Origin of the sequence: Billgrantia kenyensis (assembly GCF_013697085.1) — a bacterium.
Classification (GTDB): domain Bacteria; phylum Pseudomonadota; class Gammaproteobacteria; order Pseudomonadales; family Halomonadaceae; genus Halomonas; species Halomonas kenyensis.
Window position 1 is genome coordinate 55992 of the sequence record NZ_JACEFT010000004.1, and the last position, 57195, is coordinate 113186.

The window sequence follows — 57195 nt, forward strand, 5'->3', positions numbered from 1 at the left end:
CAGCACCAACTGGGATAGCGATAATGCCCGGCCGAGCTGGATGTTCGACCCGGATGCCGTGGGGATGCATGCCCTAAGCTGGGAAGACATCGCGGCCAACCGCTTCGATTTTGACGGACTCTATTACCTCGCCGAGGATTTTGCCATCGAGTTCGACCCCGACCACGACTGGCAGAATGGTGATGTCATTCCCCGTCGTCTGCTGAGGCAGCCCGAAGGCTCTCGCGCGGCCATTCGTGTACACGGCGATGCCCGCTGGGTCGATGGCTACTGGGACGTGACCTTGGTACGGGCCATGGATACCGGAAGTCCCAGAGATGACAAGATCTTCCGCGAGCAGGGGCGCTATGATCTGGGTATCGCCGTACACCGCAACGCTACCGGAAGTCGCTGGCACTATGTCTCGCTGCCCCATACGCTGGGCTTTGGCCGAGAAGCCGATATCCAGGCGCAACGCTTCTCCGGCAGCGAACCGGACTGGTCAGGAGAATGGACCGATATCACCCTGATTTACCCCGGCCAGGTCAACTGGCCCTTGCTGACCAGTCGGGCTCATGCCGGCTCCAGCGGCATTGCAGCGGGCAAGCCGGTGCGTGCCCACCACAATGAAGAGCAGCTGGCACACTATGGCGTCGAAATGGAGTTTCTCGACCAGATTGTCTCCCAGTGGCGGATGACACTTTTCGGCGGACTGTTTGCTATCGGGGGCATCGGCTTGGCGTTGCTGCCCGCCTTCCCGCGCAAGCGTAAAGGAGACAACTGATGCTCAGCCTTCATCATATTCTCATCCATTTTCCGATCGGCTTATGGCTGCTGGGCACGCTCCTGATCCTGCTCGGCGCGATGACAAACGGGCGACTGGCAGAAAACAGCCGAACCGCGTTACTGCCAGTACTGGTGGTCGGCCTCCTTGGTGCCGTCGTCTCCTTGATCAGCGGTGTGCTGATCTGGCCGATGGAAGCCAACCTGCATAGCCCCATGATCCGCAACCACATCCTCATGGCCCTCTGGACGGTGGCGGTATTCGGCCTGCTGACTCTGCTGGTATGGCGTGCCGGTGCTGCCGCCTTCGAAGGCGCCAGGCGCTGGGTACTGGTGATCCTTTCGCTCTACGGCAGCTTGCTGCTCATGACCACCGGCACGCTGGGGGGCTATCTGGCAGGTGCTGCGAGTCCGTTCTCGAACCTGCTGCGGTGGAACGTCTTTACCACCTATTACTCGCCAACCTGGGTGGTCGCCGTGATGGTGCTGGTGGGCTTGGCCGGCGGCTATCTCTGGTATAGAGGACGCCAGCCAGCTTGAGGCAGAGTGTTAGAAACGACCACGGCTCCACTGGGTGAGGCCGTGGTCGTTGATTGTCACGGCCAAGGGCGAGGTGACAAGGGCTATCCTTCCGAAGTCGCTTTCTCTAGCCCCAACAGCTCGGCTTCGCGTTGACGTCGCAGCCGGATATCCCAGCCCACGGCGGCGGCCAGCAGGACAAAACCGCTCAGCTCCACGAGCATGCTGTAATCGATGAACAGAGCGTAGAGCACGGTCAGTGCAGCGCCAGAGCCCACCAAGGCGGGCCAGGGCGTCTTATGGCGGGGTATCCCCGTGGCCAGCGTAACCAAGGTCAGCAGCACCAGTACGGCAATGGCGCCGGCCCAGAGTCCTTCGTCGAGGGCCAGGTGGACACCCAGCAGCGGTAGCAGGGCGAGCAGTGCCAGGGTGCCGTAGCAGCTCAGCAGGGCCAGCAGGTAGGCCATGACTCCCAGCAGGCCACGGCGATACCACAGCCGCAGCCAGCGTCGCGGATCGAGGCGGCGCCACCAGCGCAGGGGCCAGGCGGGCCGCGCGGCACCACGGCGCATGGCGATCTCGACGGAATGGGCGCCGAAGCTGGAGGCGATCTCGCGGGTCTGGGCACTGGGACTCAAGGCGAAGTAGTCGTGGCTGCCGACCACGCTGACTTCCTCGAAGCCGGCCTCCTCGAACAGCGCCAACAGCTCCTCCTTCACCGTGGCGCCGACCACGCACTCGACCCACAGGCGCGGGTCCTCGTGACAGTCGACCGAGACCGGCCGGTGGATGACCACGTCAGCCAACTGCACGCGTCCGTGAGGCTTGAGCACGCGGAACATCTCGGCCACGGCCCGGCGCTTGTCCGGCACCAGGTTGAGCGCGCCATTGCTGGTGATAGTATCGATACTGGCGTCGGGCAGCGGCAGCTGTTCGGCGGAGCCCTGCACCACGGCCAGCCGGTCGATGGCGTGACGCTCCGCGGCCTGGTTGATTCGGCGGGTCATGGCGGCGGTCAGGTCGAGGGCAATGACCTGGCCCTGGGGGCCCGCAAGCTGACGTGCGATGAAGGCGTCGCCGCCCGCTCCGGCGCCGATGTCCAGTACGCGATCGCCGTGGCGGATGGCCTCGGCGCGAAAGGGGCAGCCGACGCCGGCAAAGGCTTCACTGACCTCGGTGGGCAATTCGGCCAGCCGTTCGGGAGGATAACCCAGGCGACGGCTGGTCTCGGCGCCAACAGGGAAGTGGAAGGGTGAAGCGGGGGTCGTTGCCACGGCGGTGTACATCTGCTGAACCGCGGCCAGGATCTGGGGGCGGGAGTAACCGAGGATGGCCACCATGATTGCCTCCTCCTCACGAGTCTGTGGCGGTGTCGGACTCGTCGAAGCCGTCGAGCAGGGCGCTGATGCGCCGGTGCAACCGTGGTGGGGCCTTTGCCGTTCCAGTGGCCGCTACTCTGGCCCGCAGTCGACGTTCGAATTCGGCACGCGTGAAACAATCACGGCATCGCTGAAGATGCCATTCGATATCCGCCGCTTCCTGCGAATCCAGCTCCCGGTCGAGGTAGTCGAAGAGTCGCTCGATGACCTCCTCGCAGCTCAGCGCCCTGGGGTTCATTCTTGCGCTCCTCCCTCTTTTCCACCGAGCACCACACCCGCTTCTCTGGCCTGGACCCACAGCATTTTCTGCAGCCGTGAGCGTGCCCGGCTCAATCGCGAGCGTACGGTTCCAACCGGAATGCCGAGCAGGCTCGCGACTTCTTCATACGTATAGCCCTGTACCTCGACCAGCACAATCGTCACCCGATAAGCATCGGGCAGGGCGTCCAGCGCCTGTTCGAGGTCCTCCTGCAGCAGGCCGTTGAAGAACTGGTCCTCGAGACTGCCCCACCATAGCAGGAAGGGCTGATGAAGCTGCTGGAAGAGCGTGAAGCTGGCGCTATCGAGCTCGACTGGTTCAAGGGTGTCAGCGTTTCCAGCGTGCGGGCGACTGCGGCGCCGTCGCCATTCACTGATGAAGGTGTTGGTGAGGATATGGAACAGCCAGCCTTCGAAGCGCTCCGGGTCGTGCAGGCGGCCGAGCTGGCTCCAGGCCTTGATCACGGCCTCGGCAACGACATCCTCGGCGTCGGCGGGGTGGCGGGTCAGCCGTAGCGCCGTGCCATACAGACGATCCATCAGCGGTGCCAGGCGCCGTTCGAACCACTCCCGCCGGCTTGCAGCATCGTCGAAGCGCATGCTTGTCACCCTGTCATGCGGGCGTCTGCTGGAAAGCGGTATTTCCGGTGGGCAAGGCAAGAAACCGGCAACCGTCATGGCGAGACCTTCTGAGTCTGGTTCGCTTGCGCCAGTTGGGCAAGCAGGTATCGCCAGGACGCCTCATCCTCGATTTCGGTTCCCGTGGGAACCCTTTTATCGCTCGCTGCGTCCTGGCCCTACGACACCTGGCGGTGTCGATGACAACAATCAATCAGGAGAAGACACCATGAGCGTCACGACACATACAGCGACCCCCGCCGTGGACACGCAGGAACTGGAGGCGCGCGTCAAGGCGATGTATCGCGAGGTGGCCGAAACGCCCCAGGCCGACTTCCATTTCGAGATGGGTCGCCCCCTGGCAGAGCGACTCGGCTACGATCCGCGCGGGCTGGATCGCATCCCGGCGGCAGCCATCGCCTCCTTCGCCGGGGTGGGACACTTCCTCGACCTGGCTGCCATTCAGCCCGGTGAGACGGTCCTCGACCTGGGCAGCGGTTCCGGCATGGACAGCCTGCTGGCGGCCCTGGCGACGGGGCCGGACGGGCAGGTATTGGGGCTCGACATGACCGAAGCCCAGCGCAGGAAAGCCGAACGGCTGGCGCGCGAGGCCGGCTTCGACCAGGTCACGTTCCATGCCGGTTACATCGAGGCGCCGCCCTTTGCCGATGCCAGCGTCGATGTGGTCATCAGTAACGGTGTGATCAACCTCTCCGCAGACAAGCCCAGGGTCTTTGCCGAGGCGGCTCGGGTGCTGCGCCCCGGTGGACGCCTGGCGCTGGCAGATATCGTTACCGAAACGGCACTGCCCGAGAGCGTCTCCTGCAATGCCACGCTTTGGGCCGCCTGTATCGGCGGTGCCCTGCAGCAGGATGCCTACCGTGGAGCCATCGAGGCGGCCGGGCTCCACATCGAGGCCTGGCGCGAGCATCCCGAATACCGCTTCCTGACCGAGTCGGCACGGGGCGCCTGCAAAACCTACGGGGTCAAGAGCATATCCCTGCTGGCGCGCAAGGGGTGATAACCCCGGCTGGCCTCACATGCAATCACAATGAAGGAGAGCCATCATGAAACGCCTCACAGCCACCCTGACTGCTGCCGCTCTGACCCTGACGCTTACTACCGCCTCCGGCGGGCTCTGGGCCGAGCCCTATCATGGCCACGGGCATCTGCTTGGAACGCCCGACGATCTCGAATGGGGCCCGGTAGCCTCCATGGGTGAAGGAGCCGAAATCGCTGTCATCGAAGGCGACCTTTCAGCCGAAGTGCCCTTCACCTTTCGCCTGCGGCTCGAGGACGGCTACGAGATTCGCCCCCACGTGCATCCTGCCTACGAGCGAGTGACGGTGCTCGAGGGAACGCTGCACTTCGCCCATGGCGAGAATTTCGATCGCGAAGCCACCCAGGCGCTGCCCGTGGGCGGCTATGCCATCATGGCGCCGGGTGAGCCCATGTTCGGCTACGCCGAAGGCGAAACGATCTTCCAACTGCACGGGACCGGACCCTGGGGCATCGACTACGTCGACCCGGCGGACGACCCGCGTCAGTGACCGAGGCAGGCGCCGCCCGGCAAACTGTCGTGCGGCGTCTTGCAGCCGTGGCGTGACTCGCTAGCATGGGAACGTATAGTCTTCACCAGGAAGGAAAGGGCCATGTGGCATCAGCAGGAACTGCGCCTGGCGCCGCGCTCACGCGGCTTTCATCTGATCACCGACGAGATCACCGGGGCACTTGCCGAGCTGCGCGAGGTGGGGGTCGGCCTGCTGCACCTGCAGCTGCTGCACACCTCGGCCTCGCTGACCCTCAACGAGAACGCCGACCCCGACGTCCGCCACGACCTCGACGCCTTCCTTCGCGAGCGCATCCCGGGGGACCTGCCCTATTTCCGCCACACTCTGGAAGGGCCGGATGACATGCCGGCCCACGTTTGTGCCAGCCTGCTCGGCACCCAACTGACCCTGGCGGTGCGCGCCGGCCGCTTGGCACTGGGCACCTGGCAGGGCATCTGGCTCGGCGAGCATCGCGACCACGGCGGTGCGCGGCGGCTGATCGCCACGTTGCAGGGCGAGTAACGCGCTTCAAGCGGCCGGCGTGGCCAGCCAGCGCTCGGCCAGCCGGCGGGCCTGTACGGGCTGGCGCACGGCGGCCAGGCGGCCGGCCTGACGCTTGACCCCGGCACGCTTGAGCTTGAGCACCATGCGTGCCGGCATGCCGATGAAGATCAGCCCCACCTGGCGCGTACTCAGCTCCTCGACCAGCGACTGCAGGGCGACGATGGCCGTGGCATCCAGGCTTGGCACGTCGCGCATGTCGAGCATCACCACCCGTACCTCGGGGTCCACCACCCGCAGCGACGATACGGCCTTCTCCGCTGCGCCGAAGAACAGCGGCCCGTCGATATCGTAGAGCGCCACCTGACGGGGCAGGTCGCAGCTCTCCTCGTCGAAGCCCGGTTCCAGGCGGCGCGCATGGGTCAGGTGGGCCATGCGGCGGATGAACAGCGCCGCGGCAAGGCCGATGCCGACCGCCACCGCCAGCACCATGTCGAACACCACCGTGAGCAGGAAGCAGATCACCAGGATGGCGACGTCGCTGCCCGGCGCGCTCTTCAAGGTGTGCAGAAAGTGGCGCGCCTCGCTCATGTTCCAGGCGATGATGAACAGCAGCGCGGCAAGCGCCGCCATCGGCACCAGGGCCAACACACCCGCCAGCGCCACCACCGTCAGCAGCACGACCAGCGCATGAACTACCGCGGCCAGCGGCGAGAAGGCGCCGCTGCGCACGTTGGTGGCCGTGCGTGCCAGCGCTGCGGTGGCGGTAATGCCGCCGAAGAAGGGCGCCGCAATGTTGCCGAGCCCCTGGCCGATCAGTTCGGCATTGGGGTCGTGGCGGGTGCGCGTCAGGCCGTCGGCCACCACCGCGCAGAGCAGCGACTCGATGGCTGCCAGCATGGCGATGGCCAAGGCCGGGCCGAGCAGCTCCCGGATCAGGGCGAAATCCACCGTGAGCGGCAGACCGTCCGGCCCTGGCAGCCGCCAGGGCAGCACCAGGCCGGGGGCGAAGGGCGGAATGCCGCTGCCGCTCTGGCCCTGGTATTCCCAGCTGAAACGCGACGCGATGGTCTCGATTTCCATGCCCCACCAGGTGGCGGCCAGGGCAATCAGCGTGCCTACCGCCAGGCCCACCAGAGGCGCCGGCACCGGCAGCTTCAAGCGTGGCCACAGGATCAGCGTGGCCAGTGTCATCAGGCCGATACCCAGCTCGGCCGGCGCCACTCCCGGCGCGGCGCGTACGATGGCGGCCAGATTGTGCAGCGTACTGTCGCCGAGTTCGACGCCGTGGAGGCCGAGAAAGTCGGGCAGCTGCAGCAGCGCGATCACCACGGCGATACCGGCGGTGAAGCCAAGCACCACCGGATAGGGCACGAACTGGATCAGGTTGCCCAGGCGCGCGAGCCCCAGCGCCACCAGGATCAAGCCCGCCATCAGCGTGGCGATCAGCAGCCCGCCGAGCCCATGACTGGCGACGATGGGGAACAGGATGACCACGAAGGCGGCGGTGGGACCGGAGATATTGAAGCGTGAGCCGCCGGTGAGGGCGATGATGGCACCGGCCACGATGGCGGTATACAGGCCGTGCTGTGGCGGCACACCGGTGGCGATGGCCAGGGCCATGGAGAGTGGCACCGCGACGATACCGATGGTCAGGCCGGCCAGCAGGTCGCGCTTGAGCTCGGCCAGGCCGTAGCCCTCTCGCCAGGCGGCGAGCAGCGCACTGCCGGGCATGGGGAGTCGAAAACCTGGTGTGGGGCGGGAGTGGGCCATGGCGATACCGAGAGAGGTGCAAGGTAACGATAACGTTACTCCTGCATGTTGCGACGCCACAAGGCGGCCAACGTCTAGGCCTTATCCGATCTGCGCTCGCCGACTTTTCCGACGATGCCCTAGGCGTACAAGAAAACGGCGACACCGTGAGGTGTCGCCGTTTTAGGTCCAGCGCGTCGATTATGCCGGGCTGGCGTCCGCCGGCGGTTCGCCTACCGCCCCCGGCATGGCCTGCACGCTACCACCTTGGCCGGCCAGGGCCAGGAAGTGCAGATGGCGCTCGTACTCGGAGAGCACGTCGGCGATCACCTGGCCGCGGGTGAAGCCATTGAGATCCTTCTCCTGGCCACCTTCGGCCAGATAGACGTCGAGGCGCACGTAGTAGTCGTCGTCCGCCGGCAGGAAGCTCGGCGTGCGCATGCGGTGCGGACAGATCTGATAGACGAAGCTGGCCGCATTCTCCAGGTCCACCTGCAGGGTCAGTCGCGGCAGCGATTCGCCCTCGATCTGCTCCTCGCTCACGTTGGCCTCCTGGCCGCGGCTCTCGAGCTCCTGGGCAAACTGGGTCAGCGCCGGACGAATGGCGTGCTCGATGGTAGCGGCGGCCCCGGCACGATTGGAGGTGTCCAGGGCGCGGTCGAGTCGCTCTCGCCAGTCGCCGCCCGGGGCGGTGCCGGCGATGTGACGCCGCGCCTCGGCCTTGCTGCCCTCCAGTTTGAGCGCCCTGTACATGCCGAGCATGATGGCGAAGATCACCAGCGAGAAGGGCAGGGCGGTGATCACCACCGCGCTCTGCAGCGCCGCCAGGCCGCCTGCCATCAGCAGCGCCACGGTCACCAGGCCGATTACCGCCGACCAGAAGATGCGCAGCTTGATCGGAGCGTCATGGTTGACGTCCGACAGGATCGAAGTGAAATTCGCCAGCACCAGCGCACCCGAGTCCGCCGAGGTGATGAAGAACACGATGCCCAGCACGGTCACTACTGCGGCGGTGATGCCGACCCAAGGATAGTACTCGAGCAGCGTGTACATGGTGGTCTGCGGCGTGTTCAGCGCCTGTTCGCCGAGCTCGGCAATGCCCTGATTGGCGACCAGCTCGATGCCGCTGTTACCGAACACCGACATCCACACCATCATGAAGGCCAGCGGAATGCCCAGCGCACCGGCGACGAACTGGCGGATGGTGCGCCCGCGGGAGATGCGTGCCAGGAACAGGCCGACGAAGGGTGTCCAGGCGATCCACCAGCCCCAGAAGAAAATGGTCCACCACATTTTCCACTCGTTGGCTTCTTCACCGGCGAAGGCATAGGTGTTGAAGCTCATGGCGACGAAGCTGGAGAGGTAGTCGCCGGCGTTGTTCACCGCCATGTCGAGCAGTTGCAGGGTATGGCCCTGGAACAGCACGAACAGCAGCAGGGCGAGTGCCAGCAGCATGTTGAACTCCGACAGCCGGCGGATGCCCTTCTCCACGCCGCTGACCACCGAGATGGTGGCCAGAACCACGACCAGGGCGATCAGAATGACCTGCACCGACAGGCTCTCGGGCACGTCGAACATGTAGGCCAGGCCGTAGTTGAGCTGCATCACGCCGATGCCGAGACTGGTGGCGATGCCGAACACGGTGGAGATCACCGCGGTAATGTCCACGGCGTTGCCGATGGGGCCATGGATGCGCTTGCCCAGCAGCGGGTAGAGCGCGCTGCGGATGGCCAGCGGCAGGCGGTGGCGGTAGCTGAAGTAGGCCAGCGCCATGCCCATCAGCACGTAGAGCCCCCAGCCGGAGAGTCCCCAGTGCATGAAGGTCTGGACCACTGCGGCACGCATCGCCTCCTGGCTTTCGGGTGTCGCTTCCGGCGGCATCAGGTAGTGGGCCACCGGTTCGGCGACGCTGAAGAACAAGAGGTCGATGCCGATGCCGGCGGCGAACAGCATGGCTGCCCAGGAGAGCGTCGAGAACTCCGGCCGGGAGTGATCCGGGCCGAGGCGTATGCTGCCGAAACGCGACAGGCCGATGGCGATGACGAAGACGAGATAGATCAGCACCGCCAGCATGTAGTACCAGCCGAAGGTCTCGCTGACCCAGGCCAGGCCGGCGTCGAAGAAGGCCCCCGCCTGTTCGGTGAAAGTCATGGTGAGAACGAGAAAGACCAGTATTCCGGCCACCGAGCCGTGGAAAACCACGGTGTTCAGCCGGTCGCGTCGCTCGTTCAAGGGTAGGTTCTGCGCCATGCAGGCGAACTCCTTTCCGAGTGAATGAACCTTCCCGCCGATTCCTTGCCGAGACGCGCTCTGGATTGTTCCTCACAATCGAAAGCACGCCTGATGATTACCCCATGTTTCAGGCCTGACGCTCCCGTCGAGTCACGCAGGTCCGAAGATTTCCGACGGCTTCAGGAGAGGCGGAACAGGGCTGACGACTTCATGGCGGGAAGTCGCTCTTTTTTGAATGAACGTTCAAATAAAATACTGGCTTTTCCTGTTGCCTTCAACCCTGCGTCAACAGGCTCGCGTCATGTCACGCACTGCTGTGACATCGTCGGCGCACGCTCCGGCTACGCCAAGGCGGTACCTCGAAACGCATCGGGCCCGGTACATGACCGGGCCCGATAGCGCTGAGTGGGAGGGATTCAGTTATTGCGACGCTCGCCGCCGCGCTTGCCATATCCCATGCCCTTGCCGCTGCGCATGACACCCTGCATCTCGGCAATCTGCTCGTCGCTGAGCAGCTCGCCGAGTGCTTCCTTGTGCTCATCGCGCAGGCCCTGCCACGCCTCGCGGCGCTCCTCGCGGGAGTCGAAGGACTGGCCGCGCAGCTCCTGCATGTCGGCATAGAGGGATTCACGCAGCTCGGTCAGCTCTTCACGCTCCTCGTCGGAGAGATCCCAGCTGTCGACCAGCGCGGTCAGGCGCTGCTGCAGGCTCTGGTGGCGCTCCTTGCCGCGCTCGGCGCGATATTCCTGGCGCATCTCGCGCTTGGCTTCGCGCAGGGCTTCACGCTGCTCTTCGTCGAGGATCTCGTCCATGCGGTCGCGGTGCTGCTCGTGCAGCTCGCGCAGTGCCTGCATGTGCTCGCTGTGAAGCTCTTCCAGCTCGCTGCGGGTCTCGTCGTCGAGGCCGGCGCGCTCGAAGATGGCCTGGCGGCGCTCCTCGAAGCGCTCCTGGCGCTGCTCTTGCCAGCTGTCGCCCTCGGGGGCGGCGATGGCCGACAGCGACATGGGCGCAATGGCCACGGCTAGCAGGGCGGGAAGCAGCAGGTTGCGGGTGGTGGTACGGCGCATCTCGGTCACTCCTTTGCGTTGGGGATGCTGGTAGTGTCGTCTGGCGCTGTGCAATCAACTTGCACAAAACGTGCAATGAGTATGGGTTCAGATACTGCTGAGCGACAAATGAGCCTCTTACTCCTCGGGTTGGTACTTGTAGCCCACCCCATAGACCGAACGAATGATCTCGCGTTCGGGCCAGGCATCGGCGATCTTGCGCCGCAGCTTCTTGACGTGGCTGTCGACGGTACGCTCCGAGACGATGCGATGGTCGCGATACATGCGATCCATCAGCTGGTCGCGGGTGAAGATCCGCCCCGGTGCCAGCATCATCACCTTGAGCAGCTGATACTCCACGGCGGTCAGCCCGAGGTCCTGGCCGTCGGCCAGCGCCCGCCAGCCCTCGTCGTCCAGCATGAGCTGGCTGCCGTTGGCCACCGAGGGGTCGCGCAGTGCCTGGCTGCGGCGCAGTACCGCCTTGACCCGGGCCACCACCTCGCGGGGGCTGAACGGCTTGCAGATGTAGTCGTCGGCGCCGAGCTCCAGCCCCAGCAGGCGATCCACCTCCTCGACCCGGGCGGTGAGCATGATGATGGCCACCGCGGGCCAGCGCTGGCGGATCTCGCGACACAGCGTGAGGCCGTCTATGCCTGGCAGCATCAGGTCGAGCAGCACCAGTGACGGCAGCCGTTCGTCGGCCGCTTGCTGCTGCAGCCAGGGCAGCACCCGGTCGCCATGGTCGATGTGCTGGGTGGCAAAGCCGCTGCCCTCCAGGTAGTCGGCGACCAGGCGGGCGATCTTGGGTTCATCCTCGACGATCAGCAGGGTGTCATGGGGGACTTCGGCGTCGTGCATGGGCACCTATCCTCATGGGGTCCGTTCATCGGCCTCCAGGGCCGGAAACTCGAGGGTCCAGCATAACCCACCCAGGGGAGAGGGTGAGGCCTGCATGGTCCCGCCGTGGCTCTTGACCAGGGCGCTGGCGATCGATAGTCCCAGGCCGCTACCGCCACTGGCACGGCTGCGTGAGCCCTCGACCCGGTAGAGTCGCTCGGTCAGCCGCTCGAGAGATTCCTCAGGGACGCCCGGCGGGCTGTCCTGCCACGTTACGCACACCCGGTCATTCAACTTGTTCAGCTTGACTTCGAGCAGGCCGGGCGAGCTGGTATAGGCGCAGCTGTTGTCGAGCAGGTTGGTCCACAGCTGGCGAAGCCGACGGGCATCGCCGCGGATCCAGGCCGGCTTTTCGATCGCGGTTGCGAGCGTCATGCCGCAATCCCCGAGCCAGCCGCCGGCTTCCTCCAGGCGCGAAGTGAGGCTCGCTGCCAGGTCGAGGGGGGCGAGCTGCACTTCGAGTGCCCCGGCGTCGCTCTGGGAGAGCAGGCGCAGGTCGGCCACCAGTCGCTCGAGCTGGCCCACTTCCTGCGACAGCGAATGCAGGTTGTCCTGGTCGAGCGGCCGGATGCCGTCCTGCATGGCCTCGATCTCGCCGCGCAGCACTGCCAGGGGGGTACGTAGCTCATGGGCGATGTCCGAGACCCAGCGGGTGCGTGCCTCGCGGCTGGCATCCAGGGTGGCGGCCAGCATGTTGAAATCGCGAGCCAGGCGCGACAGCTCGTCGCGACCGCGCTCCGGCAGGCGGGCGCTGTAGTCGCCTTCGATCAGGCTGCGGGTGGCCAGCGCCATGCTGCGGGTACGTCGCCCCAACCACCAGGCCAGCCCCCCGGCCAGCAGCAATGAGGCGAGGCCCAGGGAGGCGACGATGATGCCCAGGTTGCGCTGCTGGCGCGCGAGGAAGATACGGTCCATGCGCGCCATCAGCTGCTGCGGCGGGCGATAGCCCAAGGTACCGACCCGCTGACCGCGGTACTCGATGGGCAACCAGTGCAGCTCCGCGGCCATTTCCTGATCGTCCGGCGGCAGGCCGATCACCGGCAGGCCCTCGGCATCGTGGAGCACGAAGTCGCGGGCGTCGCCCAGGCGACGCTCGATGCCATGGGGCGGCTGGCGTTCGCCGGGCCACAGCTGCTGGCGAACCAGGCGTTCCCAGGCCGGCGGCGAGTCGCGCAGCCACTGCCAGCCGCCGCGGCGCGCCCACTCCTGGCCCAGTCCCTCGGCCAGCGTCTCGGCGCGCTGCGCCTGGGTGGTCTCCAGGTAGTCGAGAAAGCCCCTGTCGAGGCTGCGGGAGACCGACAGGAACACCAGCCCGGCGATCGCCACGTTGACCGACAGGATGATCACGAACAGTTTGACGCCCAGGTGCGAGAAGGGCGCGCGAGGAAAGCGTGACCTCATCGAGTCGGCTCCTGGGTAGGGTGGGTTTGGCTCTGGTGTCCCCATCGTTCGCGCACTCGCTCCAGCATCAGATAGAGGCAGGGTACCAGCACCAGCAGGATCACGGTGGCAAACAGCATGCCGAAGCCCAGCGAGATGGCCATGGGAATGATGAAGCGGGCCTGGCGCGAGGTTTCGAAGATCATCGGGGCAAGGCCGAGGAAGGTGGTCATGGTGGTCATCAATATCGGCCGCAGGCGGCGGGTCGCCGCGGCGACGATCGCCTCGCGGGCACCGAACCCCTCGCGACGGCGGCGGTTGGCATAGTCGATCAGCACCAGGGCGTCGTTGATGACCACGCCGGAGAGCGCCAGCATGCCCATCAGGCTGATGACCGAAAGGCCGAAGCCCATGATAGCGTGTCCGGCCATGGCGCCTATCACGCCGAAGGGAATCGCCGCCAGCACCAGCAGCGGCTGCAGGTAGCTGCGAAACGGAATCGCCAGCAGCGCGTAGAGTGCGATCAGCGTCAGCCAGGTGGCCTGGGTCAGGGCCGAGACGTTCTCGGCGGTATCCTGCTGGCGGCCGCCCAGGGTCAGCTCGAGCCCCGGCCAGGCCGCCTGCAGGGAGGGGAAGACATCTGCCTGCAAGGTGGCCACGACCTGGTTGATCTGTGCGTCGCTGTCGGTATCGGCGGTGACGCTGATCTGGCGCCGTCCGTCGACGCGCTGCAAGGTGGTAGCGGCACGACCGAGGTGGATTTCGGCGATGCGCTGGAGTGGCACGACCTGGCCATCCGCTGTGCGTATCGGCAGCTGATGCAGATGCCCCAGGCTGTCGCGCTCGTCGCTCGGCAGGCGCACCGCTATGCTGATTTCATGTCGGCCGACGAACTGTTCGATGGCGGTGACACCCTGCAGCGGGCCACGCAGCTGGGCTGCCAGGTCGGCGCCGGTGAGGCCCAGCGCCCGGCCCTCCGGTGCCAGGCGAAGCTCGAGCTGCGGCTTGCCGTCGGCCAGGCCGCTGTCGATGTCGGTCAGCCCCTCGAATTCGGTGAGCTCGTCGGCCAGTCGCGTGGCGGCGGCTTCGAGGACACGGCTGTCGGAATGCGACAGGCGCAGGGTAAGCGCGGCGCCGGCGCCCGGGCCGCCGAAATCCGATTCGAAGCGTACCGCCTGGGCGCCCATGATGTCGCCAGCCTCATCCCGCCACTCGCGTGCCACCCGCGACGGCGGCCAGGCGTCGAGGCTATCGCGTTCGATGGTGAGACGTACGTTCAAGCGATCACCGTCGATCTGGGCGCGGCTGGCAGTGAAGCTCGGGCCGTCGTCGCGTTCGGCCAGTGCCATGGCGGCATCCAGCAACTGGTCGCGAATGCGCCGGTCCTCGGCGATGGGGCTGCCTACCGGTAGGGTCACCGTGGCCTGGACCCGGTCCGACTCCACCCGCGGCATCAGCGAGAACCCCATGCGGCCACTCATGCTCCAGGCAATGGACACGGCCAGCACGGCGATGGCCAGGCTCACGGTGAGCAGGCGCAGGTCCAGGGCGCGCTGCAGGAAGGGCTCGAAGCGCTGCTGGGTGAAGTGGGTCAGGCCATTCTGCAGGGTGCGGCGAAGCGCATCCAGTGGCCTGAGCCAGGGGGGCGGCTCGCGGCCGCCGGCGCGATGGGCCAAGTGCGCGGGCAGGATGAACAGCGCCTCCAGCCACGACACCAGGAACACCGTGACCACCACCACCGGTATCACGGCGAAGATCATGCCCAGGAAACCCGGCAGGAACAGCAGCGGCATGAAGGCGACGATGTTGGATAGGATGGCAAAGCTGATCGGTACCGCCATCTCGCGGGCGCCCCGCACGGCGGCCTCGCGTAGCGAGTGACCCTGCTCGCGATAGCTGTGGATGTTCTCGCCCACCATGATGGCGTCATCGACCACGATGCCCAGCGCGATGATGAAGGCGAACATCGACATCATGTTGATCGATACCCCCAGCCAGGGCAGGAACAGCATCGCGCCGAGGAAGGCCGTGGGGATGCCCAGGGTGACCCAGAATGCCAGGCGCGCCTCGAGGAACAGCGCCATCAGTACCAGTACCAGGGCCAGCCCCAGCCAGGCATTCTTCAGCAGCAGATCGAGCCGGTCGCGGTAGATCTCCGAGGTATCCTGCGAAACGCTCAGATAGACCCCCTCGGGCAGGCCGGCACGCAGCCGCTCTAGCTGGGCATGCACGGCATCGGAGATGCCGATCGGCGTCTGGTTGCCGATCTGGTACACCTCGAGGCTGAGCGCCGGAGCGCCGTTGAACAGCACCTCGCGGTCGCTCTCGGCGAAACCGTCGATGACTCGAGAGAGGTCGCCCAGGCGCAGGTACCCACCATCGGCGGTGGCTATCAGCGGCAGTTCGGCGAACTCGCGGGCCTCGTCGCGCCGCCCCTGGTAGCGGATCAGCCATTCGCCCTCGGCGGTGGTCAGGCGACCGCTGGCCAGGTCGAGTGCTTCATCGGCAATGCGTCCGGCAAGGCTGCGATGATCCAGCCCGTGTCGGCGCATCGCCTCCTCGTCAAGCAGCACCTGCACCTCGCGCTCGCGATGACCCGAGAGCTCTACCCGTGAGATGCCGGGCGAGCCTTGCAGCTCGGCGCGAACTTCCTCGGCGACGTCGTGCAACAGCCGATCATCGACCCAGCCGTGGACCTGCAGGTTCATCACGCTGCGTGCGCGGCCGGCAAGGCTGAAGCGCGCCGGATCGGCGGCAGCGGGCAGGTTGGTGATGGCATTGATCGCCTGCTGGATGTCCTGATAGGCGCGCATCACGTCGACGCCGTCGATCAGGGTGACGGAAACGCGCCCGGCACCCTCGTTGGCGGTGGCGGTCATCTCGTCGATGCCATCGACCCCGGCCAGGGCCGCCTCCATGGGCAGCAGCAGGCTACGCTCGACCTCTTCCGGTGTGGCGCCGGGATAGCCGATCGCTACGTGAACGATCTCCAGCTCGAACTCGGGGAACACCTCCTTCTTGATCGCCAGCGAAGCCAGCAGGCCGCCGACGATCAGCAGCACCATGAGCAGGTTGGGGGCGACGCCGTGGTGGACCATCCAGGCGATGGGGCCGCGGCGCATCACGAGCGGGGCTCCTGGGATTCACCGGCGGGACGCTCCTGGTCAGCAATGCGTTGGCGCAGGCGCATGCCGTCCCGCGGCTGGCCGAGCTGGGAGGTCACCACCCGTTCCCCCTCCTCGAGGCCTTCGTCGACCAGCACCCGCGTTTCGCCGTGGTGAATCACGCTGACGGTACGTCGCCGCAAGCGCTCCTCATCGTCCAGAACCCAGAGCACATTGCCCGGGCGCAGGGCCGCGGCGGGCAGGGTGAAAAGGCCTTCACGGGGGCGGGGTTCGAACTCGAGGCGTACCACGTCCCCCAGGCGCAGGGCCGGGGCGCCGTTTTCCAGCCCCAGAGGATCCTCGATCGCCACCAGCAACTGAGCCTGCAGCCCCTGCTCTTCCAGTGCCGGCAAGATGGCTATCACCTCGCCGCGGCGCGCCTCTCCACTGGCCCAGGTGCGCGTCGACAGGCGTACCGAGCTGCCGGGACCGTCGGTACCGGCGGGCTTCAGCCACCCAAGGGCCTCGCCCGGGAGCGAGACCCGCACCCAGAAGCGGGAGACATCGACCAGATGGATGACCTCGGTCCCGCTGGCCAGCATACTGCCGGCGCCCAGCAACTGGGCCTGAACCATGCCAGGCCAGGGTGCCACGAGCGTGCTGCGCTCCAGCTCCAGCCGGGCCCGGTCGCGAGCGGCGCGAGCCCGTTCGACTTCCGCCTCGGCATGGCGCAACTGTGGTTGACGCAGCACCAGGGCGCGGCGCTCGGCGGTCAGCTCGCGGCCGAAGCTGCGGTATTCGGCCTCGGCGCGCTGCTGCTCGCCACGCTCCATGGCAAGCTGAGCTTCGGCCTGTGCCAGTGCGGCCTCGGCCTCGCGCAGGGCCAGGCGCAGATCACTGTCGTCGATACGCACCAGTGCAGTGCCAGCTTCCACCACCCGACCCGGCAGCGCCTCGGCGGTGAAATCCTGTAACTCGCCTGCCACTCGGCTGGCGATACGCGCCTCGCGCTCGGCAATGACGCGGCCGAAGGCATGCAACTCAGGAGCGGCCGACTGACGCTGAACCTGCACGGTGTCCACCAGCGGGGCCGGCGCCTCGACCGGTGCGCGGCGCTCGATGCGGGGCGGCTGGGAGACCAGCCACCAGGCACCGGCGGCGCCCACCGCCAGCACCAGTACGGCAAGCAGCGCGCCGAGAGTGAATCGCCCGCGCTGGCGAAAACCTTTGCCGTTGAAGGCAGAGGGAGAGAAGGAAGGTAAGGCTGGCATCGGGGGCTCGCGACGGTCCATGAGTCGCTGAAGCATGGCGCACGCCGATGCAGCCAATGGTCACGAAAGGTGCAAGCAGTGTGCAAGCGAGCGAAGGCGAGCCTCAGTGACAGGTTTCGCCGAGGATCAGTTCGGTCTTCAACAGGCGCGAGTGGCGCGGCTCCAGGCCCAGTATCATGCGTGCGGCCAGGCGTCCCTTGTCGCCGCTCTCCTGGCGAATGGTGGTCAGCCGCGGTGCCCGGTACTGGCCTTCGGCGATGCCGTCGAAGCCGATCAGGCAGAGGTCGTCGGGAATGCGCAGGCCACGCTGCTCCGCCAGGGTCAGGGCGGTCAGGGCAAGCCGGTCGGACATGCACAGCAGCAGGTCGGGGCGCTCGGCGTCGGGCAGATCGAGGATCTCCTCGATCACCGGGGCGCAGACGTCGAAGGTGTTCTCCTCCACGTTCCACATCGGCACCTGCTCGCTGTCCAAACCGTGTTTCTCCAGTGCACGGTAGAAACCGCTCAGGCGAGCGCGGGTAATGGTACGCTCGGGTGGCAGCAGGATGTGCTCGGGCGTGACGCGCCCGTTACAGGGCGTTTCCGTGAGGCGCAGGTTGACGATGGCAGGGCGCTTGCGGGACTTGACGCTCAAGGCATGGTCGGCGATCTCGAAGCAGGACGGCTCGTTGTCGATATGCACCGACGGGTGACCGGCAACATTGAAGTCGACTGCCACCAGCGAGGCGTTGAGGGGCAGCGAGTCGAATAGCTCATCGGATGGCATCAGGCCGTAGACGATGAAGCCGTCGGCCATGCTGGCCGAATCGACCAGCTGGCACTTGGCCTGGCGCGCGGAGAGCAGCAGCAGCGTATGGCCCTGGGTGTCGAGTACCTCGGCCACGCCGGAAAGGAACTCGCTGGAGACGGCGTCGTTGAGGCTGTATGTGAGGCTCTCGGCGAGTATCACCGCGATGATTCGCGAGCGCCCGGTGCGCAGGCTGCGCGCCTTGGCATCCGGGCCTCGGTAGCCCAGCCGCTTGGCCTCTCCGAGGATGCGCTCACGCAGGGCCGGGGATAGCTGGTCCGGGCGGTTGAAGGCATTGGAGACGGTGGCGGTGGAGACGCCAAGCTCGCGGGCCAGATCCTTGAGAGTAATGCGGCGGGCCGGTGACGACACGTAGGTTTTCCTGCTAATGAATACGAGGCTAGGATACCGCCCCGGCCGTGACCGGGACAGTCCTGCCGCGAGTCGAGCCTCGCCGTCAGGGCGTCAGGCCACGGCACGGGCCGCCTTGAGCGGCAGCGCCCGGTCGTCGCTGCCGAACAGATGAACGTGCTCGGGGTCGGGTGCCAGCGCGACACGCTGGCCAACCGACCAGCGGGTGGGGGCCTCGCCGCGCTGGATCAGCAGGGTGTCTCCCTCCTTGGGCTCGAGGTAGACGTAGACTTCGTTGCCCAGGTACTCCACGTTGACGATCTCGAAGCCTTCCCGGTCCTGGGCCTCGGTCAGCCTCAGGTGCTCGGGACGAATGCCCAGTGTCAGCTCTTCTCCTTGGGAATGGCCCGAGGCATCCTGGGGCAGGGTCAGCTCGGTCAGCCCGGTGGCGCCAACCCGGCAGCCGGTGGCATCGGCGCCGACCAGGCGCGCGGGCAGGAAGTTCATCGTCGGCGAGCCGATGAAGCCGGCTACGAACTTGGTCGCCGGGCGCTGATAGAGCTCCTGGGGGCTGCCCACCTGCTCCACGCGGCCGCGGTTGAGTACCACGATCTTGTCGGCCAGGGTCATCGCCTCGACCTGGTCGTGGGTGACGTAGACCATGGTCGAGCCGAGGCGCTTGTGCAGGCGGGCGATCTCGTTGCGCATCTGTACCCGCAGCGAGGCGTCGAGGTTCGAGAGCGGTTCGTCGAACAGCAGGATGCGTGGCTCCCGGGCCATGGCGCGGCCCATGGCCACGCGCTGGCGCTGGCCGCCGGAGAGTGCCTTGGGCTTGCGCTCGAGCAGCTCCTCGAGCTGCAGGATGCGCGCCGTCGTCATCACCCGCTCGTGTACGGTCTCCTTGGCGGTCTTGGCCAGCTTGAGGCCGAAGGCCATGTTCTCGTACACGGTCATGTGCGGGTAGAGCGCGTAGGACTGGAACACCATTCCCACGCCGCGCTCTCGTGGCGGCAGCTCGTTGACCACCTGACTGCCGATGGAGAGCTCGCCGTCGCTGATCGACTCCAGCCCGGCAATCAGGCGCAGCAGGGTGGATTTGCCGCAGCCCGAGGGGCCGACGAAGACCACGAATTCGCCTTCACCGATCGCCAGGTCCACGTCCTTGATGATGTGGGTGCTGCCGAAGGCCTTGTTGATTTTGTCGAGGGTGACGCTTGCCATTCGATCCATCCTCGGCCGCTTTACGACCGTTGTTGTTCAAGACTTTGCCACTACGCTATCTGGAAGTGGTCAAGCGCAGCCATTGTTAGAGGCGGAAATAGGCCGCCTGATAGGGCGGCAGATGTAACGTGTCGCCGCTCATCTCGTACTGGAAGCCGTGCTCCTGCAGCGCTTCGCGCACCTCGGGCAGCGCCGCGCTCTGGGGCTGGCCGGTGAGGTTGAACACACACAGCAGCCTTTCGCCATCGCGCTGACGGGTGAAGGCGACCAGCGCTTCGTCCAGATCGAGCAGCGCCATGTCGCCGTCGAACAGGGCCGGGTGCTGCTGGCGGAAGTGCAGCAGGCGGCGGGTGGCGTTGAGCATCGACGCCGGATCGTCCTGCTGGCGCGCCACCGACATGGCCAGGTGCGGTTCGGCCACCGGCAGCCACGGCTCCACGCGGGAGAAGCCGGCCAGCGGGGTATCGTCCCAGGGCATCGGCGTGCGGCAGCCGTCGCGACCCTTGAAGTCGGGCCACAGTGGCAGGCCGTAGGGGTCCTGGATACGCTCGAAGGGCACCTCGGCCTCGGGCAGGCCCAGCTCCTCGCCTTGGTAGAGGCAGACGCTGCCGCGCAGGGAAAAGAGCAGGGCCAGCACTACGCGGGGGTAGGCCAAGGCGCACTCTTCGCCGCCCCAGCGAGTGGCGCTGCGCACCACGTCGTGATTGGACAGCGCCCAGCACGGCCAGGCGTCTCCAGCGAACTGCTGGAAACGCTCGATCACGCCGCGAATGTAGTCCGGTGAGCGCGGTGCGTTGAGCAGGTCGAAGGTGTAGGCCATGTGCAGCTTGTCGCCCCCCGAGGTGTACTCGGCCATGCGCTCCAGCGGCGTGTCGTCACCGATCTCGCCCACCGTGGTGGAGCCGGGGTACTCGTCCATCAGCGCGCGCAGCTCGCGCAGGAACTCGACGTTCTCGGGGCGGCTGATGTCGTATATGTGGCGCTGCCAGGTATAGGGGTTCTCCTTGGGCGCGCCCAGCGTGCGGGTGGCGTCGATGGTCAGCGCCGGGTTGCTGCGCAGGCGCTGGTCATGGAAGTAGAAGTTGACCGTGTCGAGGCGGAAGCCGTCGACCCCCAGCTCCAGCCAGAAGCGCATGTTGTCGAGCTGGGCGGCACGCACCTCGGGGTTGTGGAAGTTGAGGTCCGGCTGGCTCGACAGGAAGTTGTGCAGGTAGTACTGCTGACGCCGGCTGTCGAAGGTCCAGGCCGGTCCGCCGAAGATCGACAGCCAGTTGTTGGGCGCGGTGCCATCCGGGTTGGGGTCGGCCCACACGTACCAGTCGGCACGCGGGTTGTCGCGATTCATGCGGCTCTCCTGGAACCAGGGGTGCTGGTCCGAGGTGTGGCTGATCACCTGGTCGATGATCACCTTGAGGCCGAGTGCATGGGCGCGTTCCAGCAGGGCCTTGAAGTCCGCCAGGGTGCCGAACAGCGGATCGACGTCGCGATAATCGCTGATGTCGTAACCGAAGTCGCGCATCGGCGAGGTGAAGAAGGGCGACAGCCAGATGCCGTCCACGCCCAGCGAGGCGACGTAGTCGAGCCGCTCGGTGACCCCTGGCAGGTCGCCGACGCCGTCGCCGTTGCTGTCCATGAAGCTGCGCGGGTAGATCTGGTAGATGACGCCGCCGCGCCACCAGAAGGTGTTGTCTTGCATCGGATTTCCTTGATACATGGCGTTGTACAGCCTTCGCGGGCCCGGAACTGACCTGGGGACAGGCGCTCTGCGAAGACGCTGTATACCCTTCCTTGGGCGCTCCATTCTTCATCCCTGAAGAATGAGCTTCGCGCCGACCTGCCCCCAGCGTCCCTCAGCAACTCAACTGCGATGTTCTTGCATTGGTTTACCCTTTCACCGCACCGGCCGTCAGCCCCGAAACGATGCGCCGCTGGAAGATGATCACCAGCACCACCAGCGGTACCGTCACCACCACCGAAGCGGCCATGATCGGCGCCCAGGGCAGCTCGTAGGCGCTGCCGCCGGAGAGCAGGGCGATCGCCACCGGCACCGTGCGCTGGCTGTCGGTCAGGGTGAAGGTCAGGGCGAACAGGAATTCGTTCCAGGCGGCGATGAAGGCGAGCAGTCCGGTGGTCGCCATGGCCGGCCACATCAGCGGCAGGAATACCTTGGTGATGGTTACCCAGGGTGTGGCGCCGTCCATGATCGCGGCCTCTTCCAGCTCCATGGGCAGCTGACGCATGAAGGTGGTCAGCACCCACACGGTGAAGGGCAGGGTGAAGATGGTGTAGCTGAGGATCAGCCCACCCGGGTTGTTGTAAAGGTTGAGCGCGCGAATCACCTCGAACAGGCCCGAAAGCACCGCTACCTGAGGGAACATCGACACGCCGAGAATCACCAGCAGCACCGTGGTACGGCCGCGAAAGCGCACCCGCCCCAGGGCGTAGGAGGCGGTGATGCCCAGCAGCAGGGCAATGAATACCACGCTGGTGGCGACCAGGATCGAATTGAAGATCGCCTGCAGGAAGCTGCGCTGGGAAAAGATCTGCACGTAATTGGCAAGCGTTGCCCGCGTCGGCCACAGTTCGACCCGGAACAGGTCGCCGGAAGGCGTGAAGGAGGTCTTGATGGCGTAGTAGAACGGAAATACCGCGATCACCACGATCAAGGCCACCAGCAGCCAGAAGCCGGCACGCGCTGCGAGTTTGGAAAGCCGGCGTGAGGTCATCAGTCACCCCCCAGTTGCAGTTGCTTGCGGCCCAGATAGAGATAGGCGATGGTCGCCAGGGCGATGATCAGGAACAGCAGGGTGGAAGCGGCGCTGCCGTAGCCCACGTCCTGGAACTCCACCAGCTGCTGACGGGCGTAGATCGACATCGACATGGTGCTGGTGGAGTTGGAGGTGAGTACGTAGATCACGTCGAACACGCGCAGCGCGTCGAGCAGGCGGAAGATCACCGCCACCATCAGCGCCGGCGTGATCAACGGCAGGGTGACGCGGAAGAACACCTTGACCGGATGGATGCCGTCGACCTCGGCGGCTTCGTAGCAGTCCTTCGGCAGCATCTGCAGTGCCGCCAGCACCAGCAGGGCGACGAATGGCGTGGTCTTCCACACGTCGACCATGATCACCGCCCACATGGAGTAACTGGCATCGGCGGTCCAGGCGATGGGGCTGGCGATGATGCCGAGTGCCATCAGCAGGTAATTGATCACACCGAACTGGTCATTGAGCATCCACGCCCACATCTGCGCCGAGACGATGGTGGGAATCGCCCAGGGGATCAGCACCGCGGCGCGCACCAGGGTGCGGCCCTTGAACTCGGCGTTGAGCACCAAGGCGACGATGACCCCGAACACCACCTCCAGCGATACCGAGACCACCGAGAAGTAGACGGTATTCCATACCGCCCGCCACCAGATGGGATCGGCCAGCACGCCGAACCAGCGGCCGTCGTCGTAGACGAGGTAATTCTCCAGCCCGATGAACAGGGTATTGCTCATGTCCGACAGCGAGGCGTCGGTGAAGCTGAAGTAGAAAGTGCGCAGCAGCGGCCAGCCGGCCACCATGGTCAGGGTCACCAGCATCGGTGCCAGGAACAGCCAGGCGGCGCGTACGCGCTGGCGGCGAACCTTGGTGCTGCGGTAGCTGGTCGGCAGGGGGCGCGCCGGGATCGGCGCGCTTTCGGTCACGGGAGTCGACATCTCGGGCTCCAGGATTACCAGTTGCGGCGCTTGAGCCGGGCGAGCTCAGCGTCCAGGTCGCTTACCGCCTGCTCGCCGCTGCGGTTGCCTGAGAGCACGTCATGGGTAGCGCTGAAGAAGGCATTGCTGACTCGGCCGTAGGCGTCACCGGTGGGAGCCGACGGGCGCGCCACGGCGTTGACGAAGGTCTCGTAGAGCTCACCGAAGAAGGGCACCGCCTCGAGCACTTCGTCGTCCTGGTAGAGCGACTCCAGTGTCGGGTTGTAGGCACCCTCGATGGCGCGTCGCTTCTGTTCCTGCTCACCGGCGAGGAACGCCACCAGGTCGGCGGCAAGCTCGGGGTTATCGCTGTAGCGCGACACGGCCAGGTTCCATCCGCCCAGGGTCGCGGCGGTGCTGCCATCGCCGCTGTAGGGCAGTTGGGTCACGCCCACCTTGCCGCGCACCTCGCTGCCCTCGCTCTGGGCCAGCGCCCAGGCATAGGGCCAGTTGCGCATGAACACGGCATTGCCGCCCTGGAACACGCCGCGGGCCTCCTCCTCGGAGTAATTCAGTACGCCGCTGGGCGAGATGTCGCCGATCCAGGAAGCGGCAAGATCGAGTGCCGCGGCGGCCTGTGAATTGTTGATGGTGATCTCACCGTCGTGATCGACGAGGGTGCCGCCATCGTGGCTGGCCACCCACTCCAGGGCGTTACAGGTCAGCCCCTCGTAGGCACGGCCCTGGAAGACGTAGCCGTGCATGCGGCTGTTGCCTGCCTCGCGCTCGCCGTTCTGGATCTCGCGGGCGATCTCGGTCAGCTCTTCCCAGGTTTCCGGCGGCTCGAAGCCGTACTGCTCGAGCAGATCGGCGCGGTAGTAGAGCACGCCGGCATCGGTGAACCAGGGCATTGCCACCAGGCGGTCATCGATGGTGTTGTTGTCGACGATGGCGGAGAAGTGCCCGTCGCCGGCGTCGTCGCCCAGCACTTCGCGCAGGTCGAGCAGGTGATTGGCCAGCAGGCCCGGCCAGACGACGTCGATCTGCATGATGTCGATGTCGGTGGAGTTGGCCGAGAGAATCTGTTGATAGAGCGACAGGCGCTCGGTGGAGGAGTTGGGCGTCGAGACCACGTCGACACTGTGTCCGGTCTTCTCCTCCCAGGCGCGTACGCCCTGCTGGCAGAGCTGCAGCTCGGCGCCCACGGCGCCGCAGGAAATGGTCAGGTCGGCGGCCTGGGCGTGGCTGAGGCTGGTGGCTCCGGCAACGACGAGGGTGGTGAGCAACGTCTTCTTGTACATGAAGGTATCCTTGTCGGCTTGTTGTTATCGCTGGCGGCTGAAGGGTCTTAAACGATTAAGATCATTCGGCGCCTAGTTAGCCGTTTCTGCCTGGCGAGTTCAACCTCGACTTTCGGCTAAGAGTGCGGGTCGTCTTTCCCGGTGCTTCCAGAGCCTGGCTTTCGGGAATTACAGCGACAGGAAGAACAGGGTCAGTGGCGGCGACAGCAGCGAGAGGATGAAGCCGCTGACCACGGCGATAGGCACGCAGGCCACACCGCCATGCTGCTGGATCACCGGCAGGGTGAAATCCATCGAAGTGGCGCCGCCGTAGCCGATGGCCAGGGGGGCATGGCGCTGGATGAGGAGGGGGATCAGAATGAAGGCCAGCAGTTCACGGGTGAGGTCATTGAAGAAGGCCACGCCGCCCAGCACTGGGCCCAACTGGTCGCCCACCAGGATGGCCGATAGCGAGTACCAGCCGAAGCCGGAGGCCAGCGCCAGGCCCTCGTTCCAGCGCAGCGCCAGCAGCGGCGCGGCCAGCAGGCCGCCGATCAATGAGCTGACGGCGAGCGTGGTGGCAATGGCAAGCCCATGGCGGTTGAGCAGGATCTGGCGCAACGGCATGCCGGAGTTGCGCAGCTGGCAGCCGATCAGTGCAAGCAGCACGTAGAGCACCCACTCGGCGAGCTGGTCGGCGTGCTGGAAGACGATATCGCCGCCCAGCCAGGCAAGCGCCAGGCCGATCAGCACGCCGCCCACTACCATGGCCACCAGCGAGAGCGAGCCGAGCAGTGCGGCCAGCTTGGTGGTGGGGGCGTTTGCCACGACCGGTGAGCTCCCCATTCGCAGTGCAAGCCGGTGCGACAGCCACCCAAGCGCGGCCAGGTTGCAAGCAGTGATCACGACGAACAGTTGCAGTGCCTGGCTACCCATGCGCGATAGTTCGCTACCCAGTTCGTCCAGGCCTGCCAGGCTGATCCCCATGAGCAGCAGGATGACGTAGACCGAGGCGTTGACGCCCCGGTTGATAGCGTGCATGACGCCGGCATGGCGAACCGGCACCAGGTAGCCCAGCAACAGCGGCAGCAGAACGATCAAAAGCCCCGACAGCATCTCGATTCCCTTCATCGAAGCCGCATATGGCGGCGAAAACCGCCAACTCTACCAGTCTCGGGCTCGCTGCGCCGTGGTACAAAGGCTCATCGGGTGATCAACGGGGCTCCAACGAGGTGAGGATGAGCCGGCTCCTGCGTTCGCCGTCGCGGCGATAGTCCACTGCCAGCAGCAGGCCGGGGAACTGGGGATGGAAGTGAAACAGCATCTCTCGCTCGGGGGTTTCCGGCTCGTTGACCGCGACCTTGACCGCCTCGAACTCGCCGGCAGGGAGGCTCAGGATCTCCGTTCCCAAGGGCTGGTAGTCCAGGATTTCCTCGCGCCCGCGATGATCCTGGTAGGTCAGGCGGCAGCTCTCCTGGCAGCCGCCATTGAGCGCGCGACGCGAGAGTTCGATCAGGGCGGCCTGCCGGTCGGGTAGCTTGGCCAATTCACTGCTGCCCAGACGATAGTTCCCGCCCACGCCGAACAGGGAGTAGCCGCTGGCGTAGTTGACCGAGCGCACCCCCTCGGGCGTGACGATGAAGCGACTGCGTTCGTTGCCACGGGCGACCGCAATGGAGGCCTGCATACGGCTTTTCCAGTGGCCGCTCTCGCGGGTCAGCTGGTGCTCGATGGTGGCGTTGGGCCAGCCTCTCACCTCCAGGCGGTAGTTGGCCTGGAAGGGCTGCAGCAGGGTCTCGGGCGCGGCGGCCTGGGTGAAGGTGGGCAGCCAGGCCAGCAGCAGCGCGAGCAGGGGGAGAGGGGCAAGGTCACGAAGGGAGCGGTTCATGGCATGGGGTCGCTTGGCTGAAAGGCATCAGTAGCTGTGAACCTCCACAGCGCCCCAGGGTTCCTCGATGCACGGTAATTGCATGGTTGGCATCGTTCAGCGGGAGTCGACCAGCTGCTGCAGGGCCGGGCTCAGTTCAACCGGATAGTCGTCGTCGGCCTCCCTGGGGGCGAGGCGCCTTAGCCGGTCAGGCAGCCGGTTCAGGGCCGCTGCGACACGCTCACGTGCCCGGTCGGCATCGGCCATCAGCGCTTCATCGAGCTTGCCGTCGCGTATCAGCGGCACCAGCAGCGGCTCGGCGCCATCGATCCGCTCGTCGCGCCGGGTGATCACGTCGCCGAGGTAGCTGCCGTCTGCGGACGTACGGCGCAACAGCTGCTTGCGCCCCGGCAGGTTGACCTTGCCGGTGGAGTGCTTGACCCGGGGGGTGCCGGCATATTCCACCAGCTTGTAGGAGAGGTCTAGCACAGGAGCATCGGCAGAGACGCCCATCTGGGTGCCGACGCCGAAGGCATCGATAGGGGCGCTCTGATCCAGCAGGGCGGCGATCTTGTGCTCGTCGAGCCCGCTGCTGACAATGATCTTGATGCGCTCGAGGCCGGCTGCATCGAGCAACTGGCGCGAGCCTCGGGCGAGCTCCCCGAGATCGCCGGAATCGAGGCGGATGGCGTCCACCCTCAGCTCGGGCTCCTGGCGCAGCAGTTCGATGACCTGCTTCACGCCGTCCAGGGTGTCGTGGGTGTCCACCAGCAGAGTCGTGCCGGGGAAGTGCCGAGCAAAGGCGTGGAATGCCTCGGTCTCGCTGTCGTGGGCCAGGATGTAGCTATGCGCCATGGTGCCGCTCAGGGGCAGGTCGTGGCGCAATCCGCCGAGCACGTTGCTGGTGCCGGCCAAGCCGGCGGTGCGATAGGCGCGCACCCCACGCAGGGCCGCGTCCACCCCATGCATGCGGCGCAGGCCGAAATCCACTACCGGATGCCCCCGGGCAGCCATCACGACACGCACGGCCTTGGAGGCGAGTACCGTCTCGAGCTGCACCAGGTTCATGATCAGGCTCTCGATCAGCTGGGCTTCGGCAATGGGTGCATCCACCTCCATCAGCGGCTCGTTGGGGAACACCGGTGTGCCCTCGGGCAGGGTCCAGATATCGCCGCTGAAGCGCCACTCGGCGAGCCAGTCGAGAAAGCCCGGCTGGAATCGCCCGGTGGCGGCGAGGCGCTCCAGCATGGCCGATGTGAAGCGCAGCTGGCTGACGAGAGCGGCAGCATGCTGCTGACCGCAGGCAAGCATGAAGCGTCGTGTCGTCGGCAACTTGCGAAAGAACAGGCTGAAGGTGGCCCGTTCGTGCATGGCCTCCTGCCAGTAGGCCTCCAGCATGGTCAACTGGTAGAGATCGGTCAGCAGTAGCAGTTCGCTGTCCTCGACGTGGACGGAAATCGGCTCGCTCATTGACTGACCTCGATGCCGGCGTCCTGGAGTTCACGCTGGCAGCCCTGGCGCGCGTCAGATTCGACGGGTTCGGTAAGGCGAGCGAGCAGGGTCACCCCGAAACCCTCGCGACAGGCCTCCAGGGCAGTGGCCTTGACGCACACATCCATGGCCAGTCCGCAGACAGCCACGCGCTTCACGCCGCGGCCGCGCAAGTAACCGGCCAGGCCGGTGCCATCGAAGGCGGAATAGGCATCGATGTCGAACGCGGTCGCCTTGCTCACCCGGATCGCATCGCCGGGCAGTGCCAACTGGGGATGAAAGGCCGCACCGGGAGTGTCCTGAACGCAGTGCACCGGCCACGGGCCGCCACGGTGATCGAAGCTCGCGTGGTCGATGGGGTGCCAGTCGCGGGAGGCCACCACCAGCGCACCGCCACGTCTTGCCGCCTCGATCTCGGCATTGATGCCGGGCACCAGCGCCGCGCCCCCGGGGATGGCCAGCGCGCCGCCTTCGCAGAAGTCATTTTGCATGTCCACCACCAGCAGGGCCGTGTCCGGTCCGTACTCCATCCTGGTCATGACCTACCTCCAGCAGGGTCGTGTCTCGTCCCTATCAGCGTATGCCCTGGCTCTCTTTTCGTGTAGGTCGGCAGCGCTTCGGCAGAGATACAGGCTGTTACTTTGTACGAAAAGTGACCTAAGTCAAATGCAGCTTCGGTTCTTCGACCAAGGTCTCAAGATGGGGAGAGAAAGACCGAAAAAGGGGCATGGCTTTCACTCGAGCAGGGACCTCAATCCATGACTAATTTCCTTCACCGCATTCCCATGTCGCGCAAGTTCATGCTCGTGCTGGCACTTCCTCTTTGCATCATCGTCTGGCTGGCGACCACCGGGATCCTGGATCGATACAAGCTTGCCAATGACATGATCGAGGTCGATCGCTTCGCCGGGTTGTCGGCACAGCTCGGTGGCCTGATGCATGAACTCCAGGTGGAACGTGGACTATCGGTTGGCTTTCTCGGGAGCCGTGGCGAGACCTTCGGCGAGCGGCTTTCCGCTCAGCGAAGCCGGGTCGACGAGCAGCTTGTCAGCTACCGGACGGCCTGGGACGGCATCGATGCCAGCGGAGATCCGGAAATCGACCGTCGGCGCGAGGAGATCGATGCGATGCTGGCAGAGCTGGGTTCGACCCGCCAAGCGGTGACTGCCTTGGGTATGCGTGATCTCGATGCGCTGGAATACTACACCGATATCAATGCACGGTTGGCCGAAACCGTTGGCAGGCTGAATTCGTTGAGTAACGCCGGTGAATTGGCTCGCAATCTAGCAGCCTACTATGCCCTGCTTGAAATCAAGGAGAGCGCCGGGGTCGAGCGAGCGCTTCTCTCCGGTGCTTTCGGCGCCAACCGCATGTCACCGGACGTGTACTATCGCTTCCTGCGTCTGCTCGGGGAGGAGGAGGCATTCGAGGAGAGCTTTGCCGTCCAGGCTGGAGCCGACCTGTGGGCTCAGTATCTTGCTGCTACGAGTGAGCACGAGGCCTACGGTGAACTCACGATGATGCGCCAGATTGCCATGCGGCAAGGTATAGATGGCGGTTACGGTATTCGGGCAGAGCGCTGGTTCGATGCCCAGACCGACAAGCTGGAGCGGTTGCGGCAACTGGAGCTGGAGCTGGCTGAAGACTTGCAGCAGAGTGCTCGTGCTCTGGCGACCGAAGCTCGCATAGGGCTCTGGACCTTTGCCGGCCTGGCCCTGCTGTCCATCCTGGTTTCCGTTGTACTCTCCGTGTTGCTGGTACGCAATATCGTCGTGCCGCTGAGAAACGCGCTGGATCTGATCCGGACGCGTGATGGCGACCTGACCCAGCGTTTGGCCGAGCCCGGCAGCGACGAGCTCTCGCGGCTCTATGCGGCTTTCAATGAATCCACGGCAAGCATGGAGTCGCTGGTGGCTTCGATCCAGCAGGGGGCGCGTGGCGTTGGCTCGGCCAGCGGTGAAATTGCCCAGGGCAACGAGGACCTGGCCAGCCGTACCGAAGAGCAGTCTGCCTCGCTGGTGGAAACCGCCACCAGCATGGAGCAGATGACATCCACCGTGCGCCAGTCTGCCGACAACGCACGCCAGGCCAGTAGCATGACGCAGCAGGCGGTTGTCCAGGCCGAGCAGGCCAGTGCCGTTGCCGAGGAAGCACGTCGCGCCATGCTGCAGATCTCCGAGGCCAATCGTCAGGTCACGGCGATTATCGAGGCGATCGATGGCATCGCCTTCCAGACCAACCTGCTGGCGCTCAATGCCTCGGTGGAGGCGGCACGGGCCGGCGAGCATGGTCGCGGTTTCGCGGTGGTGGCCGAGGAGGTGCGCAAGCTGGCCAGCCGCAGTGCCGAGGAGGCCGAGCGCATCCGTCAGCTGATCGGGGCAACCACCCAGCGGGTGGAGACGGGCAACGGTCTGGTGGGGCAGACCTCCGATGCCCTGGCGGCGATTGCCCGCGATGTGAAGCAGGCCGCAGCCCTGGTCTCGGAGATATCAATGGCCAGCACCGAGCAATCGTCGGGCATCGAGCAGATCAACCAGGCCGTGGCGCAGTTGGAAGACACCACCCAGCAGAATGCCGCGCTGGTCGAGCAGGTTGCCACCGCCAGCCGCTCGCTGGACGACCAGGCGGGGGAAATGGCCCGTCTGATCACCCGTTTTCGGGTCAGCGTTAGCCTGGGGGAGGCCGAAAATGCGGCGCTGTCAGATGCGTCTCGGTTCGAGTACCGCAGCCTCGAGCGCTTGCCGCAACCGGCGTAAGCCAAGAAGCCGTTGGCAAGGGAGCAGCGGCGGGCCATGGCCCGCCGCTTTCCTTCAGATATCCTCAGGCCTGCGAGTGTTTCAGTAGCCTGCTTCCGGGTCGATGGTGTCGAGAGTCTCTCCCGCCTCGAAGGCGCGGATCGCCTCGGCCACTTGATCGACAGCTTCGCCGAGCGGCGTGGGGCCGGCCATGTGCGGGGTCACCCAGACGCGCGGGTGCCTCCACAGCGGGCTCGATTCGGGCAACGGCTCCTCGGGGAAGGCGTCGAGCAGGGCGCCGCGCAGCCTGCCTTCGCTCTCGCCATTGCCCAGCGCCTCGAGCAGCGCCGCCTCGTCGATCAGGCTTCCGCGACCGGGGTTGATCAGGCTGGCACCCTCGGGCAGGGCGGCCAGTGCCTGGGCGTCGATGATGTGACGTGTCGACTTCGTGCCCGGCAGCAGCAGCACCAGGGTGCGCACCTGACCTAGCAGGTCGTTCAGCCCTTCGTCGCCATGGTGGCAGGTGATGCCTTCGAGCGACTTCGGCGAGCGGCTCCAGCCGTGCACGGGAAACCCATCGGCGGCGACCATGGCGGCCACCTTGGCGCCGATGGCGCCCAGGCCCAGCACGCCCACCGGCCAGTCGCGCTTGTCGGTGACGCTGTGCTCGCGCCACTCACGCTGTGCCTGCTGGCGCCGATAGCGATCGAAGTCGCGCTGGAAGTGCAGTACGCCGTAGCGCACGTAGTCGCCGATCAGTTCGGCCATGCCGGCATCGCGCAGCTTGACGATGGGCACACCCTCGGGCAGCGCCGGGTTGTTGAGCAGGGCGTCGACGCCGGCGCCCAGGTTGACGATGCCGCGGGCGCGGCGTTGCTCACCGAGCAGCGCCTCGGAGGGCTTCCATACCGCCAGGTAGTCGGCGTCCCGGCGCTTGTCGGCGGGGTCATCGGCGGTGACGATCTCGGCCTCGGGCAGACGTTCGGCCAAGGCTTCGCGCCAGGCTTCGATGTCATCGATATGCAGCAGTACGCGCATGTCGGCTCCTGTTGGTTAGCTAGACATTCGATTCAATAGACGATCTGCATCATGGGCGGCGGCGCCTCGTCGAGCAATGCTGCCAGCCGCTTGAGTCCCTCTTCCAGGCGGGAGATGTCCTGCTCGGCGCCGAGGCTGACCCGGATGCGCCGGGGAGGCGGTGTCTGCTCCACTATGAACGGCACTGCGGTGGTGATCGCCAGGCCTTCCTGCTCGGCCTGCTGCTGCAGCTCCTCTGCGCGCCAGGCGTCGGGCAGGGAAACCCACACGTGAAGGCTGGTGGGGCGGGACTCCAGCGTGTGATGACCCAGCAGGCGCCGGGAGAGTTGCTGGCGCTCTGCAAGCAGCTCGCGCTGCTCGGCGGCCAGCGCCTCGGCGGTCCCCTCCGCCAGCCAGCGGTCGGCGATCTCGAAGATCAGCGGCGTGGCCATCCAGGTGGTGGCGCGCATCCGCGGCAACACATGGTGCAGCTGGCCGCGGGGCACGGTGAGGTAACCTGCGCGTAGCCCCGGCACGGTCACCTTGGTCAGGCTGGTGACATGAAAGCTCTGCTGAGGAATGCGCGAGGCGACGGGCTTGAGCCCAGGCGACTCCAGCAAGGCATGAACATCGTCTTCGATCAGCCATATCCGGTGGCGGGCCAGTACCTCGGCAACGGCGTCCCGGCGTGCCTCGCTCATGGTCGCCCCGGTAGGGTTCAACTGCGTCGGGGTCAGGTAGACCGCGCGTGGCTTGAAGCGTTGGCAGGCAAGGTCCAGCGCTTCGGGCACGATGCCTTCGGCGTCGATGGCGATACCGCGTAGCTGAAAGCCCAGCGTGCGCGACAGGGCGATGAGGCCGTGGTCGGTGAGTGCCTCGGTCAGTACCAGGTCGCCGTGCTGTACCACGCTCGAGATTGCCAGCATCAGGCCGTGGGCGGCGCCGTTGCACAGGATGCGGTCGTCCATCTCGCCGGGAACGTGGAGGCGGGACTGCAGCCAGGTGCTGGCCCTTTCGCGTTGGTGGGCCAGCCCGGCAATGGGTCGACAGGCGCCGATCACCTCGGGGCTGGCATGCTCGGCCAGTTCCGCCAGGGTCTGGCGAAAGCGCAGGTGGTGGCCCGGGGGGCATACCGGATGGGCGATGGAAAGGTCTATGAGAGGAGCCTCGTGGCGAAACTCATGACCCCGCAGGTAAGCCGATTCGCGAGCATCGTCCAGTGCGTTGATCCAGGTGCCGCTACCCACTCTGGCCTGGACCAGGCCCATCTTTTCGGCCTGGGCGTAGGCCCGCGACACGGTCTGTACGCTCACTCCCAGGCTCTCGGCCAGTTGCCGATGCGGGGGCAGGCGGGTGCCGGGCAGCAGCTCTCCCTGGCGCACTGCTTCCGACAGGGCGCGGGCGATGGCCAGGTACTTGGGACCCGTCTCGGTAAGGTATGGGGTCAGATCAATTGTCATGATTCAATAAAGCCTTTGACCGCCTGCCAAGGGGGGGTGCTACTATCAGCTTAGCGATATTGACCCGAAATTGTCATGCTTTCAGTCAAATTAGGTCATGACAATTTTGGGCCGGTCCGACACCCCTGACCGCAATGATCGATTGTCCGATGGCCCGGCCCTCTTCCTTGCGGAAGCAGGGCCGGTTCTTGGTGATGCTTTTGGCGAGTGCCCCATGACTCAGGTAAACCTGTCCTTCACTCGTGAGGAATATGCAAGCCGCCTATGGAAGGTGCGGGCCGAAATGGCCGGTCGTGGGATCGATGTGCTGGTGATCAGCGATCCTTCCAACATGGCCTGGCTGACCGGCTACGACGGCTGGTCTTTCTACGTTCACCAGTGTGTGCTGGTGGGGCTCGAGGGGGAGCCGGTGTGGTATGGGCGTCGCATGGATGCCAATGGGGCGCTGCGAACCTGCTGGATCGATCCCGACAACATCACCTATTACCCCGATTACTACGTGCAGAACCCGGACATGCACCCCATGGAGTATCTGGCCCAGTCGATCATGCCCGATCGCGGCTGGCACCAGGGGGTGGTTGGCCTGGAGATGGACAACTATTACTTCTCGGCCAAGGCCTACCAGAGCCTGTTGCGTGAGCTGCCGCATGCCCGCTTCGTGGATGCCAACTCGCTGGTCAACTGGTGCCGCGCCATCAAGTCGCCCCAGGAGATCGCCTACATGCGGGTCGCCGGCAAGATCGTCGAGGGAATGCACTCACGCATTCTCGAGGTGATCGAGCCGGGGCTGCCCAAGAGCAAGCTGGTATCCGAGATCTACCGCGTGGGCATCGAGGGCTGGGTCGACGAGAATGGCAAGGTCTTTGGCGGTGACTACCCCGCCATCGTGCCCATGCTGCCTACCGGCAAGGATGCGGCGGCGCCGCACCTGACCTGGGACGATACGCCTTTTCGTGAAGGCGAGGGCACCTTCTTCGAGATCGCCGGTGTGTTCAAGCGCTACCACGCGCCCATGTCGCGGACCGTGTTCCTGGGCCGCCCCCCCCAGGACTTCGTGCGCGCCGAGTCGGCACTGCTCGAAGGGATCGACAACGGCCTGGCCGTGGCCAAGCCCGGCAATCGTACCGCCGATATCGCCATGGCGCTGGGGGCGGCCATGGACAAGTACGGCTTCGACCGCGGCGGGGCGCGCTGCGGCTACCCCATCGGTATCAGCTATCCGCCCGACTGGGGCGAGCGCACCATGAGCCTGCGTCCCTCCGACGATACCATCCTGGAACCCGGCATGACCTTCCACTTCATGCCGGGCATGTGGCAGGACGACTGGGGCCTCGAGATCACCGAGAGTATCCTGATCACCGAGACTGGCTGCGAGACGCTGGCCAACTTTCCTCGCCAGCTGTTCGTTAAATAAGGAGAGCCAAGATGAGCAAGCGACCCAGTCCTATCAGCGCCACCGTCGACTTCGACGCCGACGGCGTCCAGCACGGTTTCCTCAAGTTGCCGATTTCCACCGACGAGTCGGCCTGGGGGGCAGTGATGATACCGGTCACCGTGGTCAAGAACGGCGAGGGCCCCACGGCCCTGCTCACCGGTGGCAACCATGGCGACGAATACGAGGGCATCACTTCCCTGCTCAAGCTCTCGAACGAGCTGCGCGTCGAGCAGGTCCGCGGCCGGGTGATCATCGTGCCCTGCATGAACCAGCCGGCGGTGATGGCCGGCAAGCGCACCTCAGGCCTCGATGGCGGCAACCTCAACCGCAGCTTTCCCGGCGACCCGGATGGCACCGTGACCGAGAAGATCGCCGACTACTTCACGCGGGTGATGGTGCCGATGTGCGATGTCGTGCTCGACCTGCACTCCGGCGGGCGCACCCTGGATATCATCCCCTTCGGCGCTTCCCACGTGCTCGACGACCCCGAGCAGCAGCGCCAGGCGCTGGAAGGCGCCAAGGCTTTTGGTGCGCCCTACGCCATGATGATGTTCGAGCTCGATGCTTCAGCGCTGTTCGACACTGCGGTGGAGAGCCAGGGCAAGGTCTTCGTTGCCACCGAGCTGGGCGGCGGCGGCACCTCCACCCCTGAAAGCCTGTCCATCACCGAGCGCGGCGTGCGCAACTTCCTGGTTCATTTCGGCCTCGTCGAAGGCAAAGTGGAGATGCCGCAGCAGCCCCAGGTCTATCTCGACATGCCCGATGCCAGCTGCTACGTGCAGAGCGAGCACAGTGGGCTGCTCGAGCTGACCCTGGCACTGGGCGACCGGGTCGAGAAGGGGCAGGTGATCGCCCGGGTCTACGACATGACCCGTAGCGGTGCCACGCCTGTCGAGTACCGTGCCAGCCGCGACGGCATCCTGGCTGCGCGCCGTTTTCCGGCCATGGTCAACATGGGCGATACCATTGCCGTCATTGCCGAAGTCGTGGACTCGCTGGGTTGATGGCCCTTGATCCGCTACTGCCTTGCTTGAAAGACAAGAGACAACAATGAAGCTCGATCGCTATGACCTGAAGATCCTCGAAATACTCACCCGCGACGGCCGCATCACCAAGTCGAAGCTGGCCGAGGCCATCAACCTCTCTGTCAGTCCCTGCTGGGAGCGGGTGCGTCGACTGGAGAAGGCCGGCATCATCGAAGGCTACAGCGCCCGTATCAATCCCCGTGCGCTGGTCAAGCGCACCCCGGTGTGGGTGCAGATCGAGCTCAAGCAGCATAACGCTGAAAGTTTCGCCCGCTTCGAGGCGCTGGTTCATGACACGCCCGAGGTCACCGAGTGCGTGGCGGTCGGCGGTGGAGTCGACTACCTGATGAAGGTCGAGGCTGACTCCGTCGACGCCTACCAGCGCCTCATCGACCAGTGGCTCACCTCGGATGCCGGCATCGAGCGCTACTTCACCTACATCGTGACCAAGACGGTCAAGAAGAAGAGCCCTCAAGTCATGCCCGAGCACCTGGCTTGAATCGCTCTCGATTCGCGCTGAAGGCGGGGCGCCAGAAAAAAGCCACGTTTTCCCCGACAGGACGAAAAAAAACGTATCGGGCACGGCAGCCTTCGAAAAGTCCCTTCAGCGGTTTCCCCTTACCCTACAGGCATCGAGCAGCCGCTGGCTGCTCTCTCGTTTTTCGCCACACTCGGCTCCCCGTGGAGCCGTGGTAAGGGAGGTGCCGCATGAACATGAAGCTGACCCGGACGCTGTCCACCCTGCTCGACGATCCACGCCTGTTCCGCCAGCATGCGTACGTGAACGGCAAGTGGACCCACGGCGAAGGTGGACGCGAAGAGGCGGTATTCGATCCCGCTACCGGTGAGGCCATAGGTCACATTCCCTGGCTCGAGGCGCACCAGATCCGCGAGGCGGTAGACGCCGCCGATGCTGCCTTCGCTCACTGGCGGGCGCTGCGTGCCGATGAGCGCTGCGAGCGGCTGCTGGCCTGGCACGACCTGCTGCAGGAGCACCGCGAAGACCTGGCCACCATCATGACCCTGGAGCAGGGCAAGCCACTGCCCGATGCACGTGGCGAGGTGGAATACGGCGCCAGCTTCGTGCGCTGGTTCGCCGAGGAGGGCAAGCGCACCTTCGGCGAGACCATTCCCAGCCATATCCCCAATGCCGCCCTGGGTACGCTCAAGGAGCCGGTAGGCATCGCTGCGCTGATCACGCCGTGGAACTTCCCCCTGGCAATGATCACGCGCAAGGCGGCCGCCGCGATGGCCGCGGGCTGCACCGTGCTGGTCAAGCCGGCCGGCGAGACGCCATTTTCGGCGCTGGCGCTGGCCGAGCTGGCCGAGCGCGCCGGGATCCCTGGCGGTGTATTCAATGTGGTGCTGGGCGAGCCGGCGGAAGTTTCCAAAATTCTGTGTGCCGAGGAGCGGGTCAAGGCGGTATCCTTCACCGGTTCCACCCGGGTTGGCCGGCTGCTGCTGGAGCAGAGCGCACAGTCGGTGAAGCGGGTGTCGCTGGAGCTGGGCGGCAACGCACCGTTCATCGTCGGCCCAGACATGGACCCCAAGGAGGCGGCCTTCGCCGCTGTGGCGGCCAAGTTCCAGACCGCCGGGCAGGACTGCCTGGCGGCCAATCGCATCCTGGTCCATGAGTCGATCCATGACGAGTTCGTCGAGCACTTCGCCGAGCGCATGGCGGCGCTGACCGTGGGCAATGGCCTCGAAAGCGAAATCGACCTGGGCCCGCTGATCCATCGCCAGGCGGTGGACAAGGCGGCCGCCATCGTCGACGACGCCATTTCCCGCGGCGCGACCCTGGTGGCCGGCGACCAGACCCGGGCGCCGGGAGAAAACTACTTCATGCCAACGCTGCTGACCGGCGTGACGCCCGAAATGAAGGTGTGGCGGGAAGAGAACTTCGCCCCGGTGGCCGGCGTCACCGCCTACCGCGATGACGACCAAGTGATCGAGATGGCCAACGATACCGAGTACGGCCTGGCGGCCTATGTCTACACCCACGACATCCGCCGCATCTGGAAGCTGCTGCGGGCGCTGGAGTACGGCATGGTCAGTGTCAATTCGGTGAAGATGACCGGCCCGCCTGTGCCTTTCGGCGGCGTCAAGCAGTCGGGGCTGGGCCGTGAGGGCGGCATCACCGGGATCGATGAGTATCTCGAGACGAAGTACTACTGCCTGGGGGCTTTGGGGTCTGTATCTGGGAGCTAGCTGCGCTTCGGCCTGGCGTTGTTGAACCGCTGCCGTGAACTGCTCATGGACTAAAGTCCACTCGAGCGCGAGCCCGGTCCGTTTCCCGGCAGCGCTTCGCCTAGCCAGGCCTTTGCTCGCAGAGCTCTTGAGCTTGCCCTGATATATGCGGGCCTTAGGAGTGTACGACCCCAATCGGCATCCGGTTTCGCCCTTGGGCATCGCGAGAGGGCGCATGCCGGCATCAAACTGCGACATATAAATTTGAACAACTCCCCGCTGCGGCGGGGCCTTTTGATATAGAGAGAGCCTAATGAGCCAGCAGCACCGCGACCTGATCGAGCGCGACCGCAAGGTCACCTTTCACGCCTCTACCCACCTGCGCGACTTCGCTCATGGCGACGCACCGGGCCGGGTTATCACCGGTGGTAAGGGCATCCACATCGTCGACAAGGATGGCCGCGAGTTCATCGACGGCTTCGCCGGTCTGTACTGCGTCAACATTGGCTACGGCCGCACCGAGGTGGCCGAGGCGATCTATCAGCAGGCGCTGGAGCTCTCCTACTACCACACCTATGTGGGCCACTCCAACGAGCCGCAGATCGCCCTCTCCGAGAAGATCATCGAGCTCGCCGGCCCCGGCATGTCCAAGGTCTACTACGGCCTGGGCGGCAGTGACGCCAACGAGACCCAGCTCAAGCTCGTGCGCTACTACAACAACGTGCTGGGTCGCCCGCAGAAGAAGAAGGTCATCTCGCGCCAGCGCGGCTACCACGGTTCCGGTCTGGCCACCGGCTCGCTGACCGGCCTCAAGGCGTTCCACGACCAGTTCGACCTGCCGCTGGCCGGCATCCTGCACACCGAGGCGCCGTACTACTACCACCGCGCCGCCGAGCAGGAAGGCATGAGCGAGCGCGAGTTCTCCCACTTCTGCGCGCAGAAGCTGGAAGCGATGATCCTGGCCGAAGGCCCCGACACCGTGGCCGCCTTCATCGGCGAGCCGGTGCTCGGCACCGGCGGCATCGTGCCGCCGCCGGAAGGCTACTGGGAGGCGATCCAGGCGGTGCTGGCCAAGTACGATGTGCTGCTGATCGCCGACGAAGTGGTGTGCGGCTTCGGTCGCATCGGCGCCGATTTCGGCAGCCATTTCTACGGTATCAAGCCCGACCTGATCACCGTCGCCAAGGGGCTGACCAGCGCCTACCAGCCGCTCTCCGGCGTGATCGTTGGCGACCGCGTTTGGCGCGTGCTGGAGCAGGGCACCGGCGAGTACGGCCCCATCGGCCACGGCTGGACCTACTCCGGTCATGCCCTGGGCTGCGCCGCGGCGCTGGCCAACCTGGCGATCATCGAGCGCGAGGGGCTGACCGCCAACGCCGCCGAAACCGGCGCCTACCTGCAGAGCCGCATGCAGGCCGCCTTCGGCGAGCATCCTATCGTCGGCAACGTGCGCGGCGTGGGCATGCTGGCGGCGCTGGAGTTCGCCATCGACCCGGCCAGGCGCACGCATTTCGATGCCGTGCACAAGGTCGGCGCGCGCATCGCCGCGGCGGCGCTGGACGAGAACCTGATCGCCCGGGCCATGCCCCAGGGCGACATCCTCGGCTTTGCGCCGCCGCTGGTAGCAACCCGCGCCGAGGTCGACGAGATCGTCGCCCGGGCCGAGCGCGCGGTGAACAAGGTCACCGACGAGCTGGTGCGCGAAGGCGTGGTCAAGGCCACCATGGCGGTGAGCTGAACGAGCCTGAGCCGAACCAATGGCCGCGGGGATCGAACCCGCGGCCTTTTTCTTGTCCCTTCACGCTAACCTTTTCTAGTCTGGAAAAACCTCATCCCCAAGAGCCGTTGAGTCTGCCACGACATGCCGCAATCCCAGCACGGTGTTTCCCTCGCCTGCATCTACCAGGCCCGCCAGCGCATCGCCGGTCAGGTGCTGCGTACGCCGCTGGTCCATTCCCCTGCCCTGTCGCGGCGCTTCGACGCCGAGATTCTGCTCAAGCTGGAAACCCTTCAGCCCAGCGGGGCCTTCAAGCTGCGCGGTGCCACCAACATGATCGCTGCGCTGATCGAGCGTCACGGTCGCGAAGCCCTGGAAGCCGGCGTGGTCACCGCCTCCACCGGTAACCATGGCCGTGCGGTGGCCTTTGCCGCATCAAGGCTCGGCGTGCCGGCCACCATCTGCCTGTCGTGCCTGGTGCCGGCCAACAAGGTGGCGGCCATCGAGGCGCTAGGCGCCGAGGTAGAACGCGTGGGCGAGAGCCAGGACGAGGCTTTCATCGAGGTCGAGCGGCTGGTGCGTGAGCGCGGCATGACCCTGATTCCGCCCTTCGACGATCCGCTGATCGCGGCCGGGCAGGGCACCCTCGGCCTGGAGCTGATGGAGGACGCGCCGGATCTCGACCGGGTCGTCGTCGGGCTCTCCGGCGGCGGGCTGCTGGGGGGTATCGGTATGGCGGTAAAGGCCATTCGCCCCGAGACCCGTATCACCGGGGTCAGCCTGTCGCGCGGCGCGGCCATGTGGCAGAGCCTGCAGGCCGGGCGTCCCGTGGCGGTGGAGGAGGTGGGGAGCCTGGCCGACTCGCTGGGCGGAGGCATCGGCCTCGACAATCGCTGCACGTTCGGTCTGGTGCGCGAGGTGATGGACGACCACTTCCAGGTCTCGGAAACCTCCATCGCCCAGGCCATGGTCGACATCCTCGAGCACGAGAAGCTGCTGGTGGAGGGCGCTGCTGCGGTAGGGCTCGCGGCACTGGCCGAGCACGGGCTCGAGGTGCGTGGCCAGCGGGTAGCGCTGGTCCTTTCCGGCAACGGCGTGGCGCTGGAGACGCTGGACAAGGCTCGCCAGCTAGCCAATCGCTGAGGCCTTTGCACGTGTTCAAGGAGGAGAGATGAAGCTCTATCGACGTGACGACATCGAAGCGGTGGTGGGGATCGACGACGAGGCGCTGCGCCAGGTGGAGGCGGGCTTCGCCGCGCTGGGCCGCGGCGAGGTGGTGCAGCCGCCGATCCTGTCGATGGCCATGGAGGAGTTCAACAGCGAAGTCGACGTCAAGATCGCCCACATCAAGGGCTGGCAGCGCTACGCCATCAAGGTCAGCAGCGGCGCCTTCGACAATCCCAGGCGCGGCCTGCCGAGCCTGAGCGGACTGATGATGCTGTTCTCCGCCGAGACAGGGCAGGTCGAGGCGGTGCTGTTCGACGAGGGCTATCTGACCATGGTGCGCACCGCCCTGGCCGGGGCCATCGCCGCCAGGCACCTGTCGCGCGAGGACAGTCGCCGGGTCGGGGTGATCGGCGCCGGCGAGCAGGCCCAGCGGCAGGTCGAGGCGCTGCGTCTGGTGCGCAACGTGGATATTCTCGATGTCTGGGCGCGCCGTCGCGAAGCCGCCGAGGCTTATGCCGAGCGCATGCGCAGCCAGGGGTTGACCGTGACCGTGCGCGACAGCATCCACGCTGCCTGCGCCCAGGCCGATATCATCATTACGGCGACGCCCTCACGGGAGCCGCTGCTGCATGCCAGCGATCTGCCCGAGGGCGTGCACGTCACCGCCATGGGCTCGGACAGCCCCGGCAAACGTGAACTCGACGAGTCGGTGCTGACCCGTGCCGACGCCTTCGTCTGCGATACCCGCGGCCAGAGCGAGCACAACGGCGAGCTCAAGGTCTTTGCCGGCCAGGGGCGCGAGGTGCCGTTCACGGTGCATGAGCTGGGACGAGTGATCGAACGAGGTGATCGGCTGCGCAATGCCGAGGCGGCCATCACCCTGTGCGACCTGACCGGCACCGGCGTGCAGGATACCGCCATCGCCGCCTTCGCTCTGTCTCGGCTGGCGAGGTAAGCGGCAGGGCGTTCCGCTGGCACGCCTTGAGCCCGGGCGTACCTGCCCCCATCCTTGGTGGTGTGGCGAAACGCAACGAGGAGCGCAGCAGATGGCAACGGTTCTAGCCTTCGATGTCTACGGCACCCTGATCGATACCCATGGCGTGGTCACCGAGCTGGAAGCGCGCCTCGGCCGGGTCGGCAAGGGGGCGCTGGCGGTGGAGTTCTCGCGTCGCTGGCGCGACAAGCAGCTGGAGTACAGCTTCCGTCGCGGCTTGATGGGCGCCTATGTCCCTTTCGGCCAATGCACCCGCGAGGCGCTGGATTTCATCGACCGCGCCCTCCAGGCTCAGCTTTCCGACGTCGACAAGGACCATCTGATGACGGTCTATGCGCGCTTGCCGGCCTTTCCCGAGGCTTCCATGGCGCTTTCGCGGCTGGCGGAAGCCGGCATTCGCTGCGTAGCCTTCTCCAACGGCACCTTCGATGCGGTCAGCGAACTGCTCGTGCAGGCTGGGCTGCGCGAGCTCTTCGAGGCAGTGATCAGCGTCGATGAAGTAAAGCGCTTCAAGCCTGACCCCGCCGTCTACGCTCACCTGCGCAACCGCCTAGACGTCGCCTCGGGCGACACCTGGCTGATCTCGAGCAATCCTTTCGACGTGATCGGTGCGCGCCACGCTGGGCTGCACGCCGCCTGGGTGCGGCGCAGCCTGGATGCTCCCTTCGACCCTTGGGGTATCGAGCCGGACCTGACCGTCACCGACCTGGAGGCTCTGGCGGACCGGCTGGGGTAGAAAACAGGCCAGCATCGGCGGTTCGGCGCATGAAGTGCCAGGCTTCGCTGCTATGACTCTTCCGTTGGCGGGTAGCGCCCCGGTTTGCCGCGATCCTGTACCGGTACGTCGTTGCCTGCTGCCTTGTCGTCACGGTAGGGCATCTCGTCTTCCTCGGCTTCGCCATCCGGGTTTTCGAGCGGCAGCCGATTCTCCTCGATGATGCTCTCCTCTTCGTCCAGCGGTAACCCCTCTTCCAGAATGGGCGGCTCTGCGGAAACCCGCTCTCCCACCTCTTCGGGGCTGGTGTCGTTCTCAGCGGACTCCTCTGCGTCCACGATCTCCCTGGCTATTTCTCGATATCGCTGATGCTGACCTTGCGGGTGTCCATCCTGCTCCCAAAGCTCATGCGCGACGTCTTGAACTCGCTGTTCATCAGCCATCCTGGCTCTCCTTTCCCTGACATCTAGGCGGAATGCAGCCGCTGGAATATCGCTAGTCAATCCCGACCGGCCCCTTGGTCTCACTCTCCTTAGGGTGGTATCGGCCAGCTCGTTTTGGCAAGCAGTATCACCGATCGAGTTTTCACGGGGCGAGTTTCATGACCCGCCACCCGGCGTCCTCGGCGTCCTCGCGATCATGGGGCGCCAGTAGGCTGGGCAGGCCGGCCCCTTACTGCGTCGAGGCAGGATCGCGCACTTTCCTGTCAGGATCGAACCCCTCGCCGCTGCGGTGCAGCAGCTCGAATTGACGATTGCACTGATAGCAGGCTCCGCACATGGAAAGATGAAAACGCAGGGACAGGCGCTCCGGCCAGCGTAGCGGTCGGTCAAGGCGTTGCGACATCAGCTCCGTGGCGCGTCGACACATGATCATATGGCGTCTCCCGTCAGCCAGCCCTGCTCGATACAGCTCCGCAGGCGCAGCCGTGCGCGATGCAGGATGACCCAGCAGTTGCTCTCCTTGATCGCTAGCTCCTGGCAGATCTGCTCGGTGGAGAGCCCCATCAGTTCGCGAAGCGAAAAGACACGGGCCAGCGTGTCCGGAAGCACGATCATGCAGGCATCGAAGACCTGCCAGAAGCGCTCGTTTTCGAACACCGCCTCGGGTTCTCCCCAGCTGACGGGGCGGGCTTCCCTCTGCCATTGACCGCTCTGCTGGAACTGGCGGTCGATGGCGTCATCGTCGTTCTCATCCTCCAACGGCTGCCATTGTCCGAGCCGTTTCTGGGTGCGCATGATGTCGAGAATCTTGTGCTTGAGGATGCCGAAGACCCAGGTTTCGTAGCTGGAGTGGCCGGAGAAGCTGTCACTCTTCTCGATGGCGGCTTCAAGTGCATCCTGCACTGCGTCCTCCGCCGTGGCATGGTTTCTCAGATGCAGGCGAGCGAATGAGAGCAGCCTAGGACGAACGGCGCTCAGACGGCGCATGCGGTCTTGCGTTTTCTCGTGATGTGGCGAATCGTCCGCTGCAGGATCAGGAGTCGTTGGCATTGCGTTGCTCATTGTTCTTATTGTTTCCCCGTGCAGTTCAGTCTACCAGTTCCCCCACGGTCAGAACGCCGTGGCCGGCCAGATGCACGGGTCGAGAATCGTCGCGGGTCCAGGCCGCCATTGAGCCGTCGTACATGGTGACGTCAGCGAGGCCGCCTACCTCGCTGAGCTGAAACCAGCCGCTGGCGGCCCAATGGCCGGTATTGCAGAAGGCAACGGTGCGAGCTTCATGGTCCAGCGCCAGGGCGTCGATCGCCTCCGTCAAACGGTCGGGCTCCAGGTACCAGGCGCCGTTGCGTTTCACCAGCGCTCCGTCGTGGGGCAGATTCACCGCATCCGGGATGGTGCCCGGTACTTGCACGTCGGGCGACTGCCGGGTGCCGGCATAGAAACCCTCGGGGCGGGCGTCCACCAGCTGCTCGCCGGCCTGCTGCGAGGCTTCGACTTGCTCGTCGGTTGCCAGCAGCTCCTCGCGCATCGTTGCGGAGAACGTGGTCGCCTCGGGTGGGTCGGCCGGGCCGCTGGCGGTCTTGAAACCCTGCTGTTCCCAGCCGGTGAAGCCGCCGTTGAGTATCGCCACCTCGTCATGGCCCAGTGCCTTGAAGGTCCAGTAGACCCGGGTGGCGCTGGCGAAGTCGGTGGGGCCGGTGCCGGCGGGCACGACGATCACGGTATCGTCATTGGCGATGCCCAGGCCACCGATCAGCTGCGCCAGATCGTCTGCCTCCGGCATCAGTCCGACAACGCCATCGCGCTCCTCGCGCCAACCCTCTTCGGCATAGTTGCTGTAGCGGCTGCCGGGAATGCGGGCGGCCTCGAAGGCGGCGCGGTCGCCGCCGTCGTCGATGCTGGAGCGCACGTCCAGCACCACGAGATCGTCATTGTTCAACTGGTCTTCCAGCCACTCGGCCTCGACCAGGGGGGCGGGGTGCATGGCCTGGGCGGTGCCGGTCATCGCCAGCGCGCCCGCTGCCAGGATCAGTGAAGTTCGCATGGGTCGGTCCTTCTCGCTGGGCATGGAAGGAGACTAGGTCGGCGGCAACAGGGCTGCAACATTGTGTCGAGAATCCCTTCCGCCGATTCGGGCCGCTTTGATGACCGAATACCGGAGCGGTTGTAAGGAAGGTGCGCTTGCCGCGACACAACCCGAATGACATGGCCGTCCACACGGACCGCCGATCTCGCTGGCCGTTGACAGCGGTGGGAAGTCGCGGCCATGCGTCAACAACAAAGACAGAGGAGATCGCGAGCATGACGGAACAGCAGCCACCCCTGCGGCGTTTCTGGCTGGCGGGCAAGCGGGCCGCCGAGCAGGACCGATTCTTTCGCCAAGCCCTCGAAGCCCGAGGTTGGGAGGAAGGCGACGAGCGGCACTGGGATGCCGCCTGGGTGACCGGCATGCCCGAGCCCGCTCAGTTCCGCCGGGTCTCGCCGCGGCGGCGAATCAACCATTTTCCCGGCAATGCGGCGCTCACCGTCAAGAGCCGGCTGCACGCGAGCCTGGCCGATCTGCGCGCGCGCATGGCCGATGGCTTCGGGGCACGGCACTCCCTGACCGCTCGGCTGGACTTCTTCCCACGCGCCTATGTCATGCCGCAGGACTATCACGCCCTGCAGCAGGCTGCTCGGGACAACCCCACGCAGCGCTGGATCCTCAAGCCGACCAATGCCTCCAAGGGCAAGGGAGTACGGGTATTGCGCGACGTTGCCGAGGCGCCTCTCGCTCCCGACTGGCTGGTGCAGGAGTACCTCGACCATCCGCATACCATTCGTGGGCATAAGTACGTGTTGCGGCTCTATGTGCTGATCGCCTCACTCGCGCCGATGCGGGTGTACCTCTATCGCCAGGGCTTTGCCAAGCTCGCCTCCGAGCCCTGGGACCCGGACGATGCCGACAACCCCTACAGCCAGTTGACCAACCCCGACATCAATGCGCTCAACACCAGCGCCGAGGTGCCGGTGGAGTTCATCGACCTCGAGCGCTATCGCACCTGGCTGCGCGGTCAAGGACACGACGATGCCTCTCTCTTCGCTCGCATCGAGGATCTGGTGGCCTTGACGGCAAGCGCCGGTGTCGATGCCATGCGCAGCCGCACCGCTGCCGTGGGCGCCGATCCGCGCGGCTGTTACGAGCTGCTGGGGCTCGATTGCATGATCGACGACGCTCTCAAACCCTGGATTCTCGAATGCAACCTGAGCCCGTCGCTGGGAACCTGTGCCGCGCCTGAAAGCGGTGGGCTGATCGAAGAACGGATCAAGGGCGACCTGGTACGCGACCTGATCGCGTTGACTGGCCTGGCTGACGAAGATACCGCCGAAGCGCCCGATGTGCTGGCAGAAGCCGAGAGCGAGCTGGCCAGGGCCGGTGGCTTCCGGCGCCTGTTGCCTGCCGCCGACCCGGAGCGCTACCTGGCGTACTTCGCGCTGCCGGCCGAGCAGGACCTGGTACTGGCCGATGCCCTGGCAGGCCGGCGTGTGTCACGTCCCAGGCTCATGCGGCGTCGCGTCAGCGAGTATTACGACGACCGGCGGCTGGCTCTCTACGACGCCGGGAGCGGTCGTCTCTATCGCCCTAACGACTCCGCCTCGCTGATCTGGCTGCTGGCCACCGAGGGCCTCGAGCCCGATGCCATATGCGATGCGCTGAGTGCGGCAATTGGAACGGAGGATGGCGAACTCGACGCCGAAGCGTTGCGTCGTGAGGTGTGGTCGACGCTGTCGGAGTGGTGCCGCCTGGGTCTGCTGTGCCAGCGGGGAGAGGAAGGCACTCAACTGGCGGAGCACGACGCAGACAGCGTCGAGCCGTTGGCGAGCGGCGAGGCGCGCCGGACGGTGCTGCTGGTGCACGAGGAGCGGCGCTGGGCGCTCGAGGTAGTCGACAGCGCGGTCATGGATCGCTTGCGGGAGGGGTTCGGTGGCAGGCTACTGCCGCTCTCGGCCGAGACGGCCAAGGAACTGCCGCGGCTGGCGCTGTTGAAGGCAGCGGCGGGCTATGCCCTTGCCTCCGACGACACGCTGATCGCCTCACGCCTCACCCTGCCGGCCATCGTTCCGGCACTGACGGAGTTTCTGCTGCGCCAGGCAGCGGGACCTGGGCAGCCGGTGCTCGATGCCTGCCTCGCGTTGACACCGACGGGCCGCGCCGCGCTGTGCGTTGCCGACGATCGCCAGGCCAGGGCGGCGCTCGTGGACCTGGCGGAGCTGCCCCTGGGTGGGCTTTCCCGCGGCGTGAGGCTGGTCCCGGAGGGTGAGAGCCTACGCTTGGTGCCGCTCGGCCTGCCATGGCCGGGTGCCGTGTCAGCCGCGATGTCATCTCCCTCTGTACTGTCCTGCGAATTGCCGCTGCTGGTTGTGTCTGGCACCGAGTCCGCAGCTGCGCCTGCGAGCCGGCTGGCTCGGCTCGATGCCCTGGCGGCGCTGCTGCCGGGCTGCCGTACGGCGAACGGCGAGCCTCTTGCGGCCGAAGCGGTCCAGCGGCTGGATCGCTGGCTGGACGGGAGAGAGTGCTGGACGGTTGGCAGCGAAAGCATGGCCGCTCAGTTGAGTGCCTGGCTCGAGACGTCGCCGGAGCGCGATGCGCATCCGGCAACCCCGGCTGCTTCGCTGGCGGTCGGGAGCTGAGCAACAGGTGACCCACCCTGTGAGCCACCTGTCGAGGCGGGCTCGTCCGGGTTCGCTTCGTGTGCAGGCGGTATTGCGGCCCTTTGCCGTGTGCCGATTTTACCAGTACGACCCCTGAGGAGATGAGGATATGACAGAACACGAGGAGAAGCGCCGCACGCTGTTGAGCCGGCTGAGTCGCCGTCTCGGTTATGCAGCTCCCGCCCTGGCGTTGGTCGCCAGTGGCGTCGCGCTGCAGGCGGTTGCCGACGAATCCGGCACGCAGCCGGCTTATACCAGTGGGCAGGAGGCACCGCTGATGCTGGCCGAGGCACATGAAGAGAAGCCTGAAGCGGAAGCCGAGGGCGAGGCGGAAGGTGAGGCCGAGGGCGAAGCGGAAGGAGAAGCGGAAGCCGAGGCGGAAGGCACCTGAAAATTTCCAGGTACCAGCGTGCTCCGTGTCGGGTTACATGAAGCGATTCGGCACGGAGCCGGGGTGCGAGGCTCGTCCACTCAAGAAGGAAAAAGGCGCATGAGCGAACGACAAGAGACTTCCTGTTTCGACTGCCTCATCGAGGAGAATCGACTGGCCCTGTCGCAACTGCAGGAGCTTCTGGAGAGGCTGGTACCACATGACTATCGTCATGCCTTTGGGCCGACAGGGCGCCAGAGCCTGGGCAAGCACGTCCGCCATATCATCGAGCACTACGATGCGCTGCTGGCCGGTGCCGGTGTGGGAAGTATCGATTATGAAACCCGTCAGCGAGACGAGCGGCTCGAGGCCGAACCAGCTGCGGCCGCGGTACGAATTGCCGAGATCAGTACGGCACTGCCGCGCCTGGGGACATATCGCACCGCTACGCTGCGGGTGCGATACCCTGTCGAGGGCGCCCGCTCGAGCCTGTCGCTGGCCACCAGCCTGACACGCGAGCTGGCGTTTCTGACCAGCCATACGGTACACCACATGGCCCTGCTGGGGTTGATGGCAGAGAGTCTCGGCGTGGCGCAACCGGAGCATTTCGGCGTGCATCCCTCGACGCTGAGGCATTGGCGGCGCAACGCCATGGGCTCTCTGGCAGTGGCTCATTGACCCAGCTCGATCACCCTGCCGCCGGCGTCCTCGGCATCCTCGCGGTCGTGGGTCACCAGCAGGCTGGGCAGCCCCGCCTCGCGCAGCCGGTCGAAGACCAGTCGGCGCATGTCGTGGCGCAGCTGCCGGTCGAGCTTCGAGAAGGGTTCGTCGAGCAGTACGGCCCGCGGCGCGGAAAGCAGCAGGCGCATCAGCGCCACCCGGGCCTTCTGGCCGCCGGAGAGGGTGGCCGGGTCGCGTGGCCCGAACCCGGCCAGGCCGACCTGCGCCAGCGCCGTCTCGACCCTTGCGGCCTTGTCGGGCATGGCGCGGGGCATGCCGAAGCGCAGGTTACCGGCCACCGAGAGATGCGGGAACAGCAGCGGATCCTGAAACAGCAGGCCGATACCGCGGCGCTCCGCCGGCAGTCGAGTGATGTCGCTATCGTCGAGCAGTACCCGGCCGCTGGCCTGGAAGGCCGGTGCCAGGAAGCCGGCCAGGTAAGCCAGCAGGGTCGACTTGCCCGAACCCGACGGTCCCATCACGGTGAAGACCTCGCCGGGACCGATCTCGGCATCGAGTTCGAGCAGTGTGCTGCCTGCCAGGACGAGGCGAACTTCGTCCAGCACCAGGCGGTGACCTGTGCTCATGGTGAACCCCTCATGTCGCGTCGATTGCCCCACAGCAGCCGTGGCAGGCCCACGGCGATGATGAAGCCTACCAGCGGCAGGCTGGCCTGAACCATCGCCCATACGCCGATCACCCGACGATTGCCACCGGCGGCCAGCGACACCGCCTCGGTGGTCACGGTGGGTACACGGCCGGCACCCAGCAGCAGGGTGGGCAGGTACTGGCCGATGCTGACGGCCAGGCCCACGGCGGCGGCGGTGAGCATCGGCGCCAGCAGCATCGGCAGTCGCACCCGCCAGAAGGCGCCGTTGCGCGAGGTACCGAGACTCAGCGCCAGCTGCGACCAGCGTGGGTCGAAGCGGCGGTAGCTCTCCGCGAGGGAGAGGAACACATAGGGCAGCACGAATAGCAGGTGGCCGAAGATCACCAGCGCATGGGTGGGGCGCGTGCCCAGCGACTCCATCACCACCACCAGCCCGAACAGGAAGGCGATCTGCGGCACGATCAGCGGCAGGTAGAGTAGCGTCAGCGCCGAGAGCAGGCGTCCCTGTGCCGGCTGCCGGCCCGTGCGCTGCTCGTTCTCCAGGGCCGCCAGGGTTAGCGCCAGGGCGATCAGCGTGGCGCCGATGGCAATCAGCGCCGTGGTGGCGACCGGCCCCGAAAGGGCGGGTAGGGCGCGCAGCCAGTGCGCTGCGGTGAGGCCTTGCGGCAGGGCATCGGGAAAGCGCCAGAAGGCGGCAACGGAATACAGTGCCAGGCCGGCGATGCCGGCGAAGGCGGTAAGCGTGGCCAGCCCGATCAGCCCCTTGCCCGCCAGGCGCAGCGGCGAGTCGCCATTGCCGCGCCCGCCACGGGCGAGCCACTGCCGCCCCAGCCGAGCGACCAGTCTTTCCAGACACCACCAGGCGATGAGCGCCGCGGCCGTGACGCCGAGCTGCAGCACGGCGCCGGCCGAGGCCATGAAGCGCCGGCTCAGGTCGGGATCGTTGAACCAGACGAGAATCGAGACCGCCAGCGTCGGCGGCAGGGTCGGGCCGAGAATCAGCGCCACGTCGACTACCGACGTGGCATAGGCGATGACGGCAAAGACCGGCAGCCGGATCAGCGGATAGAGCGAAGGGGTCACCACCTTGAGCCAGGCAGTGGTCGGGCGATAGCCGAGCGAGCGGGCCATGGCCACGCGCCGCTCCGGGTCGATCTGGGGCAGGGCGGCAAGGCACATCAGCAACAGGAAGGGGATCTCCTTGATGATCAACCCGGCCATCAGCGAGAGCCCCCAGGGATCCTGAACGATGAGCACGTCCGGCGGACGCTCCCAGCCGGTGAGCCCCGGCGAGACCAGTCGTGACAGCAGGCCGGATGGCGCGATCAGGAAGGCCAGGCCGAAGGCCGCGGCGGCATGGGGGATCGACAGCAGCGGCGCGACCAGGCGTCGGATCCATCGGTCCAGCCGGCTGCCCGACACCCCGGCCAGAAACAGCACCACCACGGCCAGCGAGATGGCCGTGGTGACCAGGCCGCTGGTAAAACTCACCCCCACCGAGCGGGCCAGGCCCGGCTGGGCCAGGAGCTGCCGCCAAGGGTCCAGGCTGAAGCCATGGCCGCCCAGCGCCGGCAGGTAGCCGAACGCAGGCAGCAGCGCCATGGCCAGGCCGGCCAGTATCGGGCCGACCAGCAGGGTGACGATCAGCCATGGAGCCAGGCGCAGCATCGGTAGCGACTGTCTCTAGCGCCCGACGTAGCGCGCCTGCCAGGCGTCCTGCAGCGCCGTCATCCAGCTCGGGTGCGGCTCCGGCAGGGTCTCGGCCAGGGCTTCCGGTGGCAGCAGGGCAGGATGATCGCTGTGCTGATCGAAAAGCGCGCGGTGCTCCTCGTCGAGGCGTGCCACGTCGAGCACGGTGGGGTCGCCCCACACCGAGATGTCCTGCTTGCGCGCCTGGGCCTCGGGCGAGAGCAGGAAATCGGCCACCACCATGGCGGCGGCACTGCGCGGTGAGTTGAATGGAATGGCAACGAAGTGCACGTTACCCAGGGTGCCGCCGTCGAGCACGTAGCTGCGGGTCGACTCGGGCAGCTCGAAGTCGGCCACCGCGGCAGCCGGCTCCGCCGGGTTGAAGGTGAAGGCCAGCGCGACTTCGCCGTCGGCCATCAGGCGCCGCAGCTCGGGGCCATTGGCAGGGAACTGCCGCCCGCTGCGCCACAGATGGGGGTGAAGGGCGTCGAGATACTCCCACAGCGGCGCCGTGACTGCCTCGAAGTCGCTCTGCGCCACCGGTTCATAGAGGGCGTCGCCATCGTCGGCCAGGGCAATGAGCGCCTGCTTGAGGAAGGTGCTGCCGAGGAAGTCGGGGATGCGGGGATAAGTGAAGCGTCCCGGGTTGGCCTCGGCCCAGGTGAGCAGCTGCGCCATGCTCCGCGGCGGCTCGTCTCCGACTTCGCCGGCGTCGTAATAGAAGGTGATCTGTGCCTTGCCCCAGGGCGACTCATAGCCTTCCGTGGGCAGCGTGAAGTCGGTGACCACCTCGGGATTGTGTTCGGGAAAGGTCAGCGCGAAGTTGGGTAGCCGCTCGGCAAAGGGGCCGTACAGCAGGTCGTTCTCTTTCATGGCGGCGAAGTTCTCGCCGTTGAGCCAGATCAGATCGACGCTGCCGTCGTCGTGATTGCTGGCGCTGCGCTCGGCCAGCACGCGGGAGACGGCGGCACCGGTATCGTCGATCTTGACGTGCACCAGCTCGATCTCGTGTTCGTCCCGCACTCGCCGCTTGACCCATTCGAGATAGTCGTTGACCCGCGTATCGCCGGCCCAGGCGTGCCAGTAGACGCTCTGGCCGCGGGCTTCGTCGAGAACGCTCTCCCACTCCTGCTGGGCGGAGGCCGTATGGAGCGGAACGGCCAGCATGGCAGCCAGTGGCAATACGCGCAGCAGGCGGAACGACATCGACTCACTCCTCAATAGGGGGATACGAGAATGGCCCATGGGGCGTGACGACCCTCGTGACGGGTATGCATGAAGAGTCGCGAAACGACTGTCATCCTTACACATTTTGGCGGCAACCTGCCAAGTCCTGTAAGGCCGGGCCGAAATTGACGACCAAGCCCTACCGCTGACGACCGGCGGTGACGTTCGCGAGACGTCCCTGACATGTCAAATCACGGAGGTAGTCACCATGTCATATAACAATGACGACAACAGACGGCAGCTGCTGGGGCGCCTCAGTCGTCGGCTGGCCTATACGGCGCCGGTATTGATGCTGGCGGTGGGTGGGGGAGCTGCCTTGCAGGCGGCTGCCGAAGGGTCGCTCAGCCAGGCGGGCAAGGCGGCAATGGCCGATCTGAGCGAGGAGAGCTGGCTGCTGGCCAGTGCCCATGCCGAGGGTGGTGCCGAAGCCGAAGCCGAAGCAGAGGGTGAAGCTGAGGCGGAAGCAGAGGGTGAGGCGGAAGGCGAGGCTGAGGGCGACGTCAGCGACGTCCAGCGACCCGAAGGATATTCGCCGGCCTACAGCGAAGATGGCGAGAACGCTCCTGAACTCCTGGCCCGTGGCGAGGAGCTCTATTACGACACCTCGCTCAGCACCAACGGCCTTTCCTGTGCCTCCTGTCACGGTAGCGACGGCAATGACATGGGCTACAGCGCCACCTTCGAACAGCCCTTCCCTCATGAAGTGGCCATGGCCCGCGATCAGTTCGGCATGGACAAGGTGCATGCCGACGAGATGACGCAGATCTGCATGGTGGCACCGATGGCCGCCGAGCCGCTGGAGTGGGGCGGAGAGCAGTTGACCTCGCTTGCCGCCTACATGGTGGAGGTGCAGCGGCGTTTTGCCGGCGAACCGCACGGCTTGTGATCCAATGCATCGTCAGGAGCAGGAGGCAGGCGTCGTCTCCTGCTCCTCTACGGATCACCGACTCGGCATCAGATGGGTAGGCCTGCTAACCTGATTCAGTAGAAACTGAATCACTATTGCTGGGTCTTACAAGCATACCCATATCACGACTCGAGGTAAGTGTGTCATGAGCATGCGCCGTGTCGCCTGGTTTCCCCGCCTTTTGCTGTGGTCGAGTCTGCTGTGTCTGGCGGCGGGTGCCGGTCTGCTGGCCTGGCAGAGCCATGCCCAGGACAACGAGCGGATCGCCCTGGTAATGACGGTGGAGGGAGCCATCGGGCCGGCGACCGGTGACTATTTCGAGCGCGGCCTGCGCCGCGCCGCCGAGCGCAATGCCGAACTCGTGGTTGTGCAGATGGACACCCCGGGCGGGCTCGATGCCACCATGCGCAGCATGATCCGCTCCATGCTCACCTCGCCGGTGCCCGTGGCCATCTACGTCTCCCCCAGCGGCGCCCGTGCCGCCAGCGCCGGCACCTATCTGCTCTACGGCAGCCATGTCGCTGCCATGGCCCCTGCGACTCATCTGGGCTCGGCCACGCCAGTGCAGATGGGCGGTGGCTTTCCCGGCATGGACGAGCGCGACGAAGAAGAGGACGCGACGAACGGGGAGGACGAGACGAACGAGGAGCGCAACGCACGGGAGAATGGCGAGGAGGAGCAGGACGCGGATGAGACAAACGATGCCGAGGCGGCCGAAGGCGACGCCCCCGCCGATACGCGCCGGCGCGGCGAGACCGCCATGGAGCGCAAGGTACTGGAAGACGCCGTCTACTACATTCGCGGGCTGGCCGAGCGCCATGGCCGCAACGCCGACTGGGCCGAGGAGGCGGTACGCGAAGCCGTCAACCTGACCTCCCGCGAGGCGCTCGAAATCAACGTCATCGACGTGGTAGCGAGTGACATCGACGATCTGCTGGAGCAGATCGACGGTCGAGAGGTGGTCATGGAGCGCGGCGAACGCACCCTGAGTACCGCCGACATCACCATCGAGCGCTTCGATCCCGACTGGCGTACCCAGTTCCTGCAGGTGATCACCAACCCCAACGTGGCCTACTTCCTGATGATCATTGGCTTCTACGGGCTGATCTTCGAACTCTCCAATCCGGGCGCCCTGGTGCCGGGTACCATTGGTGTCATCTCGCTGCTGCTTGCACTCTTCGCCTTCCAGCTGCTGCCGATCAACTACGCTGGTCTGGCACTGCTGCTGGTCGGACTGGCCTTGATCGTGGGCGAGGCGCTGATGCCAAGCTTTGGCATACTCGGCATGGGCGGGATAACGGCCTTCGTGATTGGCTCGGTGATGCTGATGGATACCGATCAGCTTGCCGTCTCATTGCCGATGATCGGCGGCGTTGCACTGGTGGCGGCCGGGCTCATGCTGTGGGTGTTGATTCGCTTCACTGGCCTGCGTCGCCGCCCGGCGCGCACTGGCCAGGAGCAGCTGATCGGCTGCCACGGCGTTGCCCTGGAAGACTTTCAGCATGAAGGGCACGTGCGGATGCGGGGGGAGCGGTGGAATTCACGCAGTTCGGTTGCCCTCAGGCGTGGAGATGAAGTTCGGGTGGTAGCGGTCGATGGCCTCACCCTGGAAGTCGAGCCCCTGCAACGAGCAGCGCGGTAATGCAATGGAATTCATCGAGTCCAAGTGCAACACACATCAAGGAGAGTTCTCATGATGCTCGAATATCTCATTCCGGTCGTCCTGCTGTTCATGCTGATCGCCGCGTCGATCCGCATTCTGCCGGAGTACAAGCGCGGCGTGATCTTCTTCCTCGGTCGCTTCCAGTCGGTAAAGGGACCGGGGTTGATCATCGTCATTCCCGGCATTCAGCAGATGAGCGTGGTGGACCTGCGCGTGATCACCATGGACGTGCCGGAGCAGGACGTCATCTCCCAGGACAACGTCACGGTGAAGGTCAATGCGGTGCTCTATTTTCGCGTGGTCGATCCCGAGAAGGCGATCATCCAGGTCGAGAACTTCGCCGTGGCCACCAGCCAGCTGGCCCAGACCACGCTGCGTTCGGTGCTCGGCAAGCACGATCTCGACGAGATGCTCTCCGAGCGCGACAAGCTCAACGACGACATCCAGGAGATCATCGACGCCCAGACCGAGGAGTGGGGCATCAAGGTGGCCAACGTCGAGATCAAGCACGTCGACCTCAACGAGAGCATGATCCGTGCCATTGCCCGCCAGGCCGAGGCCGAACGTGAGCGGCGCGCCAAGGTGATCCACGCCGAAGGTGAGCTGCAGGCCTCGCAGAAGCTGGTCGAAGCGGCCAACGTCATGGCCGAGAACTCCGCCGCGCTGCAGCTGCGCTATCTGCAGACCATGAGCGACATGAGCAACAAGAACGCCTCGACCATCGTCTTCCCGCTGCCGATGGACATCATGGAGGCGTTCCGGCACATGCAGGCGTCCACCGCCCAGGCCAAGACCAACGCCACGCGCCCAAGCGACCCCGGAGAGGGCTGAGCGAAGCGTGCCACGTCCGCCTGGACGTGGCATGCTGAGGCGATCCGACGGAACTCGAGGTCGCCTTGATCCACTCCCTTTCGCACCGCCAGCAGGGGCTGCTGCTGACCGGCGGCGGTGCACTGATCATTTCCCCCGACGCCCTGTTGATCAAGCTGATCGGTCTGCCCGACAGCGAGATCCTGCTGTGGCGCGGACTGCTCACCGCGTTGGGTTTTCTCCTCATCATGCTGGCCCGCCACGGTGCCGGCACCGTGGCGGCCTATCGTCGCTGCGGCTGGACAGGGATCGGCGTGGCCGTGCTGTTCAGCCTCTCCACCTATGGCTTCGTGCTCGGCAACCAGTACACCAAGGGCGGCAACGTGCTGATGATTCTGGCCGGGGCGCCACTGATCGCCGCCCTGCTGTCACGGCTGTTCCTCGGCGAGCGGCTGCCCCGGCGCACATGGTTTGCCATCTGGATCTGCCTGTTCGGCACTTCTCTGATCGTGCTCGACGATGCCGGCAGCGGCTCGTGGTTGGGTAACGGCTTTGCCCTGCTGGCGGCCACGGCGCTGGCGGCCAACTTCACCCTGTGCCGTACCCGTCCCGGGGTCGACATGAGTCCGATGCTCACGCTATCGGGGCTGATCGTGGCTGCCACAGCGGGGCTGCTCGGCCTGGCCGGGGGAGGCATCGCGCTGCCGCCGGTCGATAGCCTGCTGTTGCTGATACTGCTGTGCCTGGTGCTACTGCCGCTGGGCTTCACCCTGATTCAGCGGGGGCCGCTCTATCTCCCCGCCGCCGAGGTGGGGCTGCTGATGCTGATGGAAGTGGTGGTGGGCACGCTGTGGGTGTGGTGGCTCCTGGCCGAGCAGCCGGCGCCCATTGCCCTGCTGGGCGGCGGCCTGGTGCTGGGCACGCTGCTGGCCAAGGGGTTGTACGAACGTCGGCTGGAGCGGCGCCTGAGGGCTCAGATCTAATGGCTCAGGGTGCAGCGTAATATCGGAACTGATAGAATGCGCCGCTCGTTTCGGGGCATACCGTCTTTGCCTCGCTCAACCGACCACGGATGCAACGCAACGTGCTGAATTCTTCCACAGGGCTGGTCACGCCGCCCTAACGCTTTTCTCCTCTCGGGTGCTGCCGCCATCGGCACGCCACCGCTCGACATCTGCCGATGTCCCGGGCCGCTTGCCCCTATCTCATCGATTCGCAGTGCTCCCCTGGGTCGCGCCTCTCGACGCGCCATGGGAAACATGTGTCATCGCACCTGACGCCAGCCGCTATGCGCCGGTTGGCATGACGACTCACAGACTGGACCGAAGCATGTTCCGATCCACCAAGCAAGAATGGTTCTCCAACATCAAGGGCGATACCCTCGCCGGCATTGTGGTCGCATTGGCCCTGATTCCCGAGGCAATCGCCTTCTCCATCATCGCCGGCGTCGACCCCAAGGTCGGCCTCTACGCCTCCTTCTGTATCGCCGTGATCATCGCCTTCACCGGCGGTCGACCTGGGATGATCTCCGCTGCCACCGGTGCCATGGCGCTGCTGATGGTCACCCTGGTGCGCGAACATGGCCTCGAGTACCTGCTCGCCGCCACCCTGCTCACCGGGGTGCTGCAGATCGTGGCCGGCTACCTGAAACTGGCCGAGCTGAT

General features: G+C 65.7%; 51 protein-coding genes (2 of these 51 running past the window's edge). 22 read left to right on the top strand and 29 right to left on the bottom strand.

What is annotated here, in order from left to right; translation table 11 throughout:
- A protein-coding gene (locus H1D44_RS05385; RefSeq protein ID WP_181513813.1) for an ethylbenzene dehydrogenase-related protein crosses the window boundary here: on the top strand, positions 1-763 show its 3' portion. 668 nt of this gene lie to the left of the window's left edge; the window shows 763 of its 1431 coding nt (coding positions 669-1431); its start codon lies off the left edge, out of view; the stop codon is at positions 761-763.
- The gene (locus tag H1D44_RS05390; RefSeq protein ID WP_181513814.1) at positions 763-1302 is read left to right on the top strand and encodes a DUF2231 domain-containing protein; all 540 of its coding nucleotides are present in this window, start codon (positions 763-765) and stop codon (positions 1300-1302) included. The genes H1D44_RS05385 and H1D44_RS05390 overlap by 1 nt, the downstream gene beginning before the upstream one ends.
- Before the next feature lie 83 nt (positions 1303-1385).
- On the opposite strand, the gene H1D44_RS05395 is transcribed toward H1D44_RS05390, so the two are convergent.
- The 3 genes from H1D44_RS05395 to H1D44_RS05405 are packed head-to-tail and all read right to left on the bottom strand — an operon-like array spanning position 1386 to position 3518.
- Positions 1386-2621: a MerC family mercury resistance protein gene (locus tag H1D44_RS05395; RefSeq protein ID WP_181513815.1), complete on the bottom strand. Its 1236-nt coding sequence runs from the start codon at positions 2619-2621 to the stop codon at positions 1386-1388.
- A 13-nt stretch (positions 2622-2634) separates the two neighbouring features.
- On the bottom strand, positions 2635-2898 hold the full coding sequence (locus H1D44_RS05400) for an anti-sigma factor family protein (RefSeq protein ID WP_181513816.1): 264 nt from the start codon (positions 2896-2898) through the stop codon (positions 2635-2637).
- Entirely contained in the window at positions 2895-3518 is a 624-nt protein-coding gene (locus tag H1D44_RS05405; RefSeq protein ID WP_220127994.1) for a sigma-70 family RNA polymerase sigma factor, read from the bottom strand. The genes H1D44_RS05400 and H1D44_RS05405 overlap by 4 nt, the downstream gene beginning before the upstream one ends.
- Before the next feature lie 247 nt (positions 3519-3765).
- Here H1D44_RS05405 and H1D44_RS05410 point away from each other — a divergent pair, with 247 nt between their 5' ends.
- The 3 genes from H1D44_RS05410 (at position 3766) to H1D44_RS05420 (ending at position 5608) form a co-directional block, all read left to right on the top strand.
- Positions 3766-4557 carry a methyltransferase domain-containing protein gene (locus tag H1D44_RS05410; protein ID WP_181513817.1) on the top strand — a complete coding sequence of 264 codons (792 nt, stop codon included), beginning with the start codon at positions 3766-3768 and terminating at the stop codon, positions 4555-4557.
- 46 nt (positions 4558-4603) lie between these two features.
- Positions 4604-5086 carry a cupin domain-containing protein gene (locus H1D44_RS05415; RefSeq protein WP_181513818.1) on the top strand — a complete coding sequence of 161 codons (483 nt, stop codon included), beginning with the start codon at positions 4604-4606 and terminating at the stop codon, positions 5084-5086.
- Positions 5087-5188: 102 nt separating this feature from the next.
- Positions 5189-5608, top strand: coding sequence for a secondary thiamine-phosphate synthase enzyme YjbQ (locus H1D44_RS05420; protein ID WP_181513819.1), 420 nt, complete (start codon positions 5189-5191; stop codon positions 5606-5608).
- A 6-nt stretch (positions 5609-5614) separates the two neighbouring features.
- Here the strand turns inward: H1D44_RS05420 and dauA are convergent, their stop codons facing one another.
- From dauA to H1D44_RS05505, 17 genes are all read right to left on the bottom strand, one after another.
- Complete coding sequence (gene dauA, locus H1D44_RS05425; RefSeq protein ID WP_181513820.1) at positions 5615-7360, bottom strand: C4-dicarboxylic acid transporter DauA; 1746 nt, start codon at positions 7358-7360, stop codon at positions 5615-5617.
- A 180-nt stretch (positions 7361-7540) separates the two neighbouring features.
- Positions 7541-9589: a choline BCCT transporter BetT gene (gene betT, locus H1D44_RS05430; protein WP_181513821.1), complete on the bottom strand. Its 2049-nt coding sequence runs from the start codon at positions 9587-9589 to the stop codon at positions 7541-7543.
- 398 nt (positions 9590-9987) lie between these two features.
- Entirely contained in the window at positions 9988-10638 is a 651-nt protein-coding gene (locus tag H1D44_RS05435) for a hypothetical protein (protein ID WP_181513822.1), read from the bottom strand.
- A 117-nt stretch (positions 10639-10755) separates the two neighbouring features.
- Positions 10756-11475 (bottom strand): response regulator, encoded by a 720-nt coding sequence (locus H1D44_RS05440; RefSeq protein ID WP_181513823.1) that lies wholly within the window; start codon positions 11473-11475, stop codon positions 10756-10758.
- Positions 11476-11487: 12 nt separating this feature from the next.
- Positions 11488-12915: an ATP-binding protein gene (locus H1D44_RS05445; RefSeq protein WP_181513824.1), complete on the bottom strand. Its 1428-nt coding sequence runs from the start codon at positions 12913-12915 to the stop codon at positions 11488-11490.
- On the bottom strand, positions 12912-16016 hold the full coding sequence (locus H1D44_RS05450) for an efflux RND transporter permease subunit (protein WP_220128002.1): 3105 nt from the start codon (positions 16014-16016) through the stop codon (positions 12912-12914). The genes H1D44_RS05445 and H1D44_RS05450 overlap by 4 nt, the downstream gene beginning before the upstream one ends.
- Positions 16016-17269, bottom strand: coding sequence for an efflux RND transporter periplasmic adaptor subunit (locus tag H1D44_RS05455; protein ID WP_181513826.1), 1254 nt, complete (start codon positions 17267-17269; stop codon positions 16016-16018). Before H1D44_RS05455 ends, H1D44_RS05450 begins: the two co-directional genes overlap by 1 nt.
- 103 nt (positions 17270-17372) lie before the next feature.
- Positions 17373-18428 carry a substrate-binding domain-containing protein gene (locus tag H1D44_RS05460; protein ID WP_181513827.1) on the bottom strand — a complete coding sequence of 352 codons (1056 nt, stop codon included), beginning with the start codon at positions 18426-18428 and terminating at the stop codon, positions 17373-17375.
- 93 nt (positions 18429-18521) lie between these two features.
- A complete protein-coding gene (locus H1D44_RS05465; RefSeq protein ID WP_181513828.1) occupies positions 18522-19628 on the bottom strand; it encodes an ABC transporter ATP-binding protein in 1107 nt (368 codons plus the stop codon).
- An 85-nt stretch (positions 19629-19713) separates the two neighbouring features.
- Positions 19714-21324: an alpha-glucosidase family protein gene (locus H1D44_RS05470; protein ID WP_181513829.1), complete on the bottom strand. Its 1611-nt coding sequence runs from the start codon at positions 21322-21324 to the stop codon at positions 19714-19716.
- Positions 21325-21511: 187 nt separating this feature from the next.
- Positions 21512-22354 carry a carbohydrate ABC transporter permease gene (locus H1D44_RS05475; RefSeq protein ID WP_181513830.1) on the bottom strand — a complete coding sequence of 281 codons (843 nt, stop codon included), beginning with the start codon at positions 22352-22354 and terminating at the stop codon, positions 21512-21514.
- Positions 22354-23331, bottom strand: coding sequence for a carbohydrate ABC transporter permease (locus H1D44_RS05480; RefSeq protein WP_181513831.1), 978 nt, complete (start codon positions 23329-23331; stop codon positions 22354-22356). Before H1D44_RS05480 ends, H1D44_RS05475 begins: the two co-directional genes overlap by 1 nt.
- 14 nt (positions 23332-23345) lie before the next feature.
- Positions 23346-24611 (bottom strand): ABC transporter substrate-binding protein, encoded by a 1266-nt coding sequence (locus H1D44_RS05485; protein ID WP_181513832.1) that lies wholly within the window; start codon positions 24609-24611, stop codon positions 23346-23348.
- 168 nt (positions 24612-24779) lie between these two features.
- Positions 24780-25706 carry a LysO family transporter gene (locus tag H1D44_RS05490; RefSeq protein ID WP_181513972.1) on the bottom strand — a complete coding sequence of 309 codons (927 nt, stop codon included), beginning with the start codon at positions 25704-25706 and terminating at the stop codon, positions 24780-24782.
- 97 nt (positions 25707-25803) lie between these two features.
- Positions 25804-26478 carry a hypothetical protein gene (locus tag H1D44_RS05495; RefSeq protein WP_181513833.1) on the bottom strand — a complete coding sequence of 225 codons (675 nt, stop codon included), beginning with the start codon at positions 26476-26478 and terminating at the stop codon, positions 25804-25806.
- Positions 26479-26574: 96 nt separating this feature from the next.
- The gene (locus tag H1D44_RS05500) at positions 26575-27927 is read right to left on the bottom strand and encodes a nicotinate phosphoribosyltransferase (RefSeq protein WP_181513834.1); all 1353 of its coding nucleotides are present in this window, start codon (positions 27925-27927) and stop codon (positions 26575-26577) included.
- Positions 27924-28487 (bottom strand): nicotinamidase, encoded by a 564-nt coding sequence (locus H1D44_RS05505; protein ID WP_181513835.1) that lies wholly within the window; start codon positions 28485-28487, stop codon positions 27924-27926. Before H1D44_RS05505 ends, H1D44_RS05500 begins: the two co-directional genes overlap by 4 nt.
- A gap of 219 nt (positions 28488-28706) precedes the next feature.
- Between H1D44_RS05505 and H1D44_RS05510 the strand changes: the two genes are divergently transcribed.
- Positions 28707-30704 (top strand): methyl-accepting chemotaxis protein, encoded by a 1998-nt coding sequence (locus H1D44_RS05510; RefSeq protein WP_238984369.1) that lies wholly within the window; start codon positions 28707-28709, stop codon positions 30702-30704.
- An 81-nt stretch (positions 30705-30785) separates the two neighbouring features.
- Here the strand turns inward: H1D44_RS05510 and H1D44_RS05515 are convergent, their stop codons facing one another.
- Together H1D44_RS05515 and ehuR are read right to left on the bottom strand one after the other, a co-directional pair.
- A complete protein-coding gene (locus tag H1D44_RS05515; RefSeq protein WP_181513836.1) occupies positions 30786-31721 on the bottom strand; it encodes a 2-hydroxyacid dehydrogenase in 936 nt (311 codons plus the stop codon).
- Between the two features lie 32 nt (positions 31722-31753).
- Positions 31754-33160, bottom strand: a complete 1407-nt coding sequence (ehuR, locus tag H1D44_RS05520; RefSeq protein ID WP_181513837.1) for a MocR-like ectoine utilization transcription factor EhuR — start codon at positions 33158-33160, stop codon at positions 31754-31756.
- Between the two features lie 214 nt (positions 33161-33374).
- Between ehuR and doeA the strand changes: the two genes are divergently transcribed.
- The 8 genes from doeA (at position 33375) to H1D44_RS05560 (ending at position 42421) form a co-directional block, all read left to right on the top strand.
- Positions 33375-34574 (top strand): ectoine hydrolase DoeA, encoded by a 1200-nt coding sequence (doeA, locus tag H1D44_RS05525; protein ID WP_181513838.1) that lies wholly within the window; start codon positions 33375-33377, stop codon positions 34572-34574.
- A gap of 11 nt (positions 34575-34585) precedes the next feature.
- Entirely contained in the window at positions 34586-35599 is a 1014-nt protein-coding gene (doeB, locus tag H1D44_RS05530) for a N(2)-acetyl-L-2,4-diaminobutanoate deacetylase DoeB (RefSeq protein WP_181513839.1), read from the top strand.
- Positions 35600-35645: 46 nt separating this feature from the next.
- Positions 35646-36119, top strand: coding sequence for an Lrp/AsnC family transcriptional regulator (locus tag H1D44_RS05535; RefSeq protein ID WP_181513840.1), 474 nt, complete (start codon positions 35646-35648; stop codon positions 36117-36119).
- A 209-nt stretch (positions 36120-36328) separates the two neighbouring features.
- Positions 36329-37828, top strand: a complete 1500-nt coding sequence (locus tag H1D44_RS05540; protein WP_181513841.1) for an NAD-dependent succinate-semialdehyde dehydrogenase — start codon at positions 36329-36331, stop codon at positions 37826-37828.
- 292 nt (positions 37829-38120) lie between these two features.
- Positions 38121-39545 carry an aminotransferase gene (locus H1D44_RS05545; RefSeq protein ID WP_181513842.1) on the top strand — a complete coding sequence of 475 codons (1425 nt, stop codon included), beginning with the start codon at positions 38121-38123 and terminating at the stop codon, positions 39543-39545.
- A gap of 123 nt (positions 39546-39668) precedes the next feature.
- Positions 39669-40667 (top strand): hydroxyectoine utilization dehydratase EutB, encoded by a 999-nt coding sequence (eutB, locus tag H1D44_RS05550; protein WP_181513843.1) that lies wholly within the window; start codon positions 39669-39671, stop codon positions 40665-40667.
- A 28-nt stretch (positions 40668-40695) separates the two neighbouring features.
- A complete protein-coding gene (locus tag H1D44_RS05555) occupies positions 40696-41646 on the top strand; it encodes a cyclodeaminase (RefSeq protein ID WP_181513844.1) in 951 nt (316 codons plus the stop codon).
- 91 nt (positions 41647-41737) lie between these two features.
- Positions 41738-42421 carry a haloacid dehalogenase type II gene (locus tag H1D44_RS05560; RefSeq protein WP_181513845.1) on the top strand — a complete coding sequence of 228 codons (684 nt, stop codon included), beginning with the start codon at positions 41738-41740 and terminating at the stop codon, positions 42419-42421.
- A gap of 50 nt (positions 42422-42471) precedes the next feature.
- Here H1D44_RS05560 and H1D44_RS05565 read toward each other — a convergent pair whose 3' ends face one another.
- From H1D44_RS05565 to H1D44_RS05580, 4 genes are all read right to left on the bottom strand, one after another.
- Positions 42472-42843, bottom strand: coding sequence for a DUF2934 domain-containing protein (locus H1D44_RS05565; protein ID WP_181513846.1), 372 nt, complete (start codon positions 42841-42843; stop codon positions 42472-42474).
- 229 nt (positions 42844-43072) lie between these two features.
- Positions 43073-43276, bottom strand: coding sequence for a zf-HC2 domain-containing protein (locus H1D44_RS05570; RefSeq protein ID WP_181513847.1), 204 nt, complete (start codon positions 43274-43276; stop codon positions 43073-43075).
- The gene (locus H1D44_RS05575) at positions 43273-43830 is read right to left on the bottom strand and encodes a sigma-70 family RNA polymerase sigma factor (RefSeq protein WP_181513974.1); all 558 of its coding nucleotides are present in this window, start codon (positions 43828-43830) and stop codon (positions 43273-43275) included. Before H1D44_RS05575 ends, H1D44_RS05570 begins: the two co-directional genes overlap by 4 nt.
- Before the next feature lie 100 nt (positions 43831-43930).
- Positions 43931-44887 carry a sulfurtransferase gene (locus tag H1D44_RS05580; protein ID WP_181513848.1) on the bottom strand — a complete coding sequence of 319 codons (957 nt, stop codon included), beginning with the start codon at positions 44885-44887 and terminating at the stop codon, positions 43931-43933.
- Between the two features lie 257 nt (positions 44888-45144).
- Here H1D44_RS05580 and H1D44_RS05585 point away from each other — a divergent pair, with 257 nt between their 5' ends.
- The 3 genes from H1D44_RS05585 to H1D44_RS05595 all read left to right on the top strand — a co-directional run bounded on the left by H1D44_RS05585 (position 45145) and on the right by H1D44_RS05595 (position 48583).
- Positions 45145-47514: a PqqD family peptide modification chaperone gene (locus tag H1D44_RS05585; protein ID WP_181513849.1), complete on the top strand. Its 2370-nt coding sequence runs from the start codon at positions 45145-45147 to the stop codon at positions 47512-47514.
- Between the two features lie 130 nt (positions 47515-47644).
- Positions 47645-47926, top strand: a complete 282-nt coding sequence (locus H1D44_RS05590) for a hypothetical protein (protein WP_181513850.1) — start codon at positions 47645-47647, stop codon at positions 47924-47926.
- A 99-nt stretch (positions 47927-48025) separates the two neighbouring features.
- On the top strand, positions 48026-48583 hold the full coding sequence (locus H1D44_RS05595) for a hypothetical protein (protein WP_181513851.1): 558 nt from the start codon (positions 48026-48028) through the stop codon (positions 48581-48583).
- Here H1D44_RS05595 and H1D44_RS05600 read toward each other — a convergent pair.
- The 3 genes from H1D44_RS05600 to H1D44_RS05610 are packed head-to-tail and all read right to left on the bottom strand — an operon-like array spanning position 48577 to position 52130.
- Positions 48577-49212, bottom strand: a complete 636-nt coding sequence (locus H1D44_RS05600; protein ID WP_181513852.1) for an ATP-binding cassette domain-containing protein — start codon at positions 49210-49212, stop codon at positions 48577-48579. The genes H1D44_RS05595 and H1D44_RS05600 overlap by 7 nt on opposite strands.
- The gene (locus H1D44_RS05605; protein ID WP_181513853.1) at positions 49209-50903 is read right to left on the bottom strand and encodes an ABC transporter permease; all 1695 of its coding nucleotides are present in this window, start codon (positions 50901-50903) and stop codon (positions 49209-49211) included. Before H1D44_RS05605 ends, H1D44_RS05600 begins: the two co-directional genes overlap by 4 nt.
- A 15-nt stretch (positions 50904-50918) precedes the next feature.
- Positions 50919-52130, bottom strand: a complete 1212-nt coding sequence (locus tag H1D44_RS05610) for an ABC transporter substrate-binding protein (protein ID WP_181513854.1) — start codon at positions 52128-52130, stop codon at positions 50919-50921.
- Between the two features lie 229 nt (positions 52131-52359).
- Here H1D44_RS05610 and H1D44_RS05615 point away from each other — a divergent pair, with 229 nt between their 5' ends.
- The 5 genes from H1D44_RS05615 to H1D44_RS05635 form a co-directional block, all read left to right on the top strand.
- The gene (locus tag H1D44_RS05615) at positions 52360-53037 is read left to right on the top strand and encodes a hypothetical protein (protein WP_181513855.1); all 678 of its coding nucleotides are present in this window, start codon (positions 52360-52362) and stop codon (positions 53035-53037) included.
- 166 nt (positions 53038-53203) lie between these two features.
- Positions 53204-54700, top strand: a complete 1497-nt coding sequence (locus H1D44_RS05620) for an NfeD family protein (RefSeq protein WP_181513856.1) — start codon at positions 53204-53206, stop codon at positions 54698-54700.
- Positions 54701-54751: 51 nt separating this feature from the next.
- Positions 54752-55552 (top strand): slipin family protein, encoded by an 801-nt coding sequence (locus H1D44_RS05625; RefSeq protein ID WP_181513857.1) that lies wholly within the window; start codon positions 54752-54754, stop codon positions 55550-55552.
- Positions 55553-55617: 65 nt separating this feature from the next.
- Positions 55618-56514 carry a DMT family transporter gene (locus H1D44_RS05630; RefSeq protein WP_181513858.1) on the top strand — a complete coding sequence of 299 codons (897 nt, stop codon included), beginning with the start codon at positions 55618-55620 and terminating at the stop codon, positions 56512-56514.
- Positions 56515-56860: 346 nt separating this feature from the next.
- Positions 56861-57195: the beginning of a SulP family inorganic anion transporter gene (locus tag H1D44_RS05635; protein WP_181513859.1), read on the top strand. It continues 1156 nt past the right edge of the window; 335 of the gene's 1491 nt are visible here — the first part of the coding sequence; the start codon lies at positions 56861-56863; the stop codon falls past the right edge of the window.

Coding starts and splice junctions, on each gene's coding strand:
- H1D44_RS05390 (WP_181513814.1), top strand. CDS start 763: ATGCTCAGCCTTCATCATATTCTCATCCATTTTCCGATCGGCTTATGG.
- H1D44_RS05395 (WP_181513815.1), bottom strand. CDS start 2,621: ATGGTGGCCATCCTCGGTTACTCCCGCCCCCAGATCCTGGCCGCGGTT.
- H1D44_RS05400 (WP_181513816.1), bottom strand. CDS start 2,898: ATGAACCCCAGGGCGCTGAGCTGCGAGGAGGTCATCGAGCGACTCTTC.
- H1D44_RS05405 (WP_220127994.1), bottom strand. CDS start 3,518: ATGCGCTTCGACGATGCTGCAAGCCGGCGGGAGTGGTTCGAACGGCGC.
- H1D44_RS05410 (WP_181513817.1), top strand. CDS start 3,766: ATGAGCGTCACGACACATACAGCGACCCCCGCCGTGGACACGCAGGAA.
- H1D44_RS05415 (WP_181513818.1), top strand. CDS start 4,604: ATGAAACGCCTCACAGCCACCCTGACTGCTGCCGCTCTGACCCTGACG.
- H1D44_RS05420 (WP_181513819.1), top strand. CDS start 5,189: ATGTGGCATCAGCAGGAACTGCGCCTGGCGCCGCGCTCACGCGGCTTT.
- dauA (WP_181513820.1), bottom strand. CDS start 7,360: ATGGCCCACTCCCGCCCCACACCAGGTTTTCGACTCCCCATGCCCGGC.
- betT (WP_181513821.1), bottom strand. CDS start 9,589: ATGGCGCAGAACCTACCCTTGAACGAGCGACGCGACCGGCTGAACACC.
- H1D44_RS05435 (WP_181513822.1), bottom strand. CDS start 10,638: ATGCGCCGTACCACCACCCGCAACCTGCTGCTTCCCGCCCTGCTAGCC.
- H1D44_RS05440 (WP_181513823.1), bottom strand. CDS start 11,475: ATGCACGACGCCGAAGTCCCCCATGACACCCTGCTGATCGTCGAGGAT.
- H1D44_RS05445 (WP_181513824.1), bottom strand. CDS start 12,915: ATGAGGTCACGCTTTCCTCGCGCGCCCTTCTCGCACCTGGGCGTCAAA.
- H1D44_RS05450 (WP_220128002.1), bottom strand. CDS start 16,016: ATGCGCCGCGGCCCCATCGCCTGGATGGTCCACCACGGCGTCGCCCCC.
- H1D44_RS05455 (WP_181513826.1), bottom strand. CDS start 17,269: ATGCCAGCCTTACCTTCCTTCTCTCCCTCTGCCTTCAACGGCAAAGGT.
- H1D44_RS05465 (WP_181513828.1), bottom strand. CDS start 19,628: ATGGCAAGCGTCACCCTCGACAAAATCAACAAGGCCTTCGGCAGCACC.
- H1D44_RS05470 (WP_181513829.1), bottom strand. CDS start 21,324: ATGCAAGACAACACCTTCTGGTGGCGCGGCGGCGTCATCTACCAGATC.
- H1D44_RS05475 (WP_181513830.1), bottom strand. CDS start 22,354: ATGACCTCACGCCGGCTTTCCAAACTCGCAGCGCGTGCCGGCTTCTGG.
- H1D44_RS05480 (WP_181513831.1), bottom strand. CDS start 23,331: ATGTCGACTCCCGTGACCGAAAGCGCGCCGATCCCGGCGCGCCCCCTG.
- H1D44_RS05485 (WP_181513832.1), bottom strand. CDS start 24,611: ATGTACAAGAAGACGTTGCTCACCACCCTCGTCGTTGCCGGAGCCACC.
- H1D44_RS05490 (WP_181513972.1), bottom strand. CDS start 25,706: ATGCTGTCGGGGCTTTTGATCGTTCTGCTGCCGCTGTTGCTGGGCTAC.
- H1D44_RS05495 (WP_181513833.1), bottom strand. CDS start 26,478: ATGAACCGCTCCCTTCGTGACCTTGCCCCTCTCCCCCTGCTCGCGCTG.
- H1D44_RS05500 (WP_181513834.1), bottom strand. CDS start 27,927: ATGAGCGAGCCGATTTCCGTCCACGTCGAGGACAGCGAACTGCTACTG.
- H1D44_RS05505 (WP_181513835.1), bottom strand. CDS start 28,487: ATGACCAGGATGGAGTACGGACCGGACACGGCCCTGCTGGTGGTGGAC.
- H1D44_RS05510 (WP_238984369.1), top strand. CDS start 28,707: ATGACTAATTTCCTTCACCGCATTCCCATGTCGCGCAAGTTCATGCTC.
- H1D44_RS05515 (WP_181513836.1), bottom strand. CDS start 31,721: ATGCGCGTACTGCTGCATATCGATGACATCGAAGCCTGGCGCGAAGCC.
- ehuR (WP_181513837.1), bottom strand. CDS start 33,160: ATGACAATTGATCTGACCCCATACCTTACCGAGACGGGTCCCAAGTAC.
- doeA (WP_181513838.1), top strand. CDS start 33,375: ATGACTCAGGTAAACCTGTCCTTCACTCGTGAGGAATATGCAAGCCGC.
- doeB (WP_181513839.1), top strand. CDS start 34,586: ATGAGCAAGCGACCCAGTCCTATCAGCGCCACCGTCGACTTCGACGCC.
- H1D44_RS05535 (WP_181513840.1), top strand. CDS start 35,646: ATGAAGCTCGATCGCTATGACCTGAAGATCCTCGAAATACTCACCCGC.
- H1D44_RS05540 (WP_181513841.1), top strand. CDS start 36,329: ATGAACATGAAGCTGACCCGGACGCTGTCCACCCTGCTCGACGATCCA.
- H1D44_RS05545 (WP_181513842.1), top strand. CDS start 38,121: ATGAGCCAGCAGCACCGCGACCTGATCGAGCGCGACCGCAAGGTCACC.
- eutB (WP_181513843.1), top strand. CDS start 39,669: ATGCCGCAATCCCAGCACGGTGTTTCCCTCGCCTGCATCTACCAGGCC.
- H1D44_RS05555 (WP_181513844.1), top strand. CDS start 40,696: ATGAAGCTCTATCGACGTGACGACATCGAAGCGGTGGTGGGGATCGAC.
- H1D44_RS05560 (WP_181513845.1), top strand. CDS start 41,738: ATGGCAACGGTTCTAGCCTTCGATGTCTACGGCACCCTGATCGATACC.
- H1D44_RS05565 (WP_181513846.1), bottom strand. CDS start 42,843: ATGGCTGATGAACAGCGAGTTCAAGACGTCGCGCATGAGCTTTGGGAG.
- H1D44_RS05570 (WP_181513847.1), bottom strand. CDS start 43,276: ATGATCATGTGTCGACGCGCCACGGAGCTGATGTCGCAACGCCTTGAC.
- H1D44_RS05575 (WP_181513974.1), bottom strand. CDS start 43,830: ATGCGCCGTCTGAGCGCCGTTCGTCCTAGGCTGCTCTCATTCGCTCGC.
- H1D44_RS05580 (WP_181513848.1), bottom strand. CDS start 44,887: ATGCGAACTTCACTGATCCTGGCAGCGGGCGCGCTGGCGATGACCGGC.
- H1D44_RS05585 (WP_181513849.1), top strand. CDS start 45,145: ATGACGGAACAGCAGCCACCCCTGCGGCGTTTCTGGCTGGCGGGCAAG.
- H1D44_RS05590 (WP_181513850.1), top strand. CDS start 47,645: ATGACAGAACACGAGGAGAAGCGCCGCACGCTGTTGAGCCGGCTGAGT.
- H1D44_RS05595 (WP_181513851.1), top strand. CDS start 48,026: ATGAGCGAACGACAAGAGACTTCCTGTTTCGACTGCCTCATCGAGGAG.
- H1D44_RS05600 (WP_181513852.1), bottom strand. CDS start 49,212: ATGAGCACAGGTCACCGCCTGGTGCTGGACGAAGTTCGCCTCGTCCTG.
- H1D44_RS05605 (WP_181513853.1), bottom strand. CDS start 50,903: ATGCTGCGCCTGGCTCCATGGCTGATCGTCACCCTGCTGGTCGGCCCG.
- H1D44_RS05610 (WP_181513854.1), bottom strand. CDS start 52,130: ATGTCGTTCCGCCTGCTGCGCGTATTGCCACTGGCTGCCATGCTGGCC.
- H1D44_RS05615 (WP_181513855.1), top strand. CDS start 52,360: ATGTCATATAACAATGACGACAACAGACGGCAGCTGCTGGGGCGCCTC.
- H1D44_RS05620 (WP_181513856.1), top strand. CDS start 53,204: ATGAGCATGCGCCGTGTCGCCTGGTTTCCCCGCCTTTTGCTGTGGTCG.
- H1D44_RS05625 (WP_181513857.1), top strand. CDS start 54,752: ATGATGCTCGAATATCTCATTCCGGTCGTCCTGCTGTTCATGCTGATC.